The sequence below is a fragment of the Aeromicrobium sp. 50.2.37 genome (genome assembly GCF_024655735.1).
Classification (GTDB): domain Bacteria; phylum Actinomycetota; class Actinomycetes; order Propionibacteriales; family Nocardioidaceae; genus Aeromicrobium.
This window is the reverse complement of sequence record NZ_JANLGG010000002.1, coordinates 1-55,153: the sequence shown is the minus strand read 5'-3', so window position 1 is coordinate 55,153 and position 55,153 is coordinate 1. Positions and strand designations below refer to the sequence as shown.

Here is a 55,153-nt window from a genome sequence, read left to right as displayed (position 1 = left end):
ACGACGTGCTCCACAACACCGCGATGCTGCTCGCGCCGGACGGGACATCGGGCGTCTATCGCAAGACGCACCTGCCCCACCTCGGCGCAGACCGCTTCGTCACGCCGGGCGACAACGAGCCGGTCCTCGTCGAGACGCGGCTGGGCGTCGTGGGACTGAGCATCTGCTACGACCTGCGCTTCCCGGAGTGGGCGCGCTGCCTCGCGCTCGGGGGTGCGGACATCATCGCCAACCCGACGAACTGGCCGGCACCCGCCGAGCGGGTCGCGGAGCTGTTCACGCGGGTCCGGGCGGCCGAGAACCACGTGTTCGTCATCGCCGCCAACCGCGGCGACCAGGAGCAGGGCGCCCAGTTCATCGGCCGCAGCCAGGTGATCGACCCGACCGGTACCGTCTTGGCCTCGGTCGAGCGCGAGGACGGACTCATCGTGGCCGACATCCAGCCGAGCCTGGCCAGGACCAAGGACGTGCGCCTGCCCGAGGTGAACTTCGCGATCTCCTTGTTCGGCGACCGCCGTCCCCAGCTCTACGGAGCCCTCAGCACGACCCCCGAGAACAGCCGGGACGCCGGCGCAGACGAGAGGAACTGACCATGTGTGGAGTCAACTTCGTGGACGAGGGAACGGCGCAGAAGATCGCCGCGGCGTCGGCGACCTTCCGCCAGATCACCGAGAGCCCGTTCGGTCCGGACGACGAGATCGGCATGCTCAACCTGATCACCCCCGACATGGCACGGTCGGTCGTCTCGCGCGCGGACGCGGGGCACACGCTCGACCTGAGCGTCGACTACTTCCTCGGCATGCCGTCGTTCACCGCGGCCGGCCAGCCGCCGTACCAGATCTGGATGACCAACACCCCGCGTGGCACCGCCAACGACGACGCGACCGGCTTCGGCGAGCAGAACGAGCTCGTCGGCTACTCCGGCGACGCGGTCTCGATGTACACGCACTGCGGCACTCACATCGACACGCTCAACCACTTCGGCTACGGCCGCAAGATCTGGAACAACTTCGACGCGGACGAGTGGCTCGGCGCCCGGCACTGGATGTGCGCCGGTGCCGACAAGCAGCCGCCGATCATCACGCGCGGGGTGCTGCTCGACGTCGCGGCGCTGCACGGCGTCGACGTCCTGCCGCAGAGCTACGGCATCGGGTCGAAAGACCTCGAGGACGCCGCCCGTCGTCAGGGTGTCGAGGTCCGGCCCGGGGACGCGGTGCTCATCCGATCCGGCCAGATGACGCTGTGGGACGACCCGCAGGCGTACATCACGAACGAGTCCGGGGTGGACCGCGACGGCGCGGAGTGGCTCGCGAGGTCGGGCGCGGCGCTCGTCGCGTCGGACAACCTGTCGTTCGAGCAGATCCCCTCTGCCGAGGAGGGCAACTGGCTGCCCGTCCACACCTACCTCTTCGCCGAGGCGGGCGTCCCGATCATGGAGGTCGTGGACATGGAGGGCCTCTCGCAGGAGCAGATGTACGAGTTCTGCTTCATCGGCGCCGGCATCAAGCTGCGTGGCGCGACGGCGGCCCCGATGCGCCCGCTCGCCATGCCCCTGCGCGACTGATGCCGGGCCTTGCGTCCGGTGCCCCCTCGGTGATCATCACCGGGGCCGGCATCGGCATCGGTGCCGCCTGCGCCACCGCCTTCGCCCGCGCCGGGTACCGCACCGTGCTCACCGACGTGCTGGACGCGGGGGAGTCGGTCGCCGCCTCGTTGCGCGAGGAGGGCCACGCCGCGGTCTTCCACCGACTCGACGTCACGAGCACCGACCAGGTGCGGGCGGTCGTCGAGGAGTCGCAGGGCGACGGCTTCGACGCCGTCGTCGCCAACGCGGGGATCGCGCGACGACGAGCGTTCGTTGACCTCGAGGACGCCGAGTGGGAGAACGTGCTGGACGTCGACCTGCAGGGTGAGATGCGGGTCTTCCGTGCTGCCGCGCCCGCCATGGTCCGACGCGGTGGAGGGTCGCTGGTCGCGCTCTCCTCGGTCAGCGGCTCGACCTACGGGTGGGGCGAGCATGCGCACTACTCCGCAGCCAAGGCCGGAGTCCTCGGGCTCGCGCGCGCCCTGGCGGTCGAGCTCGGTCCGCACGGGGTGCGCGCCAACGCGGTGGCACCGGGCTTCATCCGCACGGCCCAGTCCCTCGACGACGAGCACTCGATGGGGGCCGCTGCACTCGACGCATCCGCCTCGGCCGTGCCGCTCGGACGGGTCGGGAATCCTCCCGAGGTCGCGGACGTGGTGCTCTTCCTCGCCTCCGAGGCGTCCCGCTACGTCACGGGCCAGGTGCTCGTCGTCGACGGCGGCCTGACCGTCCGGCAGGGGTAGGGATGCCACGTCACGAGGTCGTGGTGGTCGGGGCGGGCATCGTGGGCCTCGCGACCGCACACCGTCTGGCCGGGCGCGGTCATCGCGTGACCGTAGTCGACAAGGAGCCGACGCTCGCCGCCCACCAGACCGGGCGCAACTCCGGCGTCGTGCACTCCGGGCTCTACTACCGACCGGGGTCGTTGAAGGCCCGGCTGGGCACGGCGGGCGCCGCGTCCATGGTCGAGTTCGCGTCGCGGCACGGCATCACGGTCGACCGGTGCGGCAAGCTCGTCGTCGCCACGGACGGAGCACAGCTGCCGACCCTGGACGAGCTGGTGCGCCGCGGCGTCGCCAACGGCGTCCCGTGCCGTCGGGTCGACGCCGACGAGGCGCACGAGCTGGAGCCGTACGTCAGCGCGCTGGCGGCGGTGCGGGTCGAGAGCACCGCGGTCGTCGACTACGTGGGCGTTTGCGTGGTGCTGGCCGACCTGGTCGGACGGGCCGGCGGCGACGTCCTGCTCGGCCGGGAGGTGCTGTCGGTCGAGGACGACGGTCGCGGCCTGCGCATCGGGACGAGCGGGGGCGAGCTGCGGGCAGACCGTCTCGTGAACTGCGCCGGACTGCACAGCGACCGCCTCCCACTCCTCGGGGGTGTGGACCCGCAGGTGCGCATCGTCCCGTTCCGCGGCGAGTACTTCGAGCTCGCACCCCACGCTCGGCACCTCGTCAACGGGCTCGTGTACCCGGTCCCGGACCCGGACCTGCCGTTCCTCGGCGTCCACCTCACCCGGATGTTCGACGGCTCGGTGCACGCCGGGCCCAATGCCGTGCTGGCCGGGGCCCGCGAGGGCTACGACTGGCGCACCGTGCGCGTGCGCGACCTCGCCGACGCTGCGCGCTGGCCCGGCACGTGGCGGCTGGCCCGACGGTGGTGGCGCACCGGTGTGGACGAGGTCCTGAGGTCGCTGTCCCAGCGACGCTTCCTCGAGAGCCTGCGCGAGCTCGTGCCGTCGCTGCAGCCCGGCGATCTCGTGCCCAGCGAGGCGGGTGTCCGCGCCCAGGCCGTGGACCGCTCCGGCGCGATGGTCGACGACTTCCTGCTGCGTCGAGCACCCCGGCAGCTGCACGTGCTCAACGCGCCCTCACCGGCCGCGACGGCGGCCCTCGAGATCGGCGACCACGTCGCCCGCGAGCTCGAGACCGTGCGATGAGGCTCGAGGCCATGCCCTGGAGGCAGACCACCGGCGACCATCCAGACCCTGCAGTGAGGACCACGATGCACGACGACACCCCGACCGGGCTCCGCTCGAACCTGACCAGCTACGGCGACCCGGAGTTCGCCCTCTTCCTGCGCAAGGCCTTCATCAAGGGGGCGGGGTACGGCGACGACGCGCTCGACCGACCGGTCATCGGCATCGTCGACACGGAGAGCGGCTTCAATCCGTGCCACGGCAATGTCCCGCAACTGATCACCGCCATCGAGCGAGGCGTCATGCTGGCCGGCGGCCTGCCGATCAGCTTTCCGACGATCTCGGTGCATGAGAGCTTCGCCCACCCCACGAGCATGCTCCTGCGCAACCTCATGTCGATGGACACCGAGGAGATGCTCAAGGCGCTGCCCGTGGATGCCGTGGTCCTGATCGGCGGGTGCGACAAGACGGTGCCGGCCCAGCTCATGGGCGCGGCCTCGGCCGGCAAGCCGGCGATCCAGCTGGTGACGGGCTCGATGCTCACCGGCAGCCACCGGGGACGGACGGTCGGGGCGTGCACCGACTGCCGCTTCTTCTGGGGGCGCTACCGTGCGGACGAGATCGACGCCGACGAGATCGCCGAGGTCAACGGCCGGCTCGTCGGCAGCGTCGGCACGTGCTCGGTGGCCGGCACCGCCAGCACCATGGCCGCCGTCAGCGAGGCCATGGGGATCGCGCTGCCGGGATCGGCCTCCCCGCCGGCCGTGACGGCCGACCGGATGCGGATCGCCGAGGCCACGGGGACCCGCGCGGTCGGCCTCGCCCGGGAGCGCCTGACGATCGACCAGATCCTCACGCCGGCCGCGTTCGACAACGCCTTCCGGGTGCTGCTCGCCCTCGGCGGCTCGACGAACGCGCTCGTCCACCTCGCCGCGGTCGCCGGCCGCCTTGGCTACGCGCTCGACCTGGAGGCGTTCGACCAGATGGGTCGCGAGACACCCGTGCTGGTCGACCTCAAGCCGTCGGGGTCGCACTACATGGAGGACCTGCACCGTGCCGGTGGTGTGCAGCGACTCATGCTCGAGATCCGCGACCAGCTCAACCTGGAAGCCCTGACGGTGACGGGTCGCACGCTCGGCGAGGAGCTCGCCGACGCCCCCGCTCCGTTCCCGCAGGAGGTGGTCCGTCCACTGGCGGACCCCGTGCACCGGGGCGGCAGCATCGCCGTGCTGCGCGGCAACCTGGCGCCCGCGGGCGCCATCATCAAGCAGTCCGCGGCGTCCCCGGCCCTGCTCGAGCATCGGGGGAGGGCGGTCGTGTTCGAGGACGCGGCCGACCTGGCCGAGCGCATCGACCGCGACGACCTCGACGTCGAGGCGGAGGACGTGCTGGTCCTGCGCAACATCGGTCCCGTCGGATACCCCGGCATGCCCGAGGCCGGATACATCCCGATCCCGCGCAAGCTCGCCCGGGCCGGTGTGAAGGACGTGGTGCGCATCAGCGACGGCCGCATGTCCGGCACGGCCGCCGGCACGATCGTCCTGCACGCATCGCCCGAGGCGGCGGTCGGAGGACCACTGGCGCTCGTGCGCACCGGTGACACGATCGCCCTGTCGGTCAGTGGTCGTTCCCTCGAGCTGGAGGTGGGGGAGGAGGAGCTGGTCGCCCGTGCCGCCGAGGTGGCCGACCGCGTGCGTGACGTGCCGCAGCGGGGCTACGCGAAGCTCTACGTCGACGAGGTCACCCAGGCGGAGGAGGGCTGCGACTTCCGCTTCCTGCAGGGCAACGAGGTCGTGGGCAGCGTCCCGCGTCGGCACTGAGGTCCACCCGCGACCAAGACGGCCTCGCCGGGTGTTGGTGCACCACGGCGAGGCCTTGACCTGAAGTCCTCTAGATAGGGAGGAGCAACGGGCCCACCACGACTTTACCGCGACGCGTCGGCGTCATCCGGCGCGGGAGTCTCGGGCGGTCCAGGCGGGAGCGCGCTCACCCGGGCGACGAGGCGTTCGAGGGGTCCGCGACCGACGAGCGCCACCCAGGCGGTCGCGATCACGACCATCGCGAGCGACGTCCAGCCCCAGAGGGTGTTGGTGGGGTCGTCGTAGCCGCCGAACGGGCCGCCGGCGAGGCCCACCGCCAGGAGCAGGTGCCCCGTGTACGCGGTCAATGGCATCGAGCCCAGTGCTGCGAGCGGGAGCAGCAGCAGCCGTAGCGGTCGCGCCAGGAGCAGGCTGAGCCCGATGACGGCCACGGCGAAGCCGCCGGACCCGATGATCTCGGGCGCGCCGCCGGTGTGAGGCTTGTACTGCATCGCCGTGCTCCACACGCGCTCGATCTCGTCGGACTCGCGCAGTCGGGTGAGGTAGCCGGGCTCGTTCGTCGCGTTGCCGTTCTCGTCGGTGTAGTCCGGCCCGAAGAGGTAGGCGACCGGCTCGTCCCGGTCCGACCCGATGAGGTGTCCGGCCCCGTACCCGAACGCGGCGAGCACGATCCCGCCGAGCAGCAGCGCGGCGCCGGTGCGGACGTCGGTGAGCTGCAGCCTTCCGATCGCCATGCCGGCGAGGAGCATCGCCAACCAGGCCGTGACGGGGTACAGCCCGAAGAGCGTGAGGTTGAGACCAGGGCCGTAGGCGTCGAGGCTGAGGGCGTGCAGCAGGGCCACCGCGAAGGGTCCGAGGACGGCCAGTGACGCCGACACGATCCAGAGTCGTCGTGTGCTCCAGTGGAGCACGAGGGTGGAGAGGACGAACAGGATCCCGTACAGCGGGAGGATGACGGCGACGCCGGAGTTCAGCAGCTCGATCACCAGGCCGATCGCCAGCACCGCGAGGCCGCGGCGCACGAGGGTCACCTGCAGACGGAGGTCGTCCCGACGCGCCCTGCCGCGGCTGATGAGCGTGATGGAGACGCCGGCGAGCATCGCGAACAGCAGCGACGAGCGACCGTCGACGAGACCGTCCCAGGTCGACGGGTCCGACCAGGTGACGTCGTCGGGGGTGTCTCCGAGGTGGGCTCCGACCATCCCGAGCACGGCGAGCCCGCGCGCCACGTCGATCCCGAGGAGTCGGGGCGGGCGCCCGAACGCTCGCAGGCGTTGCAGCGGACCCGCGCGTCCGACGGACGTCGCACTCTCGTCGACGACGCTCATCGCCACCTCACCATCGTGTCCCGGGCAGTCCTGGGCCGAGCATGCACCACGAGTCTGCGAGCACGGCGCAGGCGCGACGACGTGAGTGGTGGGGCGGGTGGGGCTCGAACCCACGACCCAAGGATTATGAGTCCTCTGCTCTGACCGGCTGAGCTACCGCCCCGGGACGCACAGCCTAGCGAGGCGGCACACTGGGGCCATGACCGACGCCGTGATCGCCGACCTCGACGGAACGCTGGTCGACGTGTCCTCGATCAAGCACCTCGTCGAGGGGGAGGACCGCGACTTCCACGCCTTCCACGCGGCGTCGAAGGACTGCCCGCCGAGGCCCGAGGTGGTCGACGCCGTGCGTGCCGCGCACGCGGCGGGCCGTGCCGTCCTGGTGGTCACGTCGCGCGAGTTCATCTGGCGCGACCTCACCCTCGACTGGCTGGCGCAGCACGACGTGCCCTACGACCAGCTCGTCATGCGGGTCGTCGGCGACTACCGGCCCGACCACGTGGTGAAGGCCGAGATGCTCGACACCCTCGAGGCCGACGGATTCGCTGTGCTCGAGGCGTGGGAGGACAGCGACGACATCGTCGAGCTGTGGCGCTCGCGTGGCGTCACGGTCCACGTCGTGGACTGACCGGACCTACAGGCCGAAGGTCGGTCGCTCGTCGACGGGCACGAGGTCGAGGTGCTCGGGGTGGTCGCGGATCACCTTGGGCACGAACGGGCAGTAGGGGAGCACCTGGCCGCCCCGCTCGGAGATCTGCTCCAGTGCCCCCACGATCAGCTGGGAGCCGATGCCGCGACCTTCGAACGCCGGCAGCACGCGTGTGTGGGGAAGGGCGTAGACGTCGCCGTCGACGCGGTAGTCGACCCAGCCCGCGAGGTCACCGTCGACGGTGATCTCGAAGCGTGACGACGACGGGTTGTCCAGCACCTCGGTGGTCATGGAGCCATCGTCACACGACTCGCCGCTCGCGGCGCGCGACGCTCCAGACCGGCAGAGAAACCCCGACCAGTGGTGCACGAGGGGCTCATGGGGCTAGCATGGTCCCAGCGCGGAACGATGACGCGTGGCTCCGTGAGGTCGCTGGGGAAGGCGGATCTCGAGCTAGGAGGCACGATGAGCATCCCCACCCGTGGAGTTCTGTATGTCCACTCCGCGCCCTCGGCCCTGTGCCCACACGTCGAGTGGGCCGCAGCCGGCGTGCTCGGCGGCTCCGTCGACCTCGACTGGCAGCCGCAGCCCGCAGAGGCGGGGACCTACCGCGCCGAGCTGTCCTGGCAGGCCCCGGCCGGCTCGGCCGCCTCGATCGCCTCGGCGATGCGCGGCTGGGACCGCCTGCGCTTCGAGGTCACCGAGGAGCCGACCGCCTCGAGCGAGGGAGCGCGCTTCTCGTGCACGCCGGGTCTCGGCATCTTCCACGCGATGACCGGCCTGCACGGCGACGTGCTCATCCCCGAGGACCGCATCAAGGCGTTCCGGGTCAAGGCCGCGCTGGGCGAGATCACGATGGACGAGGCCCTCGACGGCCTGCTGGGCGTCAAGTGGGACGCCGAGCTCGAGCCGTTCCGCCACGCGGGCGAGGGCGCTCCCGTGCGCTGGCTCCACCAGGTGGTCTGAGCCGCAGGAGTCGCCGCAGGTCAGCCGATCGTCACCTTGGCGGACGGCGACTCGGTGTCGCTGCCCTCGTGCACGACGCGGAACTCGCGCTCACCCGTGCGCGACGTGTAGATCTTCGTCTCGAAGCGGCCTCCGTCGCGGGTCTGCACCGAGACCGGGAAGTCGTCCCAGCTGCCGCCGGGGTCGCGCACCTGCACCTGGAGCACCTCGCCGTCGTCGAGCGCGGGGAAGCGGCCGGAGATGGTGAAGCGCTGACCGGGTGCCACGCGATCGCTCTCGACGGAGAACGTCGGCTTCTCCTCCTGCTCCTCGGTGGTGGCCGTCGGAGTGGGGGTGGGCGTGGGTGTGGCCGAGGGGGTCGCGCTGGGCGTGGGCGACGTGATGGGGGGCAGGTCCACGCCACCGAGGCCGGTGGCCCGGACCACGGTGGCTCCGGCGAAGCCGAGCGCGCCACCGATGGCCAGACCTGCGACCACGAACCACAGGGCGAGGCGCCAGAAGGCGTCGGTGCGGCCGCGGCCGCCTCCGTCGTCCGTGCGCGATGTCTCCCGCGCGGGTGGGCGTCCCTCGGAGGCGAGGGAGACGGGCGCGGTGGGTGTGCGGCGCCCCCGTGCCGTGCCGGGCCGGTGGTCGACCACGGCCGCGACGGCGTCGGCCACGGTCACGAGCCCGTCGACCGTCTCGTCGGCGAGATGGAGGCCGAAGCGACGTCCGAGCTCGTCGGCCACCTCCACGGCGGCGAGCGAGTCGACCCCGAGGTCGTCGAGCCGAGCGTCGTCGGTGACCTGCTCAGGAGTGCAGTCGACGACGCTGACGAGGATGTCGGTCAGCTGTGCGCGGACCTCGGCGGGGGTGGGCACGCCCCGAGTCTAACGAGGCGCACGTCATGGTCCGATGCGGCGCGGCCGAACCCGCTCACCTCCTACGATGGCCGGATGGATGCCGGAGACGAGCTGCAGTTCGTGGTCGTGCACGGCTACCGGCGCGCCTATCGCCGTCGCGGCTCCGGACCCGCTCTCCTGCTGCTCCACGGCCTGGGGTGCGAGTCGTCGACGTGGGAGCCGGTGATCGACGCCCTCGCGGAGCACTACACGGTGATCGCCCCCGACCTGCTCGGGCACGGGGAGTCCGACAAGCCCGACGCCGACTACTCGCTCGGCGGGTACGCGAACGGGATGCGCGACCTGCTCACCATCCTCGGCATCGAGAAGGTCACCGTCGTCGGCCACAGCTTCGGCGGCGGGGTGGCCATGCAGTTCGCCTACCAGTACCCCGACCGCACCGAGCGGATCGCGCTCGTGTCCTCCGGCGGACTGGGTCGAGAGGTCTCCCCGCTCATTCGCTTCCTGACCCTGCCGGGCAGCGGCACGGCGCTCTCGGTGGCCACGTTCCGCCCCTGGCGACGTGCCGTCGCGGCCGGCATGCGGGGGCTGTCGCGCACCGGTCTGGCACCTCTGCGCGACCTCGGCGAGGTCGCCGCGATCTACGAGTCGTTCGCCGATCCTCGCGCCCGCCAGGCGGTGCAGCGCGTCACCAGCCACGTCCTGGACTGGCGAGGGCAGTACGTCACGATGACCGACCGCACCTACCTCGCGCGCATCGTCCCCGTGCTCGTCGTCTGGGGCGCCGACGACCTCGTCATCCCGGCCACGCACGCCGACATCGCCCGTCGGCAGGCGTGGTCGGACGTGCACGTGCTGCCCCATGCAGGGCACTTCCCGCACCGCGACCACCCGGCGGAGTTCGCCCGTCTGCTGCACGAGTTCGTCCGCGACACCGAGCCCGCCGCCTACCGACGCGGCACCTGGCGCTCGATGCTGCGCCAGGGTCAGCCTGCGGTGGAGCCCGAGCCGTCCGACGGCCCGGGTGCGGTCACCGTGGCCGGCTGATCGGCCACCTCGGCCAGACGTCGCCTTCGCCGTCGTCCGCGGTTGCCCGACGCCCAGGCGCCGAGGGACACCGACGCCCAGCCGATCGCGATGCCGGCGACGTCGTCGGCGAGGTAGTGCCAGCCGAAGTAGATGGTCGCCAGCACGGTGACCACGAAGAACGCCCACGTGACCACGCGGATGGCGAGCTTCTGCCCCGTGCGCTGCATGAACAGCGCGGCCGTGAAGGTGACCGACACGTGCAGCGACGCGAATCCCGCGACGCCGTGGATCTTCTCGCTGGCCCAGGGGTCGGTCAGGACGTCGACGCGGTTGCGGAACAAAGATCGTTGCAGGTCGGTCACGTCGGTGGCGGCCAGGTCCCAGTACATCGACGGCTGGGCGAACGCCGGGCCGAGCGTCGGCAGCGCGTAGTAGCTGATGACGCCAAGGATCCAGTTGAGGCACAGCGCCGTCGCGTACCAGGCACCGATGGAGAAGTCGCGGTTCAGCACGAGGAACGCGCCGAGGGTGATCGGGATCAGCGGCAGGTAGGCGATGTAGGCGAACGAGAGCACGTGGGCCATCACGTCGGTGCCCAGGAGGTCGTGCAGGACCGTCGCCGGGTTGTGCCCGAACATCAGCCAGTGGTCGAGCTCGAGCAGCTGGCGGTCGAACAGCACGCCCTCGCGGTACGTGGGCAGGTAGCTCTTGAGGTTGCGGTAGCTGACGTAGCTCGCGTAGAAGGTGATCAGGCCGGTCGCGATGTAGCCGACCCGCTTGAGCGTCCACTCCTCACGAACGACCTCGCGCGCGCCCTGCGGGATCTGCTTCCAGCCGCGGCGGCGCACGGCGGCCGGCACGATGCCGGCTGCGAAGAACAGCAGGGCCAGGGCGGGCAGGCGCACGTAGGCGGGGCCGAGGAAGCCCTCGGGGTCCTTCATCGGAAGGCCGAGGTACCACGACGAGAACACCGCGGCGCCCGTCACGGCCACGGACAGCGCGACCGCGAACGTGTAGGGCCACTTGAGCATGCCGAACATCCTAGGGTGCCCCAACTTGGATTTACCTGAGACGTCGGTCGCTCGGACCGACGTCCCCGGGCCGCCCCTCAGGCGTCGCCGCCTTCCTGGACCACACCCTGCGTGGCCGTCGGGTCGTCGATCTTCAGCCGCGTGAACGCGTCGCGCACCACGGACTGCTCGACGAGCTCCTGCTGGGCCAGGCTCTGCAGCACCGACACCACGATCGACTCGGCGTCGATCTGGAAGACGCGCCGGGCCGCGGCACGCGTGTCGGCGAAGCCGAAGCCGTCGGCGCCCAGGGACTGCCACGGGCCGGGGACCCAGCGCGCGATCTGGTCGGGCACGGCGCGCATGTAGTCGCTCACCGCGAGGGTGACCGAGGCGTGGTCCATCAGCTGCGTGGTGATCCACGGGACCTTCTGGTACTCGCCCGGGTTGTTGAGGTTCCACTTCTCGGCCTGCACGGCGTCGCGGGCGAGCTCGTTCCACGACGTGACCGACCACACGTCGGCGGCGACGTCGTAGTCCTCGGCCAGCATCTCCTGGGCGCGCAGCGCCCAGGGCAGGGCCACGCCGGAGGCCATGATGCGCGCACGGTGCGAGCCCTTGGTGGCGGGGCGGTAGCGGTAGGCGCCCTTCAGCAGGGCGTCGACGTCGAGGTCGTCGGGCTCGGCCGGCTGCACGATGGGCTCGTTGTAGACGGTCAGGTAGTAGATGACGTCCTCGCCCTGCGGGTGGTCGTCGGTGGAGCCGTACATGCGCTCCATGCCGTCACGCACGATGTGGGCGATCTCGTACCCGAACGCCGGGTCGTAGTGCACCACGGCCGGGTTGGTCTGGGCGATCAGCGGCGAGTGGCCGTCGGCGTGCTGCAGGCCCTCGCCCGTCAGGGTCGTGCGACCGGCGGTGGCGCCCACGAGGAAGCCGCGCGCGAGCTGGTCGGCCATGGCCCAGATGGAGTCGGCGGTCCGCTGGAAGCCGAACATCGAGTAGAACATGTAGACCGGGATCATCGGCTCGCCGTGCGTGGAGTACGCGCTGCCGGCGGCGATCGCCGAGGCCATGGCCCCGGCCTCGCTGATGCCCTCGTGCAGCAGCTGGCCCTGGGCCGACTCCTTGTAGGCGAGCAGCAGCTTGCGGTCGACGGCCTCGTACGTCTGGCCGGCCGGGTTGTAGATCTTCGCCGACGGGAACATCGAGTCCATGCCGAACGTGCGGTACTCGTCGGGGGCGATCGGCACGACACGACGCCCGATCTCGGGATCCTTCATGAGGTCGCGCAGGAGCCGCACGAACGCCATCGTGGTCGCGATCTGCTGCTTGCCCGAGCCCTTGGACAGGGCGGAGTAGGAGTCCGGCTCCGGCAGCTTGACCGAGACGGGGTCGACGATGCGCTGGGGGAGACCGCCGCCGAGCGCGTCGCGGCGGGCGCGCATGTACTGCATCTCCTCGCTGTCGTGCCCGGGGTGGTAGAACGGCGCCAGGTCGTCGCCGTCGATCTGCTCGTCGGAGACGGGGATGTTCAACCGGTCGCGGAAGCCCTTGAGGTCGTCCTTCGTGAGCTTCTTCATCTGGTGGGTGGCGTTGCGTCCCTGGAAGGACTCGAGCAGCCAGCCCTTGATGGTGTGGGCCAGGATGACGGTCGGCTGGCCCGTGTGCTTCTGCGCCGCGTCGAAGGCCGCGTAGACCTTGCGGTAGTCGTGGCCGCCGCGGGGCAGGCGCTCGATGTCCTCGTCGCTGAGGTGCTCGACCATGGCGCGCAGTCGCGGGTCGGGGCCGAAGAAGTTCTCGCGGTTGTAGGCACCGGACTCCACCGAGAGGGTCTGGAACTCGCCGTCGGGGGTGCGGTTCATCTGGTTGACCAGCACGCCGTCGACGTCGCGGGCGAGCAGGTCGTCCCACTCGCGACCCCAGACGACCTTGATGACGTTCCAGCCGGCGCCGCGGAAGTACGACTCCAGCTCCTGGATGATCTTGCCGTTGCCGCGCACGGGGCCGTCGAGCTGCTGCAGGTTGCAGTTGATGACGAAGGTCAGGTTGTCGAGCTCCTCGCGGGCCGCGAGGCCGATCGCACCGAGCGACTCGGGCTCGCCCATCTCGCCGTCGCCGAGGAACGTCCACACGTGCTGCTGGCTGGTGTCCTTGATGCCCCGGTCGTGCAGGTAGCGGTTGAACCGCGCCTGGTAGATCGAGTTGATGCCACCGAGGCCCATCGACACCGTGGGGAACTCCCAGTAGTCGGGCATGAGCCGGGGGTGGGGGTACGACGACAGGCCCTTGCCGGCGCCGTGGGAGTGCTCCTGGCGGAAGCGGTCGAGCTGCTCCTCGCTGAAGCGACCCTCGAGGTAGGACCGGGCGTAGATGCCCGGCGCGGCGTGACCCTGGAAGTAGATGTGGTCGCCACCGCCGGGGTGGTTCTTGCCGCGGAAGAAGTGGTTGAAGCCGACCTCGTAGAGGCTGGCCGCCGACTGGTAGCTGGCGATGTGGCCGCCCACGCCGAGTCCGGGCCGGTTGGCACGCGAGACCATCACGGCGGCGTTCCAGCGGATGTAGGAGCGGATGCGACGCTCGATCGCCTCGTTGCCGGGGAACCACGGCTCGTGCTCGGGCGGGATGCTGTTGATGAAGTCCGTGCTGCGCAGCGCGGGGACGCCCACGTTCTGCTCACGCGCTCGCTCGAGGAGCTTGAGCATCACGTAGCGCGCGCGGGACCGGCCGCGCTCGTCGACCATCTGGTCGAGCGAGTCGAGCCACTCGGCCGTCTCGTCGGGGTCGATGTCGGGAAGCTGGGTCGGCAGCCCCTCGTGGATGACGGCGGGACGCTCGGTGGGGGACTGGCCGGTGGGCATGTGCAACTCCTGGGACGTCTTGTGGACCTCTCCATCTTTCCACGCCGAGTTCGCTAGGGTGACACTGGCGGAGGTTGTGAACATCTACCGATCAGTAGGTTTTTGGCCTACTTTTCAGTAGGCACCGCACCGTCCGACACCCCGATCGACACCCCGACCCACCCCGGCCCGCCCCGCGTGCCAGAGTTGGTCCACACCACGTACGACGCAACCCCGAGGAGATCCCGTTGGACGCCGCGAGGCTGGGCTTCAGCCCCGACACCGTCATCCAGGAGCTGGGCTGGGACGAGGACGTCGACACCGAGCTCCGAACGGCCATCGAGGGCATCGTCGGCCACGCGCTCGTCGACGGTGAGTCCGACGAGGTCGTCGACGGCGTCATCCTGTGGTGGCGCGACGACGACGGAGACCTCGTCGATGCCCTCTTCGACGCCCTGGCCGACCTCGCCGAGGGTGGGTCCATCTGGGTGCTCACGCCCAAGGTCGGACGTCCGGGCTACGTCACGGGCGCCGACATCGCCGAGGCCGCTCCGGTGGCCGGGCTGTCGACGACGACCACGTCGTCGGCGTCGGCCGAGTGGTCCGCCACCAAGCTGTCGACGCACAAGCGCTGAGCCACGCCGGTCGTCGCCGGTCACGTCGGCCGCGCCCGGGAGACCCCGTCGGTGCTTGTCTGCTACCGCGCCGGCCGGCGTCTAGGCTCGGGCCATGACGATCGAGATCGGCCAGCAGGCACCTGACTTCACGCTCAAGAACCAGCACGGCGAGGACATCTCGCTCTCCGGCCTGAAGGGTCGGAAGGTGGCGCTGGTGTTCTTCCCGTTCGCCTTCAGCGGCATCTGCACCGGTGAGCTGTGCGAGATCCGCGACAACATCGAGGCCTTCTCCGGCGGCGACGTCGAGGTGCTCGCCATCTCCTGCGACCACTTCTTCTCCAACCGTGCCTTCGCCGACGCCGAGGGCTACACGTTCTCGGTGCTCAGCGACTTCTGGCCCCACGGCGAGGTCAGCCGGGCCTACGGGATCTTCAACGAGGGCGCCGGTGCGCCCGAGCGCGGCACCTACCTCGTCGACGCGGAGGGCGTCGTCCGCTGGAAGGTCGAGCACCCGATCGGCGAGGCCCGCGACTTCGAGGCCTATCGCGCGGCTCTCGCGGAGCTCTGACGTGCTCGCGGCGTTCAGCATCAGCCCTGGTGCGGGTGACGAGTCGGGGTCCGTGGCCGCCGGCGTGGCCGAGGCGGTGCGCGTCGTGCGGGCGTCGGGCCTGCCATGCGAGACCAACGCGATGTTCACGACCGTCGAGGGCGAGTGGGACGAGGTGATGGCCGTCGTGAAGGCGGCGGTCGAGGCCGTCGCACGGACCTCGTCGCGGGTCTCGCTCGTGCTCAAGGCCGACATCCGGCCGGGGTACACGGGGCAGCTCACGGCCAAGGTCGAGCGGCTCGAGGAGCACCTGCGCGACTGACCGGCGAAGTTTGCTGAGAGTTGAGCCAAAAGCCTGCGGTGACAACCACCGATGCGCTTGTATATGAGTGCTGCGGCCGCCCGGGACCCGAGACCCCGGCGGCCGCGGCTCCTTCATGTCGGAGCCGTCCCTCGAGGACGCCGCGCAGCGCTGTCGGTGCGGTAGGGTTCCAGGCGCCCGGTGCCCTTCATGGTGCCGTCCGGGGCGAATAGCTCAGTTGGTCAGAGCACTCGGTTTACACCCGAGCGGCCGGGGGTTCGAGTCCCTCTTCGCCCACCCGGCCCTCACTCTCGAGTGGTGTCGGACGTCACGAGCCGTCGCAGGCGGCGCGGGTGATGCGCTCGATCTGCCCGAGTCCGTCGGCCGGCCCCTGGCCGTCGTCGGCGACCTGTGCCACGACCGAGACGCCGTAGTCGTCGTGGAGCACGGTGTAGGCGTCCTGCACGTCGCCGTCGACGAGCGCGACCACGCCGACCTCGGTGCTGCGGGCGAGGCGGACCAGGAAGTCGTCGGTGCGGAGCCCGCCGACGCGCTCGACGACGTCCTTGGCCTGTGCGGAGGACCGGTCCTGGTCGCAGACGAGGTCGAGACCGATCACCGAGGGCTGTTCGGAGGAGCAGCTGACGGTCAGCAGCAGGACCGTGATCGCGAGGCCACGACGCATGTTCCTCACTGTCGTCCTCCCACGCGGGCTCGGCAACCCCCTCGGTGTGCGACGGTGGGTCGGTGCGATCCCGACTGGCCGCCGTCGCGGCGCTCTGCACGCTGCCGGTCCTGCTCCTCGGAGGGTGCGCGAACCCGAACCTGTCCGACGACGTGGACGCGCTCGTCTCCGAGCTGCGCGACCTGCCCGGCGTCACGTCGGCGGACGCGGACTACTCCGAGCCGGTCACCCTCGACTCCGGCAAGGTCCAGCTGGACGTGACGGCAGACCCCGACATCACGTCTGCGCAGCTGCAGGAGGTGGGGCGCGTCGTCTACGAGGCGTTCAGCACCACCCACGAGGGCGAGGAGGGTGACGCCGACGTCAGCTTCGGCCCGTCGACCGTGCACCTGCGCTCCTTCGAGCCGGAGGCGACGACCGAGTCGGTCGTGCGGGAGTGGGCGCTCGCGCACGAGGTCGCGCAGGACGGTGCTGCGGCCGTCGACATCATGACCCAGGACGTGCCCGGCCCGGAGCACGTCGAGACCGACGTGGTGCTGACGCTGGGCGAGGGCACCGGAGCCGACGACGTGTCCGCGGCGCTCGACCGGCTCGAGCAGAGGCACGGTGCCGACGACGCGCGTCGCGGTTGGGGCGTCGCGGCTGCCGATGGCTCCTCGGTGAGCGTCGACCGCGGGTTCCCCGGCGGCGGGACCATGGACGCGTGGGCGGCGCTGCGGTCCGCCGCCGAGCCCGCCGAGGCGGTGGGAGACGTGGGCGTGGGGATGCGCGAGTTCGCGGAGAAGGACGCCGACCCGGACCGGTACCTCGTGGTGCAGGTGACGAACGGCGGCACGGCGCCCGACCTCGACGACCCGGCCGTGCGTGGACCGCTGCTCGAGGCGGTGCGCGCGCAGGTGGACCTCCTCGTCGACGGGACCTCCACGTGGAACCTCCGCCTCGAGGTCGGTGGCAGGGTGGCCGCCGAGCTCGACCCGATGCTCTGCGAGCCGGGGTCCGCACCCACGGCGCCGCTCGAGGAGGAGCTGCGCGACGACCGGACCTGTCCCGGTCCCTGACCCGCTGTGGACGGGCCGACGCCCGTGTCGGCACCCGCTGACACGATGGGTCCATGACGGCCACCACCACGAGCGAGCACGCCCTCGACGCCCTGCGACGCCTCACCGGCCGCGACGACGCGCAGTTCCACGAGGGGCAGCTCGAGGCGGTCTCGGCCCTCGTCGACGACCACCGCCGTGCCCTCGTCGTCCAGCGCACCGGCTGGGGCAAGTCCGCGGTCTACTTCGTGGCCACGTCGTTGCTGAGGGCGCGCGGCACGGGCCCGACGCTCCTCGTCTCGCCGCTCATCGCCCTCATGCGCGACCAGGTCGCGGCGGCGGAGCGGGCCGGGGTCCGTGCGGTCTCCATCAGCTCGGCCAACGCGCACGAGTGGGACGACGTCCGGGCGCGGCTCGACGCCGACGACGTCGACGTGCTGCTCGTCTCTCCCGAGCGCCTGACCAACCCCCGCTTCCGCGACGAGCAGCTGCCCGAGCTGCGTCGGCGCATCGGTCTGATGGTGGTCGACGAGGCGCACTGCATCTCCGACTGGGGGCACGACTTCCGACCCGACTACCGCCGGCTCGCCGACCTCATCGAGTCGATGCCCGACGGGGTCCCGGTGCTGGCGACCACCGCCACCGCGAACGAGCGGGTCGTGACCGACGTCGAGGAGCAGCTCGGCGGGGGTGCCGGGCCGGGGGCGGCGGACAGCACCGGCGGGGGTGCCGGGCCGGGAGCGGCGAACAGCACCGTCCTGACGCTGCGCGGGTCGCTGGCCCGCACGAGCCTGCGGCTGGGCTGCCTCACGCTGCCCACGTCGCGCGAGCGACTGGGCTGGCTGGTCTCGCACCTGGCCGACCTGCCAGGCAGCGGCATCGTGTACACGCTCACGGTCTCGGCGGCCGAGGACCTCGCGCGCCTGCTCGCGGAGGCCGGTCACGCGGTGGCCGCGTACACCGGCCGCACCGATCCCGACGAGCGGATCCGCCTGGAGCAGGCGCTCAAGGACGACCAGCTCAAGGCGCTCGTGGCCACGAGCGCACTCGGCATGGGGTTCGACAAGCCCAACCTCGGCTTCGTCGTGCACCTGGGTGCGCCGTCCTCACCCGTGGCGTACTACCAGCAGGTGGGGCGCGCGGGCCGTGCCACCGAGTCCGCCGACGTGCTCCTGCTGCCCGGCACGGAGGACGCCGACATCTGGCGCTACTTCGCCACGGCCTCCATGCCCACGCAGGCCAAGGTCGACGCCGTGCTCGGGGCCCTGGGCACCACGCCGCTGTCGGTCGCGTCGCTCGAGGCTCAGGTCGACATCCGGCGCACGCCGCTCGAGCTGCTGCTCAAGGTGCTCGACGTCGACGGCGCGGTCCGGCGCGTGCAGGGCGGCTGGGTCAGCACGGGGGAGCCGTGGGTCTACGACGCGGAACGGTACGAGCGCATCGCCCAGGCGCGTGAGGCCGAGCAGGAGGCGATGCTGGAGTACCAGGCAGGTCGCACGTGCCGCATGGAGCTGCTCCAGCGTCAGCTCGACGACCCCACGGCCGCTCCCTGCGGCCGGTGCGACGTGTGCGTCGGGCCCTGGTATCCCACCGGCACGGACGGTGCCGCGGTGGAGCGGGCCACGCAGTCGCTCGACCGGGTGGGCGTGGCGGTCGACCCGCGCGCCCAGTGGCCGTCGGGCGTCGGGCGGCTGGGGGTCGACGTGTCCGGTCGCATCCCGCCCACCGAACGGCCCGAGACGGGCCGCGTGGTCGCAAGGCTGACCGACCTCGGCTGGGGTGGCACGCTGCGCGAGCTCTTCGCCACGGGCGCCCCCGACGTGCCCGTGCCCGAGCCGCTGCTGGGGGCGTGCGCGCGGGCGCTGCGCGACTGGCCGTGGGACCAGCGTCCCGTGGCGGTGGTCGCGCTTCCCTCGATGGCTCGGCCCACCCTCGTGGCCTCGGTGGCCGAGGGCCTGGCCCGACTCGGACGCCTTCCGCTGCTGCCTTCGCTCGAGGTCGCGCCCGGCGCGCCGGCCACCACCCAGGGCGGCAACAGCGCCTTCCGGCTGGCCGGGGTGTGGGGCCGGTTCGTCGTGCCCGACGCCCTCCGCGAGGCCCTGGCCGCGACGGACGGTCCGGTGCTCATGGTCGACGACCTCGTCGACAGCCGATGGACCGTCGCGGTCGCGTCCCGCGAGCTGCGTCGGGCCGGCGCCGACGCCGTCCTGCCGTTCGCCCTGGGCTCGGTGGGGTGACGCGCTCCCGCCACGTCCTAGGGTGGCGCCATGCCCTCGCTGCGTGACGTCGTCCGCGTGCTCGACGAGCTCTACGACCCCCGTTGGGCCGACGACTGGGACGCGGTCGGCACGGTCGTCGGCGACCCCGAGGCCGAGGTGGCCTCGGTCCTGGTCGCCGTCGACCCGGTCCAGGCCGTGGCCGACGAGGCCGTCGCCCTGGGAGCGGACCTGCTCCTGACGCACCACCCGCTGTACCTCAAGGGCGTCACGTCGGTGGCGGCCACCACGCCCAAGGGTCGCGTCGTGCACACGCTCGCCAGCCACGGCGTGGCGCTGCACACCTGTCACACCAACGCCGACTCCCCGCCCCTCGGGGTCTCGGAGTCGATGGCCCTCGCGCTGGGGCTGCGCGACGTGCGCCCCCTGGACGTCGACACCGATCCCGGCCTCGACGCCTGGGTCGTGCACGTCCCGCGCGGCGATGCCGACACCGTGGCGGCGGCCATGCACGCGGCCGGAGCGGGGCACGTGGGCGACTACGACTCGGCGGTCTTCCGATCCGAGGGCACCGGGTCCTTCCGGCCGCTCGACGGTGCACAGCCCGCGATCGGCGAGGTCGGCGCGCTCGAGCACGTCGACGAGGCACGCCTCGAGCTCGTCGCGCCTGCGGCTCTTCGTGAGGCCGTGCGGACGGCACTGCTGCAGGCGCACCCGTACGAGGAGGTCTCCTACCTCGTGCTGCCCACGGCCGCCGCTCCCTCCAGCCGGGGGAGCGGTCGCATCGGCAGGCTCGAGACGTCCATGACGCTGGCCGCGTTCGCGGACCACGTGGCTGCTGCGCTGCCCGCCCACCACGGCGCCACCCGCGTCGCCGGTGACCTCACGAGCGAGGTCACCACCGTGGCGCTGTGCGGCGGCTCGGGCGACTTCCTGCTGGGCACCGCCGACGCTGCGGGAGCCGACGTCTACGTCACCTCGGACCTGCGGCACCACCCGGTCAGCGAGCACCTCGAGCGTCCCGGTGCCTGCGGCGTGGTCGACGTGCCGCACTGGGCGGCCGAGTGGACCTGGCTGCCGGTGGTCGCCTCCGTGCTGCGCGAGCGCCTGGGCGATACGGTGGACGTCCATGTGTCCACGCTGGTGACCGACCCCTGGTCCCACACGCTGGCTCCCGCACCCAGGAGGACCCCCTGAAAGCCGAACCGTCCGCACAGCAGGCCCTGCTGGACCTCCAGGACACCGACTCCGCCCTCGCCCGGCTCCAGCACCGCCGTGGCTCGCTGCCCGAGCTCGCCCGCATCGAGGAGCTGACGGCCGAGGTCGCCGAGCTGCGCGGCCGCCAGGTCGAGGTCGAGACGACGGTCAGCGACCTCACGCGCGCCCAGAAGAAGGCCGACGCCGAGGTCGAGCAGGTCAAGACGCGCCGCACCCGCGACGAGGAGCGGCTCTCCTCCGGTGCGATCACCAACCCGAAGGACCTCGAGAACCTTCAGCACGAGCTCGGTGCCCTCGAGCGCCGCATCTCCACGCTCGAGGACGAGGAGCTCGAGATCATGGAGCAGCTCGAGATCGCCCAGGCCGAGCTTCGGGCGGTCACCGCCGACCACGACGCACTCGTCGCCGAGCTCACGCACGTCACCGCGGCCCGCGACGCCGCGGTCGAGGCCATCGACGCCGAGGTCGTCTCGGTGAACGAGGAGCGCGAGAGCGTGGCTCCGGGTGTCCCCGCCGACCTGCTCGCCCTGTACGACAAGGTTCGTCACCAGTACGGCGGGCTCGGTGCTGCAGCTCTGCGTGCGCGCCGCTGCGAGGGATGTCGCCTGGAGCTCAACGGCGCCGACCTGCGCGAGATCGCCGCCCAGCCCGAGGACGACGTGGTGCGCTGCCCCGAGTGCAGTCGCATCCTGGTGCGGACGGCCGAGTCCGGGCTGTGACCGCCGCCGTCGGGCGGGTCGTCGTCGAGGCCGACGGAGGGTCGCGGGGCAACCCGGGGCCCGCCTCCTACGGCGCGCTGGTGCGCGACGAGTCCACCGGCGACGTCCTCGCCACGCGCGGCGAGACCATCGGCACCGCCACCAACAACGTGGCCGAGTACCGCGGACTCATCGCCGGGCTCGAGCTCGCCGCCGAGCACGCTCCCGATGCCGATGTCGTCGTCCGCATGGACTCCAAGCTGGTCGTGGAGCAGATGGCGGGGCGCTGGAAGATCAAGCACGCGTCCATGAAGCCGCTGGCCGAGCAGGCCCGAGGGCTCGCCGACCGCGTCGTCGAGTGGACGTGGATCCCACGCGACCAGAACGCCGCCGCCGACGCCCTCGCCAACGAGGCGCTGGACGCCCAGGCGCGCACCGGCGAGCCCGCCGTCGTGGGCACGGCCGTCCAGCAGGAGACGACTCCGGTGGCGCCGGCCGACGACGTCACCGCACCGCTCGAGGCGCCCGCGCCGGCACCACTGGGTGGTACCGGCAAGGACACCAACCCGCTGCTCGGCTGGAGGGGCGACGTGCACGGCCGGCCCACGACGCTCGTGCTGCTCAGGCACGGCGTCACGGCCAACACCGTGCGCAAGCTCTTCTGCGGCCGCGGAGGCTCCGACCCCGGGCTCGTCGCCGAGGGAGAGGCTCAGGCCGCGCGCGCGGCGGCCTGGATCGCGCGCCACCACGACGTCGACGCCATCATCTCCTCGCCGCTGCGCCGCACCCGCGAGACGGCCGGCTTCGTCGCCCGCGAGACGGGCGTGCCGGTCGGGGTCGACGACGGTGTCGAGGAGGCCGCGTTCGGTGACTGGGACGGCCACAGCTTCGCCGAGATCATGGAGGACTGGCCCGACGAGCTGTCGACCTGGTTGTCGTCGACCGCGGTCGCCCCGCCGGGCGGGGAGTCCTTCGACGAGGTGCAGGAGCGGGTGCGGGAGGCGCGCGACCGGATCCTCGAGGCACACCCGGGTGAGACCGTCGTCGTCGTCAGCCACGTGACGCCCATCAAGCTCATGACGAGGCTCGCCCTGGACGGCCCGATGTCGATCATCCACCGCATGGAGCTGGCCCCGGCCAGCATCACGACCATCGCGTGGTGGCCCGACGGCACGCCGTCGTTGCGCGGGTTCTCGATCGTCCCGGAGTAGAGGGCCGCGCGTCGGCGGCAGGGCGTGGATGCGCGGAACGTCAGTGAGCGCCGGTGGTGACGACGTCGAGACGGGTCCCGTCCTGCTCGACCGTCCAGCCGAGGTCACGCCACGCCGTGGCCAGCTCGTCCACCGAGGCGGGCGAGGCGCCCTCGGTCAGCAGCGCGCGCACCAGCCGACCCTTCGTGGCCTTGTTGAAGTGGCTCACGACGCTGCGTCGGCCGTCCTGCTCGTGCAGCACCCGGACGGTGGCGGTGCGGGGAGCGAGGGCCGCGGACGGCTTGCCCAGGTTCACGTAGGCGCCCGAGCGCAGGTCGACGAGCAGCCCGTCGGCCACCTCGTCGTCGAGGACCTGCGGCAGCACCGGCCGCCAGCGACCGGCGACGGGGCCCAGGCGCGGCAGCGTGACCGTGCCGGACAGGCGGTAGGCGGGGATCGGGTCGCCGACCCGCACCAGGCCGAACAGAGCGCTCGCGACGGCCACGGTCCGCTCGGCCCGGGCGGTGGCGGCGTCGTCGAGGGTGGCGAGGTCGAGCTCGCCGAACAGCACGCCGGTGTACACCTCACCCGCCGGTGCGCACGGCACCTCGAAGAGTCGGGCGTCGGTCTCCACGGCGTCGGCCTGCGTGGGACCGAGCCCCAGCACCTCGGCGGCCCGTCGGGTGCCCGCGAGACGGACCAGGGCCCGCGACACCTGGTCGCGCACCTGCGTGAGGCGCGGGAACGACAACGCGGCCAGGTCCAGCACGGGTCCGTCGGGCGGTGCGGTCTTGCCCTCGGAGGGCGGCAGCACGATCAGCACCGGGCGAGCCTAGCGAGGGTGCGGACGGCGATCAGCGCACACCCTCGACGATGAGCAGGGCGCCGAAGATCGCGAACGCCACGGCGGCGCCGTAGCGGATCGCCCGCTCCGGCAGGTGCTTGCCGAGCACCGCGCCGACGCCGATCGCGAGCGCGTCGGCCGCCACCATGCCCACGGTGCTGCCGATCCAGACGCCGAACCAGTCCTCGCGCACGGCGAGGGTGATCGTGGCGAGCATCGTCTTGTCGCCCAGCTCGGCCAGGAAGAAGGCCAGGCCCACCGCCAGCAGGGCCGACCCCGTGGCCTTGCGCGCCTTGTCGGCCTCGCCCTCGGTGAGCTCGTCGCCCCGCAGCGTCCAGAGCGCGAATCCGAGGAACGCCACGCCGGCGGCGATCGCGATCCCGGACTGGTACTTCTCGAAGCTCGTGCCGATCCAGTAGCCGATGCCCACGGACGCGAGGTGGACGACCGCCGTCGCCGCCGTGATGCCGATGATGACGTCACGCGCCCGGTACCGGGTGGCGAACGTCATCGCCATCAGCTGGCTCTTGTCGCCGAGCTCGGCGACGAAGATGACAGCGGTACTGAGCCACAAGGCCTCGAACATGGAGAAGCTCCTCGTCCCCCAGGACGAGGAGCCATGATCGACGAGCCTCGACCCAGGATCGTCAACGATCAATGGGTCGAAAGTCTCGTCCGCCGAGACCGTCGCCGGTCTGGCCCGCTGCACCGGAGGCCGGACCCGAGGGAACGGCTTCAGTATGTCGACGCAGCGATTGGGGACTACTCCCTTTCGCAGACCTCAGCCTAGGGCATCCAGCACGCGGAGCGCATCGTGACGTCGGTCCCACGGAACCACGAGGTGGTCGTGGTGGAACCCGGCCACCACGTTGCACGCGATCTCGTCGTCGGCCATCGCCGCGGAGATCGTGGCCGTCAGGCCGACACCGTCGAGCGCGGAGACCACCGTCAGGGTGATCCAGGCGCCGACGAACTCGTACACCAGACCGTCCTCGTCGGCCTCCGTCTGCTCGACCACGACGGTGAGGCCCTCGGCCTCGCGCACCGCCGCGAGGGCGGTGGACGTGTCGAAGCCCTGCGACACGATCGCGTACACGACGGGCTCGGGATGGAGCCGAGGGCGCAGGTCACCGACCCCACCCTCGGTCCTCGCCACGGCATCGGACGGCATCTCCTCGACCTCCACGACGCCAGCGTAGGGACCGAAGGTTGCAACGACGTGACGGGCGAGCCCTAGACTGGCCCACGAACGAGGCGGCCGGGCGGCCGCGGCGGGCTCAGGCCCGTCGAGGAAAGTCCGGACTCCACCGAGCACGGTGGTGGCCAACAGCCACCCACGGTGACGTGCGGGACAGTGCCACAGAGAACAGACCGCCAACGGCCCCGGAACCCTCACGGGTGACGGGGTGCGGGCAAGGGTGAAACGGTGAGGTAAGAGCTCACCAGCGACGTCGGTGACGGCGTCGGCTCGGTAAACCCCACCGGGAGCAAGACCAAGAGGGCGCTCCGGCGCCTGCGCTGACGGGCTGCTCGTCCGATGTCAGCGGGTAGGTCGCTCGAGGCGCGCAGCGATGCGTGACCCAGATGGATGGTCGCCCCCCGGTCCTCGGACCGGGGACAGAATCCGGCTTACAGGCCGCCTCGTTCACTCTTCTGGTTCGCCGCCCACGGCCCGGCACCCCCGCCGGGGGTGCCGTCCTGCGTGGGTCTGGACGCTCGCTCGGGCCTCCGTGGCGCTGTGCTGGTTCGCCGTCCACGGCCCGGCACCCCCGCCGGGGGTGCCGTCCTGCGTGGGTCGGGACGCTTGCTCAGGTGTCCGGCGACCTCGGCACGGCTCGACCGTGTGCCACGCGGCCCCACGGCTCTCGACCGTGCGGGTCCGGAGGACGGGTCAGGGGAGGGTGAGGATCTCGGCGCCGTCGGGGGTGACGAGCAGGGTGTGCTCGAACTGGGCGGTCCGGGAGTGGTCCTGGGTGGTGGCGGTCCAGCCGTCGTCCCACAGGTCCCACTCGATCGAGCCGAGGGTCAGCATCGGCTCGATCGTGAAGGTCATCCCGACCTCGATGATCGTGTCGGCCGACGGCTCGTCGTAGTGCGGCACGATCAGCCCGTCGTGGAACGCCGGGCCCACGCCGTGGCCGGTGAAGTCACGCACGACGCCGTAGCCGAAGCGCGCGGCGTAGGCCTCGATGACCCGACCGATCACGTTGATCTGACGGCCCGGCTTGACCGCGCGGATCGCTCGGTGGGTGGCCTCGCGGGTGCGGTCCACGAGCAGGCGCGACTCCTCGTCGACGTCGCCGACGAGGTAGGTCTTGTTCGTGTCGCCGTGGACGCCGTCCACGTAGGCGGTGATGTCGATGTTGACGATGTCGCCGTCCTCCAGGGGACGGTCGTCGGGGATGCCGTGGCAGATGACCTCGTTCACGCTGCTGCACAGCGACTTCGGGTAGCCGCGGTAGCCCAGCGTCGACGGGTAGGCGTCGTGGGCGACGAGGAAGTCGTGGCCGACGCGGTCGAGCTCGTCGGTGGTCACGCCCGGTGCGATCGCCGCCTCCACCGCGTCGAGCGCCTGCGCCGCGATCCTGCCGGCGACCCGCATGCGCGCGATCGTGTCGGCATCGCGCACCGAGGACCCGCGGTAGGGCAGGGGAGCGGGCTGGCCGACGTACTCGGGCCGGTCGATGCGCGACGGGACGTGGCGGACGGGGGAGACGCGGCCGGCGACGAGGGGAGACACATCCCGATGCTACGAGGCCGCTCCGCCTCCGCCGATCGCGAGGGGCACCGGCACCGGGGGTGGGGCAGGATGGGTCCATGAGCGCCGAGGCCCCCGCATTCTTCTTCTGTCTCAAGCACCACACCGTCGAGGGTGAGGACGGCTGCAAGGCCGCCGACCGCCTGGGCCCCTACCCGACCGAGGCCGACGCTGCGCGTGCCCTCGACAAGGTCCAGGAGCGCAACGAGTCGTGGGACAACGACCCCGACTGGAACGACGACAAGCCCTCCGCCGACGCGTGAGCCGCACGAGCCTGCAGCTCGACCGCTCAGGTCCGTGGATCGGTGTCACCGGGCTGGTGGTGATGCTGTGGCTGGTGATCTCCACGGTGATCTACGCGCCGTGGTGGGGCGTGCTGCTGCACCTCGTCGTGCTGGCGTGCTTCGTCCCGGTGCTGCGTCGCACCATCGCGACCCGGCCCGCCCGCGCCACCTGGGTCCCGCTCTACGCCCTGGCGGCCTGGTTCGCCGTCAACGCCGTCGGCGTCTCGCTGTTCGACTGGCGCACCTGAGCCGGACCACGTCGGCCGGGCTCGCGGTCAGGAGTCGAAGGTGTGCTCCGGCCCCGGGAACGTGCCGCCCGCGACGTCGGCCGCGAACTCCTGGGCCGCGCCGAGGATGACCGAGTGCAGGTCGGCGTAGCGCTTCACGAAGCGCGGCGCCTTGCCCGTGCGCAGACCCAGCATGTCCTGCCAGACGAGCACCTGGGCGTCGCAGTCGGCACCGGCACCGATGCCGATCGTGGGGATGTGCAGCGTGCGGGTGATCTCGGCCGCGATGGGGGCGGGCACCATCTCCATGACGACGGACGAGGCACCGGCCTCCTGCACGGCGAGGGCGTCCTCCATCAGCTTCGCGGAGGCGTCGCCCCGGCCCTGCACCCGGTAGCCGCCGAGCGCGTGCTCGGACTGGGGGGTGAAGCCGATGTGCGCCATCACGGGGATCGCGCCCTTCGTGAGCAGCTCGATCTGCGGAGCCATCTCGGCCCCACCCTCGAGCTTCACCACGTGAGCCTGGCCCTCCTTCATGAACCGCACCGCCGTGTCGTACGCCTGCTCCGGCGAGCGCTGGTAGGACCCGAACGGCAGGTCGGCGACCACGAGGGCACGCCGGGCGGTGCGGGTGACGGCCTTCACGAGCGGCAGCAGCTCGTCGACGGTGACCGGCAGAGAGGACTCGTACCCGAACACGTTGTTGGCCGCGGAGTCGCCGATGAACAGCACCGGGATGCCGGCCTCGTCGAACGTGGCGGCGGTGTACTGGTCGTAGGTCGTGAGCATGACCCACTTGTGGCCCTGCTCCTTCCACTGCTGCAGGTGGTGCGTCCGCACGCGACGGATCGCCGGGTCGGTCGTCGGGCCGGACGAGGCGGCAGGGGGCCCGCTCGGTACGGGGGCACTCGTCGCGGCGCTGCCGTACGGAGCCGGCTCCTCGGCCGACGTCGGGGCAGGGGTGTGCTCGGTCATGGTGGGTCCCTCTCTTCTCGCAGCCCCTCGGTGGGGGTCCACGGACACGACCCATCCTGCCGCATCGACGCCGGTTGTCGCGTCGATGTGCGGGACGTCACGAGTCGAGGGACTCGCGCCACGCGTTGGTCATGGGCACGCGGCGGTCGCGGCCGAAGTTGCGGCGGCTGACCTTGGGTCCGGGCGGGTACTGGCGACGCTTGTACTCGGCCTTGTCCACGAGGGTGACCACCCGCTCCACGAGCGCGGCGTCGAAGCCCTCGGCGATCACGGCAGCCGAGCCGAGGTCGCGCTCCACGTAGGCGTCGAGCACGGCGTCGAGCAGCTCGTAGGGCGGCAGGGAGTCCGAGTCCAGCTGGCCCGGACGCAGCTCGGCCGACGGCGGCTTGCTGATGGTGCTCTCCGGGATCGGAGGCTGCTCCCCGCGCTCATCGGCCCACGCGTTGCGCCACCGCGCGACCTCCCACACCAGGGTCTTCGGGAGGTCCTTGATGGGGGCGTACGCACCCACCGCGTCGCCGTAGATCGTGGAGTAGCCGGTGGCCAGCTCGGACTTGTTGCCGCAGGCCAGCACGAGGTGCCCGTGCTGGTTCGACAGGCCCATCCAGACGACGGCGCGGATCCGCGCCTGCAGGTTCTCCTCGGCGATGCCGTCGAGCCGGGTCGTCGTCTGCCCCAACGTCGACTGGAACGCGTCGAAGATGGGCCCGATCGGCACGGTGTCGAGCTGCAGACCGGTGCGGCGCGCGAGCTCGGCGGCGTCGGTGCGGCTGTGCTCGGAGGACCAGTCGCTCGGGTTCGAGACGCCGAAGACGTTCTCGGCGCCCAGAGCGTCGACCGCGATCGCGCCGACGAGGGTGGAGTCGATGCCGCCGGACAGGCCGAGCAGCACCGACGAGGCGCCGTTCTTGCGCACGTAGTCGCGCAGGCCCAGCACGATCGCCCAGTAACGCTCGCCGAGGTCGTCCCACCTCTCGGCCACCACCGGCACCGCCGGCTCGTAGGCCGGCAGGGGGTCGGGGGAGATCACGGTGCGCTCGACCCGCAGGCCGTGGAAGCGCGTGCCGGGGTCCGGCATGGGAGCCGTGGCGGCGGGGAGGTCGAGGTCGACGACGAGCAGCTCCGGCTCGAACTGGGCGGCGCGTGCCACCAGCTCACCCGCGGCGTCGACGACGAGCGAGTCGCCGTCGAAGACCAGCTCGTCCTGCCCGCCGACGAGGTTCACGTACGCGAGCGCGCAGCTGCCCTCGCGGGCCCGACGGGCGCACAGGTCGAGCCGCACGTCGTCCTTCGCCGCCTCGTACGGAGAGCCGTTGAGCACCACGAGGAGTCCCGCCTCGGCGGCGTCGGCGGCCGCGGAGGGTCCGTCCTGCCAGATGTCCTCGCAGATCGCGATCGCGACGTCGACCCCGTGCACCTGCACGACCTGGGTCTCGTCACCGGGCACGAAGTGACGGAACTCGTCGAAGACGCCGTAGTTGGGGAGGTGGTGCTTGTCGTAGCGCGTCACGACCCGACCACCGGTCAGCACCGACGCGGAGTTCGTGGGCGCGTTCTTGGGCACCCCCAGCCGGTCGGTGTCGACGTGGTCCTTCGCGGTGTCGAGGTGCCCGACGACGACGACGAGGTCGCCGAGGCCCTCCTCGACGAGGCGCGCGGCGAGGGCGGGCACGCGGTCGCGCGTGCCCTCGATGAACGACAGCCGGTAGGCCATGTCCTCGACCGGGTAGCCGTTGAGGACCATCTCGGGCATCACGAGCAGGTGGGCCCCGGCCCTGGACGCGTCGTGCGCGGCCGCGACGACGAGCTCGACGTTGCCGTCGAGGTCCCCGACGCGGGGGTTGACCTGGGCGAGGGCGAGACGCAGCTGGGGCACACGGCCAGCCTAGGGCTCGACCGACCATGATGGAGCCATGGCCAGGACCTGCCCGTGCGGCACCGGCGACGCCTACGCGACGTGCTGCGGGCCGTTCCTCGCCGGTGGTGCGGCACCGACGGCCGAGCGGCTGATGCGGTCGCGCTACACCGCGTACGTGCTCGGCGACGGCGGCTACCTGCTGCGAACGTGGCACCCCACGACCCGGCCGGCGCGCATCGACCACGACCCGGCCCTCGTGTGGACCGGGCTGGAGGTGCTGCGCACCGAGGCTGGTGGGCCCGACGACTCCTTCGGTGTCGTCGAGTTCCGCGCGGCGTGGGGCGGGACCGATCGTGAGGCCGGGCTCGGCGTGCTCCACGAGGTCAGCCGCTTCGTGCGCGGCGACGAGGGATGGCAGTACGTCCGCGGACGGATGGTCGAGGGCACGTCGTCACCCGCCCCGTGAGGCGCGTCGGCCACGTAACATCGCCGTAACACGACCCGTGCGAGACTCAGCCCCATGGGTAAGCAGGAAGACTTCGTCCTCCGGGCGCTCGAGGAGCGCGACGTCCGCTTCGTGCGGCTCTGGTTCACCGACGTCCTCGGGTCGCTCAAGTCCGTCGCGATCGCTCCCGCCGAGCTCGAGGGTGCGTTCGCCGAGGGCATCGGCTTCGACGGGTCGGCCATCCAGGGCTTCGCCCGGGTGCACGAGGCCGACATGCTCCTGAAGCCCGATCCGTCGACGTTCCAGATCCTGCCGTGGCGGGGCGAGGCCCCCGCGACCGCGCGCATGTTCTGCGACATCGCGATGCCCGACGGCAGCGCGTCGTTCGCCGACCCGCGGCACGTGCTCAAGCGCACCCTGCACAAGGCGTCCGAGGCGGGCTTCACCTTCTACACGCACCCCGAGATCGAGTTCTACGTCTTCCGAGGCAAGCCCGACGTCGGCGGCAGGCCCGTGCCGGTCGACGACTCCGGGTACTTCGACCACACCGCCCAGGGCGGGGGACAGGACTTCCGTCGCGAGGTCATCACGATGCTCGAGAACATGGGCATCAGCGTCGAGTTCAGCCACCACGAGGGCGGGCCCGGCCAGCAGGAGATCGACCTGCGCTACGCCGACGCCCTCTCCACGGCCGACAACGTCATGACCTTCCGCACCGTCGTGCGCGAGGTGGCGCTCAGCCAGGGCAAGTGGGCCTCCTTCATGCCCAAGCCGTTCACGGACCACCCGGGCTCGGCGATGCACACGCACCTCTCGCTGTTCGAGGGTGACGAGAACGCCTTCTACGAGGCCGGCGCCGAGTACCAGCTCAGTGCCACGGGCCGCTCCTTCATCGCCGGGGTCCTGGAGCACACCCCCGAGATCACCGCCGTCACGAACCAGTGGGTCAACTCCTACAAGCGTCTGGCCAGCGGCTACGAGGCCCCCAACTACCTGAGCTGGGGCCACAACAACCGCTCCGCCCTCGTGCGGGTGCCGATGTACAAGCCGCACAAGAGCGGGTCCGCCCGCGTGGAGCACCGTGGCATCGACGCCGGCTGCAACCCCTACCTGACCTACGCGCTGGTGCTCGCCGCCGGGCTCAAGGGCATCGAGAACGGCTCGAGCCTGCCGCCCGAGACCGAGGACAACGTGTGGTCGCTGACCGACCGCGAGCGCAAGGCGATGGGCCTCACGCCCATGCCGCGCAACCTGGACGAGGCGATCCGCGAGATGGAGAACAGCGAGCTCGCGGCCGAGACCCTGGGCGAGCACGTCTTCGACTTCTTCCTGCGCAACAAGCGCCAGGAGTGGGAGGCCTACCGGTCCCAGGTCACCCAGTTCGAGATCGATCGCCTTCTGCCCGTGCTCTGAGGTCGGCGCTTCGCCGACGGGAGACGCGACCGCTGGCGGGGGCTTCGGCTCGCTGCTGCGCTGCTTGCGGGGGCTTCGGCTTGCTGCTGCGCTGCTTGCGGGGCTTCGGCTTGCTGCTGCGCTCCCTCGGCTCACGCCGGGGTCGGTCTCCGAGAGGGCCTCGACCGGGCAGCTCACGCCGGAGGCGGCCCGGGTTCTCGGGCTGTGGCGGGTGCTGGCCGGACGCACGATTCTTCCTTCGGGCGTGGGGACGCAGGATTCTGCGTTCACGTGCGGGGGACGCAGGATTCTGCGTTCGCGCGCTGAAGGTCCGATGCTTCTGCGTTCGTGACCGGATCCGGTCGTGAACGCAGCATCGTTCGGGCCTGCGCACGTGAACGCAGCATCGTGGCCGCCTGGCTGCGCGGGGTGGCAGGGATTCTTCCTTCTCGTGGACCGGTCCACGGAAAGGAAGAACCCTTGACCCTCTGCCCTCGTCATCGGTGGATCCTCAACCTCTGCAGGCCGTCTGCGGTGGAGGATCCACCGATGGCACGCACGAACGAAGAATCCTGCGCCGATCACGCGCAAAGGAAGAATCGTGCATGACCCGCAGCACCTGACCGGACCCCGCGACGCCGTACCAGCGCCCCTTCAGGCCCCCGATCGAGGCCCTTTCGGAGGCCACCCCCAGCGAAGATCGAGGCAGCGCGGCAGCACGTCCACGAGCACCACAAGCAGCGCAGCAGCAGGTCGAGATGAACTCCAGGCAGCGCAGCGGCGAGTCGCGACCCCCGCAGCCGACGCAGCAGCACGGCGAAGCGGACCGCAGCCGACGCAGCAGCCGGGCGAAGTGGACCGCAGGCAGCGCAGCAGCAGGCCCACGTCGTCCGCGGCCGGCGCAGCCGCGGGTCGCGTCACGTGCCGTAGCCTGCACCCGTGTCCACCGAGTCCCCGGAGCTGGCCCTCGCCCGACGCGGCTTCCTCGACGGTGCTGCGGCAGCCGCGCACCTGGCCCGCCTCGACGGCATCGACGACGCCCTGGTCGAGCAGGTGGCGGCCGTGGCCAGTCCCGACACCGCCCTCTCGTCCCTGGTCGCGATCGCCGAGGCGTGGGGCACCGACCGGCTGCTGACGACGCTGCGGGCCGACGACGAGCTGCGCCAGCGTCTGCTCATCGTGCTGGGCACGAGCGAGGCGCTCGGCGACTTCCTGGCCCGCCACCCCGAGCACGTCGAGGACCTCGGCGCCGACCGCCTGTCGCCCGTGCCCCTCGACCTCGCGACGATGCGGGAGCAGCTGGGCGAGGTGGCCGACGCCGACGAGCTGCGGGTCGCGTACCGACGCAAGCTGTTGCACGTCGCCGCCCGTGACCTCACCGCGCTCACCGGCTTCGAGGAGTCCGCCGGGGAGCTGGCCGACCTCGCGATCGCAACGCTGGGTGCGGCGCTGGACCTGGCGCGCCGGCAGGAGCCCGAGGCCGACAGCGTGCGACTGGCCGTGATCGCCATGGGCAAGACCGGCGGTCGCGAGCTCAACTACGTGAGCGACGTCGACGTGATCTTCGTCCACGAGCCCGCCGAGGGTGCGGACGAGCAGACCGCCTCCCGTGTGGCCGCACGGCTCGCGTCCACGATGATGCGGCTCTGCTCCGACCACACGCGCGAGGGCACCATCTGGGAGGTCGACGCCAACCTGCGGCCGGAGGGCAACCAGGGTCCCCTGAGCAGGACCCTGCGCAGCCACGTGGCGTACTACGACCGCTGGGCGTCCACGTGGGAGTTCCAGGCGCTGCTCAAGGCGCGGTTCGCCGCCGGCGACGCCGAGGTCGGGCAGGCCTACCTGGACGCGCTCTCGCCGAAGGTGTGGGAGGCGAGCACGCGCGAGAACTTCGTGCGCGAGGTGCGTGCCATGCGTACGCGCGTGATCGAGAACATCCCGTCCCAGCAGCGCGAGCGCCAGCTCAAGCTGGGCGCGGGCGGCCTGCGCGACGTCGAGTTCGCGGTGCAGCTGCTGCAGCTCGTGCACGGGCGGGGCGACGAGTCGCTGCGCAGCCCCACCACGTTGGAGGCGCTGCGCGAGCTGACCGAGGGCGGCTACGTGGGCCGGCGCGACGGTGCCGCCATGGAGGACGCCTACGAGTTCCTGCGCACCCTGGAGCACCGCATCCAGCTCTACCGGCTGCGGCGCAACCACGTCGTCCCGGACGACCTCGAGGACCTGCGCCGCCTCGGCCGGTCCATGGGCTACCGCCAGAACCCGGCCGAGGGCCTGGAGAAGGACTGGAACGCCCACAAGCGCCTCGTGCGGCGCCTGCACGAGAAGCTCTTCTACCAGCCGCTGCTGGAGGCGGTCACGTCGTTGCCGGACGAGGGGCTGCGGCTCACGCCGGAGGCCGCCCAGGCACGGCTCATGGCGCTGGGCTTCGTGGACCCCAAGGGCGCGCTCGGCCACATCCAGGCGCTCACGTCCGGGGTCTCGCGGCGGGCCGCCATCCAGCGGTCGCTGCTCCCGGCGATGCTGCAGTGGTTCGCCGAGTCGCCGTCCCCCGACGCCGGCCTGCTCACGTTCCGGCGGATCAGCGAGTCGCTGGGCGAGTCCCACTGGTACCTGCGCAAGCTGCGCGACGAGGGTGAGGGGGCCGAGCAGCTCGCCGCGGTCGTCGGCTCCAGCCGCTACGTGTCCGACCTCATCCAGCGGGCCCCGGACTCGGTCGCCCTGCTGGGCGACGACGACGAGCTCGTGCCGCGCGACGCCGAGCGTCTGCGCGCCGAGATGCAGCTGGCCGCCCGACGTCACACGACGCCGGAGCAGGCCATCAAGGCCGTGCGGCGGGTCCGTCGGCGCGAGCTCTCCCGCGTCGGGATCGCCGACGTGCTCGGCCGGCTCGATGTCGACGAGGTCGGCGTGGCGCTCTCCGGCATCGCCGAGGCCACCCTCGCGGCGGCGCTCACGGCCTGCATCGACGCCGTCACCCGGCAGCGCGAGAAGGCCGGCAAGGACCCGTTCCCCACGCGCATGGCCATCGTGCTGATGGGTCGGCTCGGGGGGCGGGAGTCCGGCTACGGCTCGGACGCCGACGTCATGTTCGTGCACGAGCCCCGACCCGGTGCCGACGACGGCGAGGCGGCGGCTGCGGCGACGGCGGTCGCGACCACGCTGCGCAAGGTCCTCTCGACCCCGGGGGACGACCCGCCGCTGGAGGTCGACGCCGACCTGAGGCCCGACGGTCGCAACGGACCGCTGGTGCGCTCGTACGCCGCCTACGTCTCCTACTACGAGAAGTACTCGGCCGTGTGGGAGGCGCAGGCGTTGCTGCGTGCGCGGGCGAGCGTCGGCGACCCCGACCTCTGCGAGCGGTTCACCGAGCTCGTCAACCCGCTGCGGTGGCCGGAGCAGGGCATGTCCGACGCCGAGGTCCGCGAGATCCGCCGCATCAAGGCGCGGGTGGAGTCGGAGCGGCTGCCCCGGGGCGCGAACCCCAAGACCCACCTCAAGCTCGGACGCGGCGGCATCGCCGACGTCGAGTGGACGGTGCAGCTGCTGCAGCTGCGGCACGCCCATGCCGTCCCGGGCCTGCGCACGACCTCGACGCTCGGCGCCCTGTCGGCGGCAGCCGAGGCGGGTCTGGTGTCGGCCGAGGACGCCGAGGTGCTGAGCCGCGCCTGGCAGCTGGTGAGCCGCCTGCGCAACGCCGTCGTCCTCATGCGCGCCAAGCCCGCCGAGTCGATGGTGGAGCAGTCCGACGAAAGGGCAGGCGTGGCGCACCTGCTGGGATACGGTCAGCAGCACAGTGAACGCATGATCGACGACTACCTGCGCGCCACCCGGCACGCACGGCAGGTCGTCGAACGGATCTTCTGGGAGTGACCACGATGCTGGGGACGGACGGGGGACCGGGAACCGACGCGGTCACGACCCGTGATCGGGCGACGTCGCGCCGCGGTGCGAGCCGGTCCGTCGTGGCCGCGCTGCTCCTCGCCCTCGTGGCCACGGTCCTCGGCGCGACGTCGGGGCCTGCGCAGGCCGACGAGGAGCCCGAGCCGCCGGTGGCGACCGCGGTCGTACCGGTCGAGCCGCCCGTGGTGACGGGCACGTCGCGCTACGGCTCGACCCTCACCGCGTCACCGGGCACCTGGAGCCCCACCGACGCCTCCATCGCGTACCAGTGGGTGCGCGACGGTGCCCCGATCGGCGGGGCGACCGCCGCCACCTACCGCCTGGGTGCCGCTGACCACGCGCGCAAGGTCTCGGTGCGGGTCACCGCCTCGAGCCCGGAGCTCGACGACGCCGTGGTCGCCAGTGCGCCGCGTACCGTCGAGCTGGCCCTGGTGGCGTCCCGGGGGCGGCCGACCCTGTCGGGAGTGCGCCGCTACGGCAAGACACTGTCCGCCTCGGCGGGCCGCTGGAACGTGAGCGGACTCAGGCTGCAGTACCGCTGGTACCGCGACGGGGCCAAGATCCCCGGTGCCACGCGGCGGACCTACACCATCCAGCCGGGCGACGTCGGTCACCGACTCTCCGCCCGCGTCACGGCGAGCAAGCGTTACCACACCACCACGCGGGTCTCGTCCTACACGACCGGCGTGATCGGTCACCGGCGCGACGTCCGCCGCACCATCACCTACTCGGTGCGGCGGAACGGCTCGAAGGCGAGCCTGTCCACGTTCCGCACCCAGGCCGCCCAGACGTTGGCGGACGCGCGTGGTTGGCGCGGTGGAGGCATCCGGTTCAAGGAGGTCTCGAAGGGCGGCTCGTTCACCCTCGTCCTCGCGAAGGCCTCCCGCGTGCCGTCGTACTCCTCGGGCTGCAGCGCCACGTACAGCTGCCGGGTGGGGCGCAACGTCATCATCAACGAGACGCGCTGGAACAAGGGCACGTCGGTGTGGTCGAAGGCCCGCCGCTCGATCCGCGACTACCGGCACATGGTGGTGAACCACGAGGTCGGGCACTTCCTCGGCAAGGGTCACGCGCGCTGCCCGGGGAAGGGGAAGGCGGCACCGGTCATGCAGCAGCAGTCGAAGGGCCTGCAGGGATGCAAGGCCAACCCCTGGCCGAAGACCAGCGAGCTCTGACCCGGCTCAGCCCGCCGCGCGCAGCAGGTGCTCGCGCTCGGTCTGGTTGAGCCCGCCCCAGACGCCGAACGGCTCGCGCACGGAGAGCGCGTGGTCGAGACACTCCTGGATCACCGGACAGGTCGCGCACAGCGCCTTCGCCGCGGCCTCGCGCCGACGTCGGCGCGGTCCACGTTCGGTCTCCGGCGGGAAGAACGTCTCCGTGTCCACGCCACGGCACGCTCCTGCGTGCTGCCACTCGTACGATTCCTGGATCGGATCCGGAAGTCGGCTGGTGCTCGCCACGATGCCCTCCTGACGCTGCGGGAGATTTCCCTCATCAGGGGTTCGGTGCCACCACCCAGGGGGATGGGTGGTTCGGGTGTGACGAAGTTCAGGCAGTGCGCTCCATGCGCAGCTGGAAGACGTCGAGGTAGCCCACGGCGAAACCGGCCTCGCAGTAGGCCAGGTAGAACTGCCAGAGCCGGCGGAACGTCTCGTCGAAGCCGAGCGCCGCGATCTCCGACCAGTTCTCGTCGAAACGGTCACGCCACAGCCGCAGCGTGCGGGCGTAGTCCTGCCCGAGCGAGTGGCGCTCGGTGACGGCCAGGCCCTGCGTGTAGGAGGCGAGCGACTGGTCGATGGCCTCCGGGGAGGGGATGAGCCCGCCCGGGAAGATGTACTTCTGGATCCAGCCGTAGGAGTTGCGCGTCGTCAGGTAGCGGTGGTGCGCCATCGTGATGGCCTGGATGGACACCTTGCCGCCCGGCGCGAGGACCTCGTCGATCTTGGCGAAGTACGTCGGCCAGTACTCCTCGCCGACGGCCTCGATCATCTCGCAGCTGACGACGGCGTCGAACTCGCCGGTCACGTCGCGGTAGTCCTGCAGGCGCAGCTCGATCCGGTCGGCGACCCCGGCCTCGGCGAAGCGCTCCTGCGCCAGCGCCGCCTGCTCGGAGGAGATCGTGATGGTGGTGACCGTGGCGCCGCGACGCGCGGCCCGGATGGCCAGCGATCCCCAGCCGCTGCCGATCTCGAGGACGCTGGTGCCCTCACCCACGCCGGCCTGGTCGAGGATGCCGTCGAGCTTGCGCTCCTGCGCGCGCTCGAGCGACTCGTCGGGGCTCTCGAACCATGCGGCCGAGTACGTCATCGACGGGTCGAGGAAGCGCTGGAACAGGTCGTTGGAGAGGTCGTAGTGGCGCTCGATGTTGGAGCGCGACCCCTCCTTGGTGTTGCGCTCGTGCTGGGGCAGGCTGCGGTCGACGAGCCCGCGCAGCTTCTGCAGCGACGGCGGGACGATCGTGGTGAGCCGGGCGGCGAACGGCGTGAGCAGGTCGGCCAGGTCGGTGCCCGGGCCCTCGGTCCAGTCGCCGGCCATGTAGGCCTCGCCGAACCCGATCTTGGTGTCGTGACCGAGGCGGCTGAAGAAGGCGGCCGGTCGACGGACCTGCATCTCAGGGGCGTCGGGGCCACCGGCGCCCCACACCGTGCCGTCGGGGAACGTCAGGCGGACGGGGAGCTGGTTCACGCCGGGGCGCACCACCGCCTTCGCCACACGGGCCTTGAACGGGGTGCGCGGCGTCTGCGCGATGCCGGGCCAGCGAGTGGCGAGGGTGTCGGTCATCGGGTCGTGCCTTTCTGGGGTTCGTGAGCCGGTCGTGGCACGACCGGGAGTCGGCGCAGCCAGAGCCACACACCATGGATTCGGATCAGCAGGCTCACCCGATGGGTCATGAGGGGCATGGCGACGAGCAGTCGCGCGAGCCGGGTCGCGGTGACGGGTCGGGGCTCGCCGCGGAACGTGGCGCTGAAGACCGCCTCGCCGGGCGCGGTGGCGGGTGAGCCGTCGTCGGAGGGCGACTGGCGCAGGATCACGGTGCTGGCCACGGCCTCGGCCTGGAGGCGGAACTGCAGGTCGTAGCGGCCGGCGACCGTGAAGAAGGGGGAGACGTAGAACGCCTTGTCGGTGCTCGTGCGGCCCTGCGGGTCGGGCCGCAGGAAGTAGGCGTGCCGCTCGCCGTAGGTGTTGTGCACCTCGGCCACGATCGCCTCGGTGCGGTCGCCGTCGAGCACCCAGAAGACCGTCAGCGGGTCGAACACGTGCCCGAGCGTGCGGGCGTTGGCCAGCATGAGGATGCGGCGGCCCCTCGCGTCGAGGCCCTGCTCGCGGCAGAACGTCTCGACGTTCTCGCGCAGCGTCCGGTCCGGGTCGCCGATGTGGTCGGCGGCTCGGAAGGTCGAGAAGGGGCGCAGCCACCGGGGAAGCCGCGGCAGGTCGTCGACGTCGACCAGCCACTGGTACATGCGGTACCGGAACCGGTGCCGCACCGGCACGCGCCGGGTGTGCGAGACGGCGCCCACGACGAGTGCGGGCACGGCGGGCAGGCCGGACGAGCCGGCGCCGGCGCTCGAGGAGGTGTCCTCGACGTGGGTGGTCACCAGCTCGCCCCGAGCGATCGAGCCGCCTCGACGCCGGAGCGGCAGCCGTCCTCGTGGAAGCCCCAGCCGTGGTACGCGCCGGCGAAGGCCGTGCGCCCCCCGGACAGCGACGGGAGGTCCTGCTGGGCCGCGACCGACGTCGGCGTGTACACGGGGTGGGTGTACTGCATGGTGGCCAGCACCGACGTGGGGTCGATGCGGCTCGTGGAGTTGAGGCTCACGAGGTACGGCTTGCTGCTGTCGATGCCCTGCAACCGATTCATCCAGTACGTGACCGCCGTGCTGTCGCCGCGGCCGCTGCACGTGTCCATCCGGTAGTTCCACGCGGCGCGGGCGTCGGTGGCGCGCGGGAGGACGCTCGGGTCCTGGTGCAGGACGGTCTCGTTGCGTGAGTACGTGAAGGAGCCGAGCACGCGACGCTCCTCGTCGGTGGGGTCGGTCAGCAGGGCCAGTGCGTCGTCGGCGTGCGTGGCGATGACCACGGAGTCGACCTGGTGCTCGGTGCCGGAGGCGTCGAGCACGACGACGCCGTCGGGCTTGCGCGAGATCGCGCGCACGGGGGTGGAGGAGCGGACGTCGCCGATGGCCGCCGTCACGCGCTGCACGTAGGAGCCCGAGCCGCCCTGGACGGTGAACCACTGCGGCGAGCCGGAGATGGACAGGAAGCCGTGGTGGCGCAGGAAGGCGAAGAGGTAGCGCGCCGGGTACTGCAGAGCCGTCTCCTGGCCCGACGACCACACGCACGACACGACCGGGATGGCGTAGTGGGCGACGAAGTGCTGCGAGAAGCCGTGCGTGGTCAGGAAGTCGCCGTACGTCTGGGGCTCGGACGCGTCCGGCTCGGAGTCGAGCAGGGCCAGCGCCGCGCGCTGGAACCGCTTCACGCCGGCCAGCATCGCGAGGTAGGTGGGGTCGAACGCGCGCCGACGCTGGGCGAACAGTCCAGGCAGCTTGCGGCCACCGGCGTACTCCAGGCCACAGCCCTCGCACCGGATGCTCATGGACATCTCGGTGGGGTGCACGTCGACGTCGAGCTCGGCGAACAGGCGTCGCAGCAGCGGATAGGTGCGGTCGTTGTGGACGATGAAGCCGCTGTCGACGTGGTGCGTGGTGCCGTCGGCCTGGAGCGCATGGGTGTGCGCGTGGCCGCCGAAGCGGTCGTCGGCCTCGAAGAGGGTCACGTCGTGGGTGCTGCGCAGCACGTAGGCGGCCGTGAGGCCGGAGACGCCGGAACCGACGACGGCGACGCGGGGGCGACGCTCGGAGGTGGGGGAGCCGGACGTCGGAGAGCTGGTCATGAAAGGGATTCGCCCTCAGTCGTCCTGCGGATGGGTGGGTGTGACGCGTCCGGCGTCGTCGGCTTCCTCACCTGCGCGGCGGCTGGCCTCGGTGATCTCGAACAGCTCGGTGCCGAACGCCCCGACCTCGGTCGTGACGCGACGCGCGGTGTCGAAGAGGATGGCGCTGATGCGCCCGCTCGTGGTGATCGCCGCCTCCACGCCCTGCTGCACCGCGTCCTTCGCGATCTCGCGCCGGCTCATCGTCATGGCCGTCTCCTCGAGGGTGGGTCGTCCGGTCGCCTCCATTGTGGCGTACCGCCGGGATGCCGCACGACGACGCCCCGGGGGTGCCGGGGCGTCGTCTCGGTGGCGGGCCTGGGGCTCGTTCAGGCCGCCGCGTGCTCGGACTCGCGCTGCTGCGCGGCCTCGCGCTTGGCGCGACGCAGTGCCTTGGACTCCGGGCTCTTGCCCTGCTTGTAGGGGTCGTCGGGCTTGCGCGAGAAGCCGGCGAGCTGTCGAGCGACGCTGGCGAGCTGCTTGCTGAACCGGCCGCTGTTGTACTGCAAGCCGTGCTTCTCGCAGATCGCGCGGATCTCGCGGGCGACCTCGGGGTACCGGCGCGCCGGGATGTCGGGGAACAGGTGGTGCTCGATCTGGTGGCTCAGGTTGCCGCTCATCACGTGGAAGGCGCGGCTGCCGCTGATGTTGGCCGAGCCCAGCAGCTGGCGCAGGTACCACTGGCCGCGGGTCTCGTTCTGCGCGTCCTCCTCGGCGAAGGTCTGCACCTCGGCGGGGAAGTGGCCGCAGAAGATGATGAGGAAGGTCCAGATGTTGCGGATCAGGTTGGCCGCGAAGTTCGCGCCCAGGACGGCGAGCGGGGCCCACCAGCCGACGAAGGGCACGAGCGCGACGGCCAGGACCGGGTAGGTCACGTAGTCCTTGAGCACCTGGCGGCGAGCCTTGCGGGCGGCGCGGCTCTTGCGGTCGCGGAACTCCTTCTTCGTCATCTTGCCGCCGAGGTACTCGTCGAGCTCGAGGCCGTGGTACATCACGCCCCACTCGAAGAAGAGCATCAGCGCGAAGGCGAGCGGCAGGTTGAAGCGGTGGTTCGGGTACCAGGGCTGGTCGTCGTCGATCCGCAGCAGGCCGTAGCCGATGTCGCGGTCCATGCCGTGGATGTTCGTGTACGTGTGGTGGATGTAGTTGTGGCCGTGCTTCCAGTCCTCGGCCGGTGCCACGTTGTCCCACTCGTAGCGCTTGCCGTCGACCAGCGGGTCGTTCATCCAGTCGTACTGGCCGTGCATGACGTTGTGGCCGATCTCCATGTTCTCGAGGATCTTGGAGAGGCCGAGGAACACGATGCCGGCCACGAAGGTGGGCCAGAAGAACGGCGTGAAGATGCCGATGCGGCCGAGGACCTCGAACGTCTGCTGGATGCGGATGACCCGGCGGATGTAGTCGGCGTCGGCCTGGCCGAGCGAGTCGAGGGTGCGCTGGCGGATGGCGTCCAGCTCCTCGCCGAAGCCCTCCAGCTCCTCGTAGCTCATGTACTCCAGGCCGATGGTGGACCGCTTGGAGGCGTCGGCGCCGACGAGCGGCTCCGGTGCGGCGTTGTGCTCCGAGGCGCTGAACGGTGCGATCGGGGTGCGCTTGCGAGACATGGGGACTCCCTTTCCTTAGAGTGCGACGCTGACGTCGCCGACAGGGACGTTGACGCAGACCTTGATGGTCTCGTCGGTGTTGGCGCTGACCTCGCCGCTGACGACGTGGCGGACGGCGCCGCTGAGCTTCTTGACCGCGCAGGTGTTGCAGACGCCCATGCGGCAGCCGAAGGCGGGCGTGAGGCCGGCAGCCTCGGCCTGCTCGAGGATGGTGCTGCCGCTGTTGTCGGTGCTGGTGCCGGCGTCGTCGAAGCTGAGGGTGCCCGTGGCGTCGGCCGCGTCGAGGTCGACGGACGGGACCTTGAAGTACTCGGTGCGCAGCAGGTCACGTGCGCCGAGCTCGTCGTAGGTGTCGCGGACGCTCGCGATCAGACCGGCGGGCCCGCAGCAGAAGGTGGTGGCGACGGTGGGGTCGACACCGAGACGGCGAAGGTGGTCGAGCATGAAGCGGCCCTCGAGCTCGGCCCCGACCTCGGGCTCGCGCGTGTAGACGCGGACCACGGTGGCTCCGGGGAGCTCGGCGGCCAGGCGGTCGAGCTCGGGGGTGAACATCTCGTCGTCGCGCGAGCGTGCGTAGTGCAGGAAGGTGACCCGGCCGCGGTGCCCGCGGTCGCGCAGCGTCCGCGCCATCGACATGACCGGGGTGATGCCGGACCCGCCGCTCAGCAGCAGGAGGTCGTCGGGCACCTGCGCGGGGAGCACGAACTCGCCCTCGGCCTGCGACAGGTAGACGACGGTGCGGGGCCGGAGCTCGCGGTGGAGGAACTGGGAGACGTAGCCGTCGGGGTGGGCCTTCACGGAGACGCTGAAGGTGCCGTCGGACGCGGCCTGGGAGCTGGAGACGGAGAACACCCGGACCTTGCGGGTGCCGTCGACCTCGATGCCGAACTGCACGTGCTGGCCGGGGACGAAGCCCTTCCAGGCGCCGTTGGGGCGCAGCACCACGGTGCTGGCGTCGCCGGTCTCGCGGCGTACCTCGACCACCCGGGCCCGCACGGCCTCGACGGTCCACAACGGGTGAACCTGCTCGAGGTAGTGGTCGAGGGACTTGGGCGAGGTCAGGGAGGCCACGGTGCGCGAGGCAAGGGCGGCGCGGACGAGTCCCATGCGGTTCCTCTCCAGTCGAAGTCGTTCGGTGTACAAGCGTACACTCAAAGTGTGCGGGTGTGAACCACCGCAGGGCAAGAGGGCGTGTCGGTGACCTCGCACACGGCGACACACGCGTTCACCGAGGCGACGACGACGGAACGGCCTAGACTCCAGGCGTGGCGGAAGCAGGACGAGCCGCGTCGCCCCGTGCGGAGACGACGCGCCAGGCGCAGAAGGAGCGCACGCGCGACGCGATCCTCGCGGCGGCCCTCGAGCTGAGCCGGGACCAGGGCTTCGCCCAGATCAGCCTGCGCCAGGTCGCCCGCCAGGCCGGAGTGGTCCCGACGGCCTTCTACCGGCACTTCGAGTCGATGGACGAGCTGGGGCTCGCGCTCGTGGAGCAGTCGTTCGGGACCCTGCGGGCGATGATCCGCGACGCGCAGCGCGACCCCGAGACCTTCTCCGACATCATCGACGCGTCGGCCGAGATCCTGGTGCGGGTGGTCAAGCAGAACAAGGCCCACTTCGGCTTCGTCGCCCGGGAGCGTGCAAGCGGGTCCGACGCCGTGCGGCAGGCCATCCAGCGCGAGCTCGAGCTGTTCATCTCCGAGCTCGCCGTGGTGCTGGCGCGGCTCCCGCACCTCGAGACGTGGTCGGCCGAGGACGTCAAGCTCGCCTCGGGGCTCTTCGTCCGCAACATGGTCTACCGCGCCGAGCAGGTCGTGCAGACGCCCGACGGTCGCTCCGACCTCGAGGAGGAGATCAAGCGCAAGGCTCGTCGCGAGATGCGCCTCATCGTCCTGGGCTTCCGCGACTGGCGCAGCTGACCGGCCTCCCTGTTCGAGGGAGCGTGGGCTCACAGCCCGGTGGTACCGTGAAGGGACTACCACCAAAGGTCAGGCGGTGCTGCGCATGGAAGATCTCGGCACGCTCCTCGACGACGTGACGCGCGAGCACGCGGTGGGCGTGACGGCCGACGGTGAGCGCCTCGTGGCGCTCCGGGTGGCCGACGAGTGGTCGGTCGGGCTGCGCCTGCACCGCGAGGGCAGTCATCGCCAGTGGTCGGTGCGCGAGCTCGTGGTGCGGCGGGGGACCGGGGACCGGTCGTTCGCCGGGAACGACGTGCGGGAGCTCCCGCTCGGTGCCCTCGTGGCCGAGGCGCGACGCCTGGCCACCCGCAGCGCCGGTCAGGACGCCGAGCCCCTGACCACCGTGCAGGCGTTGCTGCAGGAGCGGTCCGGACGGCTCGGGCGCGACGACGTCGCGCTCGCGGCCGTGGCGCTGGAGTACGCGCGGATCGTCGAGCGTGGGGAGCGTGCGCCGTCGAAGCGCATGGCCGAGGCGTTCGGTGGCAGTCCCGGCACCTGGACCAACCGCGTCGCCGAGGCGCGACGCCGAGGGTTCCTCACCGACGTCCCGCGTGGCGCGGCCGGCGGCGCGCTGACGGACCGGGCCCGCGAGGTGCTGGGTCTGGTCCAGGCCTGAGGCGGTCAGGTCCTCGGGTCGCCCTCAGGCCAGGACGTTGGCAGCGTGCTGCTCCTGCGCTGCGGTGGCCAGCTTGTCGAGCGCGAGGCTGAACACGTCGTCGCCGAGCTGGTCCTCCAGCAGGTGGATGATGCCCGGGTCGGACTCGAACTCCGCGGACCACTCGACGTAGCAGGTCGTGCCGGCGCCCTCCTGCACCTCGATCGTCGCGCGGTGGTCCGAGATCGGGAACGGCGGCTCGGGCATCGAGTACGACAGCGTGCGGGTCTCGTCGTCCTGGCTCAGCACCGTGACGACCAGGTCGGCGTCCGCCTCCGGGCCTCCGGAGTAGATGCTGAGGCGGGGGTGCCAACGGGCGAAGTCCTGGGCGAGCTCCCACACCAGGTCGGTGGGGGCGGCGACGAAGGTCCTGCGGGAGATGCGGCTCATGCGAACTTTCCGGGCTGGGCGACGTGTGCTCGCCCCATCCAACCTCTCCGGTCCGCACCTGTCTCGCCCGGGGGGTGAGGGATTGCTCACGTCGGCGCGCCGCGCGTCGCTGCGTCGTCAGGTCCGGATGGGCGGGCGGGGCGCGAGGTGGGCCGCGGTGAGGTGCACCAGCTCCTCGACGAACACCTCGCGGGCGATGTCGGGTCGCTGGAGCACGTAGTCGACGCTGAGGTGCTCGACCATGCGCACGAGCAGCCACGCCGAGTCAGCCGCCGGCAGCGGGGTGGGCGTGCGGGACACCGTGAGGTACGCCCCGACGAGGTCGGCGACGCGACGCTCGACCTGCCCGACGTGGCCGGCGACGCGGGAGAGGGGCAGCTCCTGAGTGACCAGGCGCAGGTACTCGCGGTGCGCCTCCAGCACGTCGAGCAGTCCCTCGTACGCCGCTCGGACGAGCTCGTCGGGCGGCAGGTCGAGCCGGTCGGCGAGCACGGCGGTGAGCTCCTCGCCGATCTCGGCGGAGTACCGGTCGATGACCGCCACCAGGATCGCCTGCTTGTCGGGGAAGTACTGGTAGAGCGAGCCCGGGCTGACGTCGGCACGCGAGGCGATGCGATTGGTGGTCGCGCGCTCGTACCCCTCCTCGACGAGGACGAGCCTCGCCGCCTCGAGGATCCGCTCGACCATCCGGCGCGACCGGTCCTGGCGGGGCGCCTTGCGCAGGGTCTCCGGCGAGCGGCTCATACGCGAATTGTATGCGAGCAATTGCTCGTGTCACGCTCCTGCGCATGACCACCGCACCGGCCGGCACCGTTCCTGCTCGATCCGCGCCCGCTCCCGCGGACACCGCACCCGTGCCCACCCGGCACCGGGCCGCCCAGGCGCGGGGTGCCCGCATGGGTCGCCCCCTGCGGGTGTTCGGTCGGGTGCGCCAGGTCGACGAGTCGCTCCTGCGGTCCATCGGCGAGGGCTACCTGCGCATCGACGAGCCCGGAGCACGGCTGGCCGCGGCGTTCCGCGCGAAGGGCGGGGACCGCGTGACCCACGACCAGCTGCGTCGCGCGCTCGAGGGCGACCTGGAGGGAGCGCCGCCGGTGCTCCGCGACCTCGTCGGCGAGGTCTCCACGACGCCGGACTGGGTCGAGTGGGACCTGCTCGAGGAAGGTGCGCGGGTCTACCGGACGTTCGGCCGCAACGCGGGCGACGTGCTGCTGCAGCTGTCGTTGATCGGTGGCTACCGCTTCGGCGGACCCACCGACCTGCTCGTCGCGACCGGCGGCCTGACGGGAGAGACGACGGTGCGGCGTCTCGCCGAGACCCAGCACTGGACGATCGCCGTCTCCCAGCCCGGCGCCATGCGACCCGGAGCGCTCGGCTGGCGACTCACCGTGCACGTCAGGCTCATGCACGCGCTCGTGAACCAGCGCTTCTCCGAGGGGGACCGCTGGGACACCGGCCACTGGGGCGCCCCGATCAACCAGACCGACCAGGCCGCGACGCTCGGGCTGTTCTCCGGAGCCCTGCTGCTGGGCGTCCGCGCGCTCGGCGTGCCGGTCTCGAAGGACGAGTCGCGAGCGGTGATGCACCTGTGGCGCTACATCGGCTGGCTGCTGGGCGTGGACGAGGCGTGGCTGTTCGACACCGAGCGCGAGCAGCACCACTTCAACTACCACGTGCTGCTGAGCCAGGACGACATCACCGACGCCGGTCGCCGGTTGACGCAGAGCATCGTCGACGCGCAACCGCACCTGCACTACCGCCGGTTCGCCCGGTTCCACCGCTGGTACGCACCCCGACGGCTGCTCAGCATGCTCCGTCCGTTCCTCGGCACCGCGAGCATGCGTGAACTCGGGCTGCCGCTGCGCCTGCCGTGGGCCACGGTCCACGCCCTGCTGGGCAACGCCGTGCGATACCGCGTGCTGGGCAGGACCGAACGGGGTCGCCGCCGGATCGACGCGTGGTCCGAGCGCTACCGCGACGAGCAGCTCCACCGGTACTTCGGGGACGCCGCACCCGACGTCGGTGCGCTCTGAGGTGGTGACGCACCGAGGTCGGCGTGCACTGCGGTCGGATTGCACTGGGTCGGATTGCGGATCGTCGGCCGGTGCGTAGCGTCGAGGGCATGACTGATCTGACCCCCGAGAAGCTCGAAGCCGTCCAGAACGTCGTCGACCGCGTGGGCGCCTACCAGGACGGCGCCCCCGAGGGCACCGTCGAGACGGAGCTGCGCAAGGGCCTGGGCGAGGCCGACGTGACGCTGGACGACCAGCACGTGACCGCCCTCGCCGAGGCCATCGAGTCCGCCGACGGCGACGTCGACGCCGCCTCGGTGCTCGGCTGACCGGACGCCGTACCTGACCACCCGCCACCCCGCCGTCCACCGGGCGCCCCTGCGCTCGCGCGACGACACCGTCGACCACGCCGCAGCCGTCGAGCACGCGCTGCGGCGTGGTGTCGTCGGCGTGGGCGGCCGGCTCGACGCCGCGCCTTCGGACCTCAACGAGGCGACCCGGCGGGTCGATCGGCAGCACGGCGAGCGTGTCGCCGCCCGTCTGGAGCGCTTCGCCGCACTGCCGGCGGGTGACTTCGTCTGGACCCGCGACGCCGAGGCGGAGCTGTGGCTCGGCCGCATCGAGGGGGAGTGGCGCTTCGACGCGAGCGCTGCGGCGTGGGAGGTCGACCTCCAGCACGTGCGTGTCTGCCGCTGGTCGGACGCGCCCGTGCCGCTGCCCGACGTCCCTGCGGCGGTGCTCGCCACGTTCGCGCGCGGCGGCCGGAACTTCCAGCGCGTCCGCGACGCCGACGCCGAGGCGGCGACGTGCCGGTGGTGGGCCGAGCACGACTCACCGTGACGCCGGGCGACGCGAGCCGTTCAGGTCACTCCTGCAACCACGGGTCGATCATCGTCATCCCGGCCACCGCCGCCCGGTCGAAGGTGGGCAGCAGGACGGCCGCTGCCTGCAGGCCGATGGTGCGCTCCACGAGGAGGTCGGGACGCAGTCGTCCGCTCGCCACCAGCTCCATCATCGGCGGATAGGCGACGGCGGCCATGCCGTGGCTGCCGAGGACGTCGAGCTCCCAGGCGATGGCCCGCTCCAGCGGGACGCGCGGATGTCCGGCGACGCCGGGCAGCAGGCCGACCTGCACCATCCGGCCCCGACGCCGCAGGCTCAGCAGCGACGTCGCACTCGTCTGCTCGCTCCCCACCGCGTCCATGGCGACGTGGGACCCGCCGCCGGTCAGGTCGGCGACCGTCGCGGGCACGTGGTCGTCGGCCGTCACGGTGTGCTCGGCGCCCAGACGAGCGGCGACGGCCAGGGCCTCGGGATTGCGGTCGACGGCCACGACGCGCGCACCCAGGGCGTGCGCGACCATGACGGCGCTCAGACCGACGCCGCCGGCACCGACCACCGTGACCCACTCACCCTCGCGCAGGCGCGCCCGGGCGACGAGGGCCCGGTAGGCGGTCGCGAACCGGCAGCCCAGGGCGGCGGCGGTCGCGAACTCGACGTCGTCGGGCACGGCGACGAGGTTCGTGTCGGCCGCGTGCAGGGCGACGTGCTGGGCGAACGACCCCCAGTGCGTGAAGCCGGGCTGCTGCTGGTCGGGGCACACCTGCGCATCGCCTGCTCGGCACCAGTCGCAGCGGCCGCACCCGCACACGAAGGGAGTGGTGACCCGGTCGCCGACCGCCCAGCCGACCACGCCGGTCCCGACCTCGCTCACGACACCGGCGAGCTCGTGCCCGGGGACGTGGGGGAACGCGAGGTCCTCGTGCCCGGCCCAGGCGTGCCAGTCGCTGCGGCACAGCCCGGTGGCGCGAACCTCGACGACGACCCCGCCGTCGGGCGCGACGGGACGGGCGACGTCCCGCACGTCGGGAGTCGCACGGACGGTGTCGAGGACCATGGCGCGCACCGTCCCATCCTGGCAGTCCGAAGATCGCTCCAGATGCGCGCCCGGCCGCCCGGTCCTACGTTGACGGGAACGACCGGTCCAGCGCGGACCGAGCGGGAAGGAGCACCATCATGTGGGACACCATCTTGTGGATCGCCGCCGTCGTCATCGGCATCATCGGCGTGCTGCGCATCGTGCGCGGCGACATCCTCTGGGGCGCGGTACTGATCGTCGTGGCGCTGCTCGTCGGACCCGGCGGCGTGAGCCTGCTGACCTGACGCGGACCGTGTCGCGGACCGGGGCGCTCCGACGGGAGCGTTTCGGGGGGCCGGGCACCGGGTAGGTCATGGGCAGTCTGCGAAAGGACACCCATGAGCACCATCACCGAGACCATCGACGTCGACGTGGACGTCACCACCGCCTACGACCAGTGGACGCAGTTCGAGGACTTCCCGCAGTTCATGGAGGGCGTCGAGCGGATCGACCAGCTGGACGACACGCACCTGCACTGGGTGATCAAGGTCGGGCCGGTCACGCGCGAGTTCGACGCGACCGTCACCGAGCAGCACCCCGACGAGCGGGTCGCCTGGCGCTCCGACGACGGACCCGAGCACGCGGGCGTCGTGACGTTCCACCGCCTCGGCGACACCAGCACCCGTGTGACGGTGCAGATGGACGTCGACCCCGAGGGCTTCGTGGAGCAGGTGGCCGACAAGGCCGGCATCCTCGAGCGCCGCACGCAGGGCGACCTGCGGAACTTCAAGAAGTTCATCGAGTCCCGGGGTGGCCAGGAGACCGGCGCCTGGCGGGGCGACGTCGAGCACCCCTGAGCGAGCACGTCCGGTCCTGACCTCCGGTCACGACCAGCAGCCGAGCCGCCCGTCCGATCACTCGGACGGGCGGTTCGTCTGCGCGATCTCGGCCAGGTCCCGCGCGAAGCCACGGGCGGCCTCGGTCTTGGCCTCCAGCTCCTCGAGACGCTCGACCACCGTCGCCCGGACCTCGTCGAGCCGGTCGAGGGCGGGCTGCGTCTGCTCGGCCGTGGCGGCCGGGTCCTGGAGCAGGTCGAGGATGCCCAGCACCTCGCCGATCTCCTCGACCGAGAAGCCCAGCGGCTTCATCTTCTTGATGAGCTCGAGCCGCGCCACGGCGGCCTCGGAGTACAGCCGGAAGCCGCCGGTGCTGCGCGCGTCGGGGATGACGAGCCCGGCCTCCTCGTAGAAGCGGATGGTGCGCAGGCTCAGGCCGACCCGCTCGGCGATCTCGCCGATCTGCATCTGCACGGTGCTCATCCCTCCGTGGCCTCGCCGACGGTCACTCCTCGACGACGATGGCGTGGATGATCGGCTCGCGCCGGTAGGTGCGACGCATCCACGAGGCTGCGGTGCGCTCGATGGACTCCTCGGCCTCGGCGGGGGTCTTCCCGTCCGCCTTCTTCAGGGCCGACGCCAGCTGCTGGGTGAGCGGCTCGAAGTCGCGCAGGTCCTCCATGAGGCCGTGCATCACGTACTCCGGCGGCTCGGCGAACGTGCCGCGCTCGACGTCGACGATCGCGATGATCGTGAGCATGCCCTCGTTGGCGAGGGTGCGCCGCTCCTCGAGGGTGTGCTCGGTCGTGCGGCCGACCACCATGTTCTCGACGTAGACGTGCTCGTTCGGCAGGTGTCCGCTGACCCGGGCGTGGCCGTCGACGAGGTCGACGACGTCGCCGTCGGTGCACAGCAGCACCGAGGAGTGGGGGATTCCGGTGCGCTCGGCGATGGCGCCGTTGGCGTGCAGGTGGCGCCACTCGCCGTGGACCGGCAGCACGTGCTTGGGTCGCACGATGTTGTAGCAGTAGGCGAGCTCGCCGGCGCTGGCGTGGCCCGACACGTGGACCTTCGCGTTGCCGGAGTGCACCACGTTGGCGCCGCGGAACGCGAGGCCGTTGATGAGCCGGAAGACGGCGTTCTCGTTGCCGGGGATGAGCGAGCTGGCCAGCAGCACGGTGTCGCCCTCGCCGACGTCGATCTGGTGGGTGCCGTCGGCCATGCGGGCCAGCGCGGCCATGGGCTCGCCCTGCGAGCCGGTGCACACGAGCACGACCTGGTTGGGGGCGAGGTTGTTGGCGGCCTTGAGATCCACCAGCAGCCCCTTGGGCACCTTGAGGTAGCCGAGCTCCTGGGCGAGGGCCATGTTGCGCACCATCGAGCGGCCGACGAACACGACCTTGCGGCGGCTGGCGTGCGCGGCGTCGAGCACCTGCTGGATGCGGTGCACGTGGCTGGCGAAGCTGGAGACGATGATGCGGCGCGGCGCCGTGCGGAACACGGTCTCGATGGCCGGCTGCAGCTCGCGCTCGGAGGTCGTGAAGCCCGGCACCTCGGCGTTGGTCGAGTCGGTGAGGAACAGGTCGACGCCCTCCTCGCCGAGCCGCGCGAACGCGCGCAGGTCGGTGATGCGGTCGTCGAGCGGGAACTGGTCCATCTTGAAGTCGCCGGTGTGCAGCACGAGACCGGCGGACGTGCGGATGGCCACGGCGAGGCCGTCGGGGATGGAGTGGTTGACGGCGATGAACTCCAGCTCGAACGGGCCGAGCTTCATCACGTCGCCGGCGGCCACGGTCTTCAGGGGCGGGTCGACGGTGTGCTCGCGGAACTTGGCGCTGACGAACGCGAGGGTGAGCTTGCTGCCGATCACCGGGATGTCGCCCCGCTCGCGCAGCAGGTACGGCGTGGCGCCGATGTGGTCCTCGTGGCCGTGGGTGAGCACGAGGCCCACCACGTCGTCGAGGCGGTCACGGATGGCCGAGAAGTCGGGCAGGATCACGTCGATGCCCGGCTGGTGCTCCTCGGGGAACAGCAGGCCGCAGTCGACGAGCAGGATCTTGCCGTCGTGCTCGAAGGCGGTCATGTTGCGGCCGACCTCGCCGAGTCCGCCGAGCGGCATGACCCGCAGGCCGCCCTTCGGCAGGCGGGAGGGTGCCTGGCGGCGGGGCTTCGTGGCGGAGCGGTTGTTCTTGTTGTTGTTCCCGTTTCTGTTGCGGTTGTTGGTGCGGTTGCCGGTGTTGTTGGCCATGGGGTTCCTCAGGAGGTGGGAGTGCGGTCATCGACGTCGGCTGAGAGCGACTCGAAGGTGATGTCTGGGTGGTTGCGGGCGACGAACTGCAGCCGCCAGCGGTCGGAGAAGACCGCCAGGGCCGCGCCGTCGCTGCGTTCGAACGTCTCCACGCCGTTGGTGCCGGCGAGGGTCTCGCGGTCGGCCGGCTCGATGCGCCGGGCGACGGTGTAGGGGAGGGGCTCGAGCCTGGTCTCGGCGTTGAACTCGCGGGCGAGGCGGTCGGTCACGACCTCGAACTGCATGGGGCCGACCGCCGCCAGGACCGGGGCCTGGTCGCCGCGGAAGTCGGAGCGGAGCACCTGCACGACGCCCTCGCGGTCGAGCTGCTCGATGCCACGGCGGAACTGCTTGAAGCGCGAGGTGTCGCGCGCGGTGATGGTCGCGAAGTGCTCGGGGGCGAACTTGGGGATCGGCGGGTACACGACGGTCGGACCGAGGTGCAGGGTGTCGCCGATGGCGAGCTGGGACGCGTTGACCAGCCCGATCACGTCGCCGGGGTAGGCGAGGTCGGTCGTCTCGCGGTCGCGTCCGAACAGGTTCTGCGCGTACTTGGTGGCGAACGGCCGCCCGCTCTGGGCGTGGGTGACGACCTCGCCGCGCTCGAACACGCCCGAGCAGATCCGGGCGAAGGCCACGTGGTCGCGGTGGGCGGTGTTCATGCCCGCCTGGATCTTGAACACGAAGGCGCTGAAGGGGGAGTCGACCGGTCGCGGGTCGCCGTTCGCGTCCAGACGCGCACGAGGCGCGGGCGCCAGCTCGAGCATGACTTCGAGGAGCTGGGTGATGCCGAAGTTGAGGGCCGCCGCCGCGAACAGCACGGGCGTGGTACGACCGGCCAGGAAGGACTCGGGGTCGTGGTCGGCGCCGTCCGCGCTGAGCAGCTCGACACCGCCGACGGCCTCCTGCCACAGGTCGCCGAAGACGTCGTCGGCGCGCTCGGGTGCGTGGACCGTCTCGCCCGCACGGGTGGCGCCGCCGGAGGTGCGCTCGTACTCGACGGCGTGGCCGTGCCTGCGGTCCAGCACGCCGCGGAAGTCGCCGGCGATGCCGATCGGCCAGGTGATCGGCGTGGGTCGGATGTCGATCCGTTGCTGGATCTGGTCGAGCAGCTCCAAGGGGTCCAGACCCGGTCGGTCCCACTTGTTGATGACCGTGATGACGGGGATGCCGCTGCGGTGGCAGACGTCGAACAGCTTGAGCGTCTGGGGCTCCAGGCCCTTGGCGCCGTCCAGCAGCATGACCGCGAAGTCGACGGCGGAGAGCACGCGGTAGGTGTCCTCGGAGAAGTCGGCGTGACCGGGGGTGTCGACCAGGTTGATGACGTGACCCTCGTGCTCGAACTGCAGCGCCGTCGAGGAGATCGAGATGCCGCGGGCCTTCTCCATCTCCATCCAGTCCGAGACGGTGGCCCTGCGCCCGGCCTTGCCGTGCGTGGCGCCGGCCTCCGAGATCACCCGGGCATGCAGGGCCAGGGCCTCGGTGAGCGTCGACTTGCCGGCGTCGGGGTGCGAGATCACCGCGAAGGTCCGGCGGCGCGCCGCCTCGGCGAGCAGGGAAGTGGGGGAGGACATCGACCCGACTCTAACGGCGCGGCAGTGTGCACGGACCGGCAGCGCCGTCCTGCGGGTCGCGCCGCCTCGCGCGGGCCGGCGTCCGGACCAACTCTTCCGTTGCGGTAGGGTTGCTAGCGAGCGCCCTGAGCGCTGGGTCACGCACCTGGCGAAGTGGTGCGGCAGGACCCCGCAGCATCCGCTCAGCGGCCCCCGTCGCGCCTCGTGCGCTCCCCATTCTCCTCCTGTCCTCCGCTCGGTCCGCCCGAGCCTGCTCGTGAACGGAGCCCACCGTGGCGCTCGACGCTGTCCGTCCCCCCGAGGTCGACGCACGACACACCGTCCGTGGTGCGCTGTCGTCGCCGACGCTGCTGCGCACCGAGGTCCTGGCCGGTCTCGTCGTCGCGCTGGCCCTCATCCCCGAGGCGATCTCGTTCTCGATCATCGCCGGCGTCGACCCGCGGGTGGGTCTGTTCGCCTCGTTCACGATGGCCGTGTCCATCGCGTTCCTCGGCGGACGACCCGCCATGATCTCCGCCGCCACGGGTGCGGTGGCCCTGGTCATCGCGCCCGTCATGCGCGACCACGGGCTCGACTACCTGATCGCCACGGTCATCCTGGCCGGCATCTTCCAGGTGCTGCTCGCGGTCGCCGGCGTCGCCAGGCTGATGCGCTTCATCCCCCGCTCGGTCATGGTCGGGTTCGTCAACGCGCTCGCCATCCTCATCTTCCTGGCGCAGGTGCCCTACATGGTCGACGTGCCCTGGATCGTGTACCCGATGATCGTGGCGGGCCTGGCGATCATGGTGCTGCTGCCCCGCATCACCAGCGTGGTCCCGGCGCCGCTGGTCGCGATCGTGGTCCTGACCGGCGTCACGGTGGCGGCGAGCCTGACCCTGCCCGACGTCGGCGACGAGGGCGACCTGCCCGAGAGCCTGCCGTCGCTGTTCTTCCCCGACGTGCCGTTGAACCTGGAGACGCTGCGGATCATCGCGCCCTACGCGCTCGCCGTGGCGCTCGTCGGGCTCATGGAGTCGCTCATGACGGCCAAGCTGGTCGACGACATCACCGACACGCACTCGAACAAGTCGCGCGAGGCCTGGGGCCAGGGCGCGGCCAACGTCATCACCGGCTTCTTCGGCGGCATGGGTGGCTGCGCCATGATCGGCCAGACGATGATCAACGTGAAGGCCTCGGGGGCGCGGACACGCCTCTCGACCTTCCTGGCCGGTGTCTTCCTGCTGGCCCTCGTCGTCGGCGCGGGCGACCTGGTCGCCATCATCCCGATGGCCGCGCTCGTGGCCGTCATGATCATCGTCGCCGTGTCGACGTTCGACTGGCACAGCATCCAGCCGGGGACGCTGCGCCGGATGCCGAAGAGCGAGACCACCGTGATGGTCGCGACCGTGGCCGTGGTGGTCGCGACGCACAACCTCGCGATCGGCGTCGTCGTCGGCGTGGTCGTGGCGATGGTGATGTTCGCCCGCCGCGTCGCGCACTTCACGCAGGTGATCGACGTGGCCCACCCCGACGAGGACACCCGCGTGTACAAGGTGGTGGGGGAGCTCTTCTTCGCCTCCAGCAACGACCTGGTCTACCAGTTCGACTACGTGGGCGACCCGAAGAACATCGTCATCGACCTGTCCGACTCCCACATCTGGGACGCCTCCACCGTGGCTGCGCTCGACGCCATCGAGAACAAGTACCGCAGCAAGGGCAAGACGGTCGAGATCCAGGGCCTCAACGAGGCGAGCCGGCAGCGGCACGGCCGGCTCGCCGGCCACCTCGGCGGCGAGCACTGACCGACGCGCCGGCCTCGCGATTCCCATCACCTGATGGGCGGATTCGTGTCGTGGGTGCAACGGGTTGGTCTCAGGCGCCGAGGATGAGT

55 protein-coding genes, 2 tRNA genes and 1 other RNA gene (1 of these 58 cut by a window edge) are annotated in these 55,153 nt (G+C 71.4%); 32 read left to right on the top strand and 26 right to left on the bottom strand.

Features of this window, described 5'->3' with window-relative positions; translation table 11 throughout:
- From NUV38_RS01890 to NUV38_RS01870, 5 genes are all read left to right on the top strand, one after another.
- Window positions 1-590, top strand: partial view of a carbon-nitrogen hydrolase family protein gene (locus NUV38_RS01890; protein WP_055965504.1) — the 3' portion only. It extends 289 nt beyond the left edge of the window; 590 of the gene's 879 nt are visible here — the last part of the coding sequence; the start codon falls outside the window, past its left edge; the stop codon is at window positions 588-590.
- A gap of 2 nt (window positions 591-592) precedes the next feature.
- Window positions 593-1,564, top strand: a complete 972-nt coding sequence (locus NUV38_RS01885; RefSeq protein WP_257727498.1) for a cyclase family protein — start codon at window positions 593-595, stop codon at window positions 1,562-1,564.
- Between the two features lie 29 nt (window positions 1,565-1,593).
- Complete coding sequence (locus NUV38_RS01880) at window positions 1,594-2,328, top strand: SDR family NAD(P)-dependent oxidoreductase (protein WP_257727497.1); 735 nt, start codon at window positions 1,594-1,596, stop codon at window positions 2,326-2,328.
- A gap of 2 nt (window positions 2,329-2,330) precedes the next feature.
- Window positions 2,331-3,521 carry an L-2-hydroxyglutarate oxidase gene (gene lhgO, locus NUV38_RS01875; protein ID WP_257727496.1) on the top strand — a complete coding sequence of 397 codons (1,191 nt, stop codon included), beginning with the start codon at window positions 2,331-2,333 and terminating at the stop codon, window positions 3,519-3,521.
- A 65-nt stretch (window positions 3,522-3,586) separates the two neighbouring features.
- A complete protein-coding gene (locus tag NUV38_RS01870) occupies window positions 3,587-5,320 on the top strand; it encodes a dihydroxy-acid dehydratase (protein WP_257727495.1) in 1,734 nt (577 codons plus the stop codon).
- A 104-nt stretch (window positions 5,321-5,424) separates the two neighbouring features.
- Here NUV38_RS01870 and NUV38_RS01865 read toward each other — a convergent pair whose 3' ends face one another.
- Window positions 5,425-6,648 (bottom strand): DUF1624 domain-containing protein, encoded by a 1,224-nt coding sequence (locus NUV38_RS01865; protein WP_257727494.1) that lies wholly within the window; start codon window positions 6,646-6,648, stop codon window positions 5,425-5,427.
- An 86-nt stretch (window positions 6,649-6,734) separates the two neighbouring features.
- A tRNA-Ile gene (locus NUV38_RS01860) sits at window positions 6,735-6,811 on the bottom strand.
- 36 nt (window positions 6,812-6,847) lie between these two features.
- On the opposite strand from NUV38_RS01860, the gene NUV38_RS01855 reads away from it, so the two are divergent.
- Window positions 6,848-7,276 (top strand): hypothetical protein, encoded by a 429-nt coding sequence (locus tag NUV38_RS01855; protein WP_257727493.1) that lies wholly within the window; start codon window positions 6,848-6,850, stop codon window positions 7,274-7,276.
- A 6-nt stretch (window positions 7,277-7,282) separates the two neighbouring features.
- Here NUV38_RS01855 and NUV38_RS01850 read toward each other — a convergent pair whose 3' ends face one another.
- A complete protein-coding gene (locus tag NUV38_RS01850; protein WP_056555437.1) occupies window positions 7,283-7,588 on the bottom strand; it encodes a GNAT family N-acetyltransferase in 306 nt (101 codons plus the stop codon).
- A gap of 180 nt (window positions 7,589-7,768) precedes the next feature.
- Between NUV38_RS01850 and NUV38_RS01845 the strand changes: the two genes are divergently transcribed.
- Entirely contained in the window at window positions 7,769-8,263 is a 495-nt protein-coding gene (locus NUV38_RS01845) for a DUF3145 domain-containing protein (RefSeq protein ID WP_082481999.1), read from the top strand.
- A 20-nt stretch (window positions 8,264-8,283) separates the two neighbouring features.
- Here the strand turns inward: NUV38_RS01845 and NUV38_RS01840 are convergent, their stop codons facing one another.
- On the bottom strand, window positions 8,284-9,123 hold the full coding sequence (locus tag NUV38_RS01840; protein WP_257727492.1) for an acyl carrier protein: 840 nt from the start codon (window positions 9,121-9,123) through the stop codon (window positions 8,284-8,286).
- 75 nt (window positions 9,124-9,198) lie between these two features.
- Between NUV38_RS01840 and NUV38_RS01835 the strand changes: the two genes are divergently transcribed.
- Entirely contained in the window at window positions 9,199-10,152 is a 954-nt protein-coding gene (locus NUV38_RS01835) for an alpha/beta fold hydrolase (protein WP_257727491.1), read from the top strand.
- Here the strand turns inward: NUV38_RS01835 and NUV38_RS01830 are convergent.
- Together NUV38_RS01830 and aceE are read right to left on the bottom strand one after the other, a co-directional pair.
- On the bottom strand, window positions 10,092-11,165 hold the full coding sequence (locus tag NUV38_RS01830) for a phosphatase PAP2 family protein (RefSeq protein ID WP_257727490.1): 1,074 nt from the start codon (window positions 11,163-11,165) through the stop codon (window positions 10,092-10,094). The genes NUV38_RS01835 and NUV38_RS01830 overlap by 61 nt on opposite strands.
- A 77-nt stretch (window positions 11,166-11,242) precedes the next feature.
- Window positions 11,243-14,005, bottom strand: a complete 2,763-nt coding sequence (gene aceE / locus NUV38_RS01825) for a pyruvate dehydrogenase (acetyl-transferring), homodimeric type (protein WP_257727489.1) — start codon at window positions 14,003-14,005, stop codon at window positions 11,243-11,245.
- A 227-nt stretch (window positions 14,006-14,232) separates the two neighbouring features.
- On the opposite strand from aceE, the gene NUV38_RS01820 reads away from it, so the two are divergent.
- From NUV38_RS01820 to NUV38_RS01805, 4 genes are all read left to right on the top strand, one after another.
- Window positions 14,233-14,619 (top strand): DUF3052 domain-containing protein, encoded by a 387-nt coding sequence (locus NUV38_RS01820; RefSeq protein ID WP_082480706.1) that lies wholly within the window; start codon window positions 14,233-14,235, stop codon window positions 14,617-14,619.
- A 94-nt stretch (window positions 14,620-14,713) separates the two neighbouring features.
- Complete coding sequence (locus NUV38_RS01815; protein ID WP_257727488.1) at window positions 14,714-15,169, top strand: peroxiredoxin; 456 nt, start codon at window positions 14,714-14,716, stop codon at window positions 15,167-15,169.
- A gap of 1 nt (window position 15,170) precedes the next feature.
- Window positions 15,171-15,470, top strand: coding sequence for a thiamine-binding protein (locus NUV38_RS01810; RefSeq protein WP_055965534.1), 300 nt, complete (start codon window positions 15,171-15,173; stop codon window positions 15,468-15,470).
- A gap of 202 nt (window positions 15,471-15,672) precedes the next feature.
- Window positions 15,673-15,746: transfer RNA gene (locus tag NUV38_RS01805), tRNA-Val, on the top strand.
- A gap of 31 nt (window positions 15,747-15,777) precedes the next feature.
- Here the strand turns inward: NUV38_RS01805 and NUV38_RS01800 are convergent.
- Window positions 15,778-16,134, bottom strand: coding sequence for a hypothetical protein (locus NUV38_RS01800; RefSeq protein WP_257727487.1), 357 nt, complete (start codon window positions 16,132-16,134; stop codon window positions 15,778-15,780).
- A gap of 62 nt (window positions 16,135-16,196) precedes the next feature.
- Between NUV38_RS01800 and NUV38_RS01795 the strand changes: the two genes are divergently transcribed.
- The 5 genes from NUV38_RS01795 to NUV38_RS01775 are packed head-to-tail and all read left to right on the top strand — an operon-like array spanning window position 16,197 to window position 22,514.
- Window positions 16,197-17,192: a hypothetical protein gene (locus tag NUV38_RS01795; RefSeq protein ID WP_257727486.1), complete on the top strand. Its 996-nt coding sequence runs from the start codon at window positions 16,197-16,199 to the stop codon at window positions 17,190-17,192.
- 53 nt (window positions 17,193-17,245) lie between these two features.
- Window positions 17,246-19,408 carry an ATP-dependent DNA helicase RecQ gene (locus NUV38_RS01790; RefSeq protein ID WP_257727485.1) on the top strand — a complete coding sequence of 721 codons (2,163 nt, stop codon included), beginning with the start codon at window positions 17,246-17,248 and terminating at the stop codon, window positions 19,406-19,408.
- A gap of 30 nt (window positions 19,409-19,438) precedes the next feature.
- Window positions 19,439-20,584 (top strand): Nif3-like dinuclear metal center hexameric protein, encoded by a 1,146-nt coding sequence (locus tag NUV38_RS01785; RefSeq protein WP_257727484.1) that lies wholly within the window; start codon window positions 19,439-19,441, stop codon window positions 20,582-20,584.
- On the top strand, window positions 20,542-21,324 hold the full coding sequence (locus NUV38_RS01780) for a zinc ribbon domain-containing protein (RefSeq protein WP_257727602.1): 783 nt from the start codon (window positions 20,542-20,544) through the stop codon (window positions 21,322-21,324). Before NUV38_RS01785 ends, NUV38_RS01780 begins: the two co-directional genes overlap by 43 nt.
- Entirely contained in the window at window positions 21,321-22,514 is a 1,194-nt protein-coding gene (locus tag NUV38_RS01775; protein WP_257727483.1) for a bifunctional RNase H/acid phosphatase, read from the top strand. The genes NUV38_RS01780 and NUV38_RS01775 overlap by 4 nt, the downstream gene beginning before the upstream one ends.
- 40 nt (window positions 22,515-22,554) lie before the next feature.
- On the opposite strand, the gene NUV38_RS01770 is transcribed toward NUV38_RS01775, so the two are convergent.
- The 3 genes from NUV38_RS01770 to NUV38_RS01760 all read right to left on the bottom strand — a co-directional run bounded on the left by NUV38_RS01770 (window position 22,555) and on the right by NUV38_RS01760 (window position 24,523).
- Window positions 22,555-23,316, bottom strand: a complete 762-nt coding sequence (locus NUV38_RS01770) for a YaaA family protein (RefSeq protein ID WP_257727482.1) — start codon at window positions 23,314-23,316, stop codon at window positions 22,555-22,557.
- 31 nt (window positions 23,317-23,347) lie between these two features.
- Window positions 23,348-23,923, bottom strand: a complete 576-nt coding sequence (locus NUV38_RS01765) for a TMEM165/GDT1 family protein (protein ID WP_257727481.1) — start codon at window positions 23,921-23,923, stop codon at window positions 23,348-23,350.
- Window positions 23,924-24,118: 195 nt separating this feature from the next.
- A complete protein-coding gene (locus NUV38_RS01760) occupies window positions 24,119-24,523 on the bottom strand; it encodes an ACT domain-containing protein (RefSeq protein WP_257727480.1) in 405 nt (134 codons plus the stop codon).
- Window positions 24,524-24,587: 64 nt separating this feature from the next.
- Here NUV38_RS01760 and rnpB point away from each other — a divergent pair.
- Window positions 24,588-24,985: RNase P RNA component class A (gene rnpB, locus NUV38_RS01755), an RNA gene on the top strand.
- Between the two features lie 243 nt (window positions 24,986-25,228).
- Here rnpB and map read toward each other — a convergent pair.
- Window positions 25,229-26,077 carry a type I methionyl aminopeptidase gene (map, locus tag NUV38_RS01750; RefSeq protein WP_257727479.1) on the bottom strand — a complete coding sequence of 283 codons (849 nt, stop codon included), beginning with the start codon at window positions 26,075-26,077 and terminating at the stop codon, window positions 25,229-25,231.
- A gap of 77 nt (window positions 26,078-26,154) precedes the next feature.
- Between map and NUV38_RS01745 the strand changes: the two genes are divergently transcribed.
- Together NUV38_RS01745 and NUV38_RS01740 are read left to right on the top strand one after the other, a co-directional pair.
- The gene (locus tag NUV38_RS01745) at window positions 26,155-26,358 is read left to right on the top strand and encodes a hypothetical protein (RefSeq protein ID WP_055965552.1); all 204 of its coding nucleotides are present in this window, start codon (window positions 26,155-26,157) and stop codon (window positions 26,356-26,358) included.
- Complete coding sequence (locus NUV38_RS01740) at window positions 26,355-26,627, top strand: hypothetical protein (RefSeq protein ID WP_257727478.1); 273 nt, start codon at window positions 26,355-26,357, stop codon at window positions 26,625-26,627. Before NUV38_RS01745 ends, NUV38_RS01740 begins: the two co-directional genes overlap by 4 nt.
- A 27-nt stretch (window positions 26,628-26,654) precedes the next feature.
- Here the strand turns inward: NUV38_RS01740 and panB are convergent, their stop codons facing one another.
- Together panB and NUV38_RS01730 are read right to left on the bottom strand one after the other, a co-directional pair.
- Window positions 26,655-27,581, bottom strand: a complete 927-nt coding sequence (gene panB / locus NUV38_RS01735; protein ID WP_257727477.1) for a 3-methyl-2-oxobutanoate hydroxymethyltransferase — start codon at window positions 27,579-27,581, stop codon at window positions 26,655-26,657.
- 97 nt (window positions 27,582-27,678) lie between these two features.
- Window positions 27,679-29,457: an NAD+ synthase gene (locus NUV38_RS01730; protein WP_257727476.1), complete on the bottom strand. Its 1,779-nt coding sequence runs from the start codon at window positions 29,455-29,457 to the stop codon at window positions 27,679-27,681.
- 37 nt (window positions 29,458-29,494) lie between these two features.
- Between NUV38_RS01730 and NUV38_RS01725 the strand changes: the two genes are divergently transcribed.
- The 4 genes from NUV38_RS01725 to NUV38_RS01710 all read left to right on the top strand — a co-directional run bounded on the left by NUV38_RS01725 (window position 29,495) and on the right by NUV38_RS01710 (window position 36,351).
- A complete protein-coding gene (locus NUV38_RS01725) occupies window positions 29,495-29,905 on the top strand; it encodes a YchJ family protein (RefSeq protein WP_257727475.1) in 411 nt (136 codons plus the stop codon).
- 54 nt (window positions 29,906-29,959) lie between these two features.
- Entirely contained in the window at window positions 29,960-31,297 is a 1,338-nt protein-coding gene (locus NUV38_RS01720) for a glutamine synthetase family protein (RefSeq protein ID WP_055965561.1), read from the top strand.
- A 918-nt stretch (window positions 31,298-32,215) separates the two neighbouring features.
- Window positions 32,216-35,146, top strand: coding sequence for a bifunctional [glutamine synthetase] adenylyltransferase/[glutamine synthetase]-adenylyl-L-tyrosine phosphorylase (locus tag NUV38_RS01715; RefSeq protein ID WP_257727474.1), 2,931 nt, complete (start codon window positions 32,216-32,218; stop codon window positions 35,144-35,146).
- Window positions 35,147-35,151: 5 nt separating this feature from the next.
- The gene (locus NUV38_RS01710) at window positions 35,152-36,351 is read left to right on the top strand and encodes a DUF3152 domain-containing protein (protein ID WP_257727601.1); all 1,200 of its coding nucleotides are present in this window, start codon (window positions 35,152-35,154) and stop codon (window positions 36,349-36,351) included.
- A 6-nt stretch (window positions 36,352-36,357) separates the two neighbouring features.
- Here NUV38_RS01710 and NUV38_RS01705 read toward each other — a convergent pair whose 3' ends face one another.
- The 7 genes from NUV38_RS01705 to NUV38_RS01675 form a co-directional block, all read right to left on the bottom strand.
- A complete protein-coding gene (locus tag NUV38_RS01705) occupies window positions 36,358-36,636 on the bottom strand; it encodes a WhiB family transcriptional regulator (protein ID WP_257727473.1) in 279 nt (92 codons plus the stop codon).
- 88 nt (window positions 36,637-36,724) lie between these two features.
- Window positions 36,725-37,957, bottom strand: a complete 1,233-nt coding sequence (locus tag NUV38_RS01700) for a cyclopropane-fatty-acyl-phospholipid synthase family protein (RefSeq protein WP_257727472.1) — start codon at window positions 37,955-37,957, stop codon at window positions 36,725-36,727.
- Window positions 37,954-38,772 (bottom strand): DUF1365 domain-containing protein, encoded by an 819-nt coding sequence (locus NUV38_RS01695; protein ID WP_257727471.1) that lies wholly within the window; start codon window positions 38,770-38,772, stop codon window positions 37,954-37,956. Before NUV38_RS01695 ends, NUV38_RS01700 begins: the two co-directional genes overlap by 4 nt.
- Window positions 38,769-40,070: an NAD(P)/FAD-dependent oxidoreductase gene (locus tag NUV38_RS01690; protein ID WP_257727470.1), complete on the bottom strand. Its 1,302-nt coding sequence runs from the start codon at window positions 40,068-40,070 to the stop codon at window positions 38,769-38,771. Before NUV38_RS01690 ends, NUV38_RS01695 begins: the two co-directional genes overlap by 4 nt.
- A 15-nt stretch (window positions 40,071-40,085) precedes the next feature.
- Entirely contained in the window at window positions 40,086-40,319 is a 234-nt protein-coding gene (locus tag NUV38_RS01685; RefSeq protein WP_257727469.1) for a hypothetical protein, read from the bottom strand.
- A 119-nt stretch (window positions 40,320-40,438) separates the two neighbouring features.
- Window positions 40,439-41,713 (bottom strand): acyl-CoA desaturase, encoded by a 1,275-nt coding sequence (locus tag NUV38_RS01680; RefSeq protein WP_257727468.1) that lies wholly within the window; start codon window positions 41,711-41,713, stop codon window positions 40,439-40,441.
- A gap of 15 nt (window positions 41,714-41,728) precedes the next feature.
- Entirely contained in the window at window positions 41,729-42,820 is a 1,092-nt protein-coding gene (locus NUV38_RS01675; RefSeq protein ID WP_257727467.1) for a ferredoxin reductase, read from the bottom strand.
- Window positions 42,821-42,978: 158 nt separating this feature from the next.
- Here NUV38_RS01675 and NUV38_RS01670 point away from each other — a divergent pair, with 158 nt between their 5' ends.
- Complete coding sequence (locus tag NUV38_RS01670) at window positions 42,979-43,629, top strand: TetR family transcriptional regulator (protein WP_257727466.1); 651 nt, start codon at window positions 42,979-42,981, stop codon at window positions 43,627-43,629.
- Between the two features lie 76 nt (window positions 43,630-43,705).
- Window positions 43,706-44,287 (top strand): hypothetical protein, encoded by a 582-nt coding sequence (locus tag NUV38_RS01665; protein ID WP_257727465.1) that lies wholly within the window; start codon window positions 43,706-43,708, stop codon window positions 44,285-44,287.
- A 24-nt stretch (window positions 44,288-44,311) separates the two neighbouring features.
- Here NUV38_RS01665 and NUV38_RS01660 read toward each other — a convergent pair whose 3' ends face one another.
- Together NUV38_RS01660 and NUV38_RS01655 are read right to left on the bottom strand one after the other, a co-directional pair.
- The gene (locus NUV38_RS01660) at window positions 44,312-44,716 is read right to left on the bottom strand and encodes an SRPBCC family protein (protein ID WP_257727464.1); all 405 of its coding nucleotides are present in this window, start codon (window positions 44,714-44,716) and stop codon (window positions 44,312-44,314) included.
- Between the two features lie 117 nt (window positions 44,717-44,833).
- Window positions 44,834-45,460: a TetR/AcrR family transcriptional regulator gene (locus tag NUV38_RS01655; protein ID WP_257727463.1), complete on the bottom strand. Its 627-nt coding sequence runs from the start codon at window positions 45,458-45,460 to the stop codon at window positions 44,834-44,836.
- 44 nt (window positions 45,461-45,504) lie between these two features.
- On the opposite strand from NUV38_RS01655, the gene NUV38_RS01650 reads away from it, so the two are divergent.
- The 3 genes from NUV38_RS01650 to NUV38_RS01640 all read left to right on the top strand — a co-directional run bounded on the left by NUV38_RS01650 (window position 45,505) and on the right by NUV38_RS01640 (window position 47,568).
- Window positions 45,505-46,749, top strand: coding sequence for an oxygenase MpaB family protein (locus tag NUV38_RS01650; RefSeq protein WP_257727462.1), 1,245 nt, complete (start codon window positions 45,505-45,507; stop codon window positions 46,747-46,749).
- Between the two features lie 89 nt (window positions 46,750-46,838).
- Window positions 46,839-47,057 carry a hypothetical protein gene (locus tag NUV38_RS01645; protein WP_257727461.1) on the top strand — a complete coding sequence of 73 codons (219 nt, stop codon included), beginning with the start codon at window positions 46,839-46,841 and terminating at the stop codon, window positions 47,055-47,057.
- Window positions 47,058-47,178: 121 nt separating this feature from the next.
- Complete coding sequence (locus tag NUV38_RS01640; protein WP_257727460.1) at window positions 47,179-47,568, top strand: GAF domain-containing protein; 390 nt, start codon at window positions 47,179-47,181, stop codon at window positions 47,566-47,568.
- 25 nt (window positions 47,569-47,593) lie between these two features.
- Here the strand turns inward: NUV38_RS01640 and NUV38_RS01635 are convergent, their stop codons facing one another.
- Window positions 47,594-48,625 carry a zinc-binding dehydrogenase gene (locus NUV38_RS01635; protein WP_257727600.1) on the bottom strand — a complete coding sequence of 344 codons (1,032 nt, stop codon included), beginning with the start codon at window positions 48,623-48,625 and terminating at the stop codon, window positions 47,594-47,596.
- A 119-nt stretch (window positions 48,626-48,744) separates the two neighbouring features.
- On the opposite strand from NUV38_RS01635, the gene NUV38_RS01630 reads away from it, so the two are divergent.
- Together NUV38_RS01630 and NUV38_RS01625 are read left to right on the top strand one after the other, a co-directional pair.
- Window positions 48,745-48,891: a GPGG-motif small membrane protein gene (locus NUV38_RS01630; RefSeq protein WP_164468781.1), complete on the top strand. Its 147-nt coding sequence runs from the start codon at window positions 48,745-48,747 to the stop codon at window positions 48,889-48,891.
- Window positions 48,892-48,984: 93 nt separating this feature from the next.
- A complete protein-coding gene (locus NUV38_RS01625; RefSeq protein WP_257727459.1) occupies window positions 48,985-49,443 on the top strand; it encodes an SRPBCC family protein in 459 nt (152 codons plus the stop codon).
- A 57-nt stretch (window positions 49,444-49,500) separates the two neighbouring features.
- On the opposite strand, the gene NUV38_RS01620 is transcribed toward NUV38_RS01625, so the two are convergent.
- From NUV38_RS01620 to NUV38_RS01610, 3 genes are all read right to left on the bottom strand, one after another.
- The gene (locus tag NUV38_RS01620) at window positions 49,501-49,905 is read right to left on the bottom strand and encodes a MerR family transcriptional regulator (protein ID WP_257727458.1); all 405 of its coding nucleotides are present in this window, start codon (window positions 49,903-49,905) and stop codon (window positions 49,501-49,503) included.
- Window positions 49,906-49,927: 22 nt separating this feature from the next.
- Window positions 49,928-51,541, bottom strand: coding sequence for a ribonuclease J (locus NUV38_RS01615; protein ID WP_257727599.1), 1,614 nt, complete (start codon window positions 51,539-51,541; stop codon window positions 49,928-49,930).
- Window positions 51,542-51,678: 137 nt separating this feature from the next.
- On the bottom strand, window positions 51,679-53,283 hold the full coding sequence (locus tag NUV38_RS01610; RefSeq protein ID WP_257727457.1) for a peptide chain release factor 3: 1,605 nt from the start codon (window positions 53,281-53,283) through the stop codon (window positions 51,679-51,681).
- A gap of 332 nt (window positions 53,284-53,615) precedes the next feature.
- Here NUV38_RS01610 and NUV38_RS01605 point away from each other — a divergent pair, with 332 nt between their 5' ends.
- The gene (locus NUV38_RS01605) at window positions 53,616-55,064 is read left to right on the top strand and encodes a SulP family inorganic anion transporter (protein WP_374625819.1); all 1,449 of its coding nucleotides are present in this window, start codon (window positions 53,616-53,618) and stop codon (window positions 55,062-55,064) included.
- Window positions 55,065-55,153: the final 89 nt, after the last annotated feature.

Excerpts from the sequence above, each read along its gene's own strand:
- NUV38_RS01885 (WP_257727498.1), top strand. The coding sequence starts at position 593 with ATGTGTGGAGTCAACTTCGTGGACGAGGGAACGGCGCAGAAGATCGCC.
- lhgO (WP_257727496.1), top strand. The coding sequence starts at position 2,331 with ATGCCACGTCACGAGGTCGTGGTGGTCGGGGCGGGCATCGTGGGCCTC.
- NUV38_RS01870 (WP_257727495.1), top strand. The coding sequence starts at position 3,587 with ATGCACGACGACACCCCGACCGGGCTCCGCTCGAACCTGACCAGCTAC.
- NUV38_RS01865 (WP_257727494.1), bottom strand. The coding sequence starts at position 6,648 with ATGAGCGTCGTCGACGAGAGTGCGACGTCCGTCGGACGCGCGGGTCCG.
- NUV38_RS01855 (WP_257727493.1), top strand. The coding sequence starts at position 6,848 with ATGACCGACGCCGTGATCGCCGACCTCGACGGAACGCTGGTCGACGTG.
- NUV38_RS01850 (WP_056555437.1), bottom strand. The coding sequence starts at position 7,588 with ATGACCACCGAGGTGCTGGACAACCCGTCGTCGTCACGCTTCGAGATC.
- NUV38_RS01835 (WP_257727491.1), top strand. The coding sequence starts at position 9,199 with ATGGATGCCGGAGACGAGCTGCAGTTCGTGGTCGTGCACGGCTACCGG.
- NUV38_RS01830 (WP_257727490.1), bottom strand. The coding sequence starts at position 11,165 with ATGCTCAAGTGGCCCTACACGTTCGCGGTCGCGCTGTCCGTGGCCGTG.
- aceE (WP_257727489.1), bottom strand. The coding sequence starts at position 14,005 with ATGCCCACCGGCCAGTCCCCCACCGAGCGTCCCGCCGTCATCCACGAG.
- NUV38_RS01815 (WP_257727488.1), top strand. The coding sequence starts at position 14,714 with ATGACGATCGAGATCGGCCAGCAGGCACCTGACTTCACGCTCAAGAAC.
- NUV38_RS01800 (WP_257727487.1), bottom strand. The coding sequence starts at position 16,134 with ATGCGTCGTGGCCTCGCGATCACGGTCCTGCTGCTGACCGTCAGCTGC.
- NUV38_RS01790 (WP_257727485.1), top strand. The coding sequence starts at position 17,246 with ATGACGGCCACCACCACGAGCGAGCACGCCCTCGACGCCCTGCGACGC.
- NUV38_RS01785 (WP_257727484.1), top strand. The coding sequence starts at position 19,439 with ATGCCCTCGCTGCGTGACGTCGTCCGCGTGCTCGACGAGCTCTACGAC.
- NUV38_RS01765 (WP_257727481.1), bottom strand. The coding sequence starts at position 23,923 with ATGTTCGAGGCCTTGTGGCTCAGTACCGCTGTCATCTTCGTCGCCGAG.
- NUV38_RS01745 (WP_055965552.1), top strand. The coding sequence starts at position 26,155 with ATGAGCGCCGAGGCCCCCGCATTCTTCTTCTGTCTCAAGCACCACACC.
- panB (WP_257727477.1), bottom strand. The coding sequence starts at position 27,581 with ATGACCGAGCACACCCCTGCCCCGACGTCGGCCGAGGAGCCGGCTCCG.
- NUV38_RS01725 (WP_257727475.1), top strand. The coding sequence starts at position 29,495 with ATGGCCAGGACCTGCCCGTGCGGCACCGGCGACGCCTACGCGACGTGC.
- NUV38_RS01720 (WP_055965561.1), top strand. The coding sequence starts at position 29,960 with ATGGGTAAGCAGGAAGACTTCGTCCTCCGGGCGCTCGAGGAGCGCGAC.
- NUV38_RS01710 (WP_257727601.1), top strand. The coding sequence starts at position 35,152 with ATGCTGGGGACGGACGGGGGACCGGGAACCGACGCGGTCACGACCCGT.
- NUV38_RS01700 (WP_257727472.1), bottom strand. The coding sequence starts at position 37,957 with ATGACCGACACCCTCGCCACTCGCTGGCCCGGCATCGCGCAGACGCCG.
- NUV38_RS01690 (WP_257727470.1), bottom strand. The coding sequence starts at position 40,070 with ATGACCAGCTCTCCGACGTCCGGCTCCCCCACCTCCGAGCGTCGCCCC.
- NUV38_RS01685 (WP_257727469.1), bottom strand. The coding sequence starts at position 40,319 with ATGACGATGAGCCGGCGCGAGATCGCGAAGGACGCGGTGCAGCAGGGC.
- NUV38_RS01680 (WP_257727468.1), bottom strand. The coding sequence starts at position 41,713 with ATGTCTCGCAAGCGCACCCCGATCGCACCGTTCAGCGCCTCGGAGCAC.
- NUV38_RS01675 (WP_257727467.1), bottom strand. The coding sequence starts at position 42,820 with ATGGGACTCGTCCGCGCCGCCCTTGCCTCGCGCACCGTGGCCTCCCTG.
- NUV38_RS01660 (WP_257727464.1), bottom strand. The coding sequence starts at position 44,716 with ATGAGCCGCATCTCCCGCAGGACCTTCGTCGCCGCCCCCACCGACCTG.
- NUV38_RS01655 (WP_257727463.1), bottom strand. The coding sequence starts at position 45,460 with ATGAGCCGCTCGCCGGAGACCCTGCGCAAGGCGCCCCGCCAGGACCGG.
- NUV38_RS01650 (WP_257727462.1), top strand. The coding sequence starts at position 45,505 with ATGACCACCGCACCGGCCGGCACCGTTCCTGCTCGATCCGCGCCCGCT.
- NUV38_RS01645 (WP_257727461.1), top strand. The coding sequence starts at position 46,839 with ATGACTGATCTGACCCCCGAGAAGCTCGAAGCCGTCCAGAACGTCGTC.
- NUV38_RS01635 (WP_257727600.1), bottom strand. The coding sequence starts at position 48,625 with ATGGTCCTCGACACCGTCCGTGCGACTCCCGACGTGCGGGACGTCGCC.
- NUV38_RS01630 (WP_164468781.1), top strand. The coding sequence starts at position 48,745 with ATGTGGGACACCATCTTGTGGATCGCCGCCGTCGTCATCGGCATCATC.
- NUV38_RS01625 (WP_257727459.1), top strand. The coding sequence starts at position 48,985 with ATGAGCACCATCACCGAGACCATCGACGTCGACGTGGACGTCACCACC.
- NUV38_RS01620 (WP_257727458.1), bottom strand. The coding sequence starts at position 49,905 with ATGAGCACCGTGCAGATGCAGATCGGCGAGATCGCCGAGCGGGTCGGC.
- NUV38_RS01615 (WP_257727599.1), bottom strand. The coding sequence starts at position 51,541 with ATGCCGCTCGGCGGACTCGGCGAGGTCGGCCGCAACATGACCGCCTTC.
- NUV38_RS01610 (WP_257727457.1), bottom strand. The coding sequence starts at position 53,283 with ATGTCCTCCCCCACTTCCCTGCTCGCCGAGGCGGCGCGCCGCCGGACC.